This is a genomic window from Xanthomonas sp. WHRI 6106 (genome assembly GCF_040202405.1).
GTDB classification, from domain to species: Bacteria; Pseudomonadota; Gammaproteobacteria; order Xanthomonadales; family Xanthomonadaceae; genus Xanthomonas; species Xanthomonas cannabis.
On sequence record NZ_JBEGFC010000015.1, the window covers coordinates 57672 to 115342 of the forward strand.

At 66.8% G+C, this 57671-nt stretch carries 45 protein-coding genes (1 of these 45 only partly in view); 10 read left to right on the forward strand and 35 right to left on the reverse strand.

Annotated elements, in window-relative coordinates:
* Positions 1–102, forward strand: the 3' end of a protein-coding gene (locus tag ABQZ09_RS18510; RefSeq protein ID WP_039404339.1) for a lipid A deacylase LpxR family protein. It extends 960 nt beyond the left edge of the window; the window shows 102 of its 1062 coding nt (coding positions 961–1062); its start codon lies beyond the left edge, outside the window; it ends in the stop codon at positions 100–102.
* Positions 103–224: 122 nt separating this feature from the next.
* Here the strand turns inward: ABQZ09_RS18510 and ABQZ09_RS18515 are convergent, their stop codons facing one another.
* The 9 genes from ABQZ09_RS18515 to ABQZ09_RS18555 form a co-directional block, all read right to left on the reverse strand.
* Positions 225–1439 (reverse strand): D-alanyl-D-alanine carboxypeptidase family protein, encoded by a 1215-nt coding sequence (locus ABQZ09_RS18515; RefSeq protein WP_349777596.1) that lies wholly within the window; start codon positions 1437–1439, stop codon positions 225–227.
* Between the two features lie 238 nt (positions 1440–1677).
* Positions 1678–3090, reverse strand: a complete 1413-nt coding sequence (locus ABQZ09_RS18520) for a septal ring lytic transglycosylase RlpA family protein (RefSeq protein WP_349777597.1) — start codon at positions 3088–3090, stop codon at positions 1678–1680.
* Positions 3087–4235 (reverse strand): lytic murein transglycosylase B, encoded by a 1149-nt coding sequence (gene mltB / locus ABQZ09_RS18525; protein ID WP_184553030.1) that lies wholly within the window; start codon positions 4233–4235, stop codon positions 3087–3089. The genes ABQZ09_RS18520 and mltB overlap by 4 nt, the downstream gene beginning before the upstream one ends.
* A gap of 476 nt (positions 4236–4711) precedes the next feature.
* Positions 4712–6106 carry a glycoside hydrolase family 28 protein gene (locus ABQZ09_RS18530; protein ID WP_184553032.1) on the reverse strand — a complete coding sequence of 465 codons (1395 nt, stop codon included), beginning with the start codon at positions 6104–6106 and terminating at the stop codon, positions 4712–4714.
* Between the two features lie 317 nt (positions 6107–6423).
* A complete protein-coding gene (gene rodA, locus ABQZ09_RS18535) occupies positions 6424–7542 on the reverse strand; it encodes a rod shape-determining protein RodA (protein WP_039404329.1) in 1119 nt (372 codons plus the stop codon).
* The gene (mrdA, locus tag ABQZ09_RS18540; protein WP_349777598.1) at positions 7539–9599 is read right to left on the reverse strand and encodes a penicillin-binding protein 2; all 2061 of its coding nucleotides are present in this window, start codon (positions 9597–9599) and stop codon (positions 7539–7541) included. Before mrdA ends, rodA begins: the two co-directional genes overlap by 4 nt.
* Before the next feature lie 3 nt (positions 9600–9602).
* Positions 9603–10088 (reverse strand): rod shape-determining protein MreD, encoded by a 486-nt coding sequence (gene mreD / locus ABQZ09_RS18545; RefSeq protein ID WP_039404324.1) that lies wholly within the window; start codon positions 10086–10088, stop codon positions 9603–9605.
* Complete coding sequence (gene mreC, locus ABQZ09_RS18550; RefSeq protein ID WP_184553035.1) at positions 10085–11416, reverse strand: rod shape-determining protein MreC; 1332 nt, start codon at positions 11414–11416, stop codon at positions 10085–10087. The genes mreD and mreC overlap by 4 nt, the downstream gene beginning before the upstream one ends.
* Positions 11417–11588: 172 nt before the next feature.
* Positions 11589–12635, reverse strand: a complete 1047-nt coding sequence (locus ABQZ09_RS18555) for a rod shape-determining protein (protein WP_010368259.1) — start codon at positions 12633–12635, stop codon at positions 11589–11591.
* Positions 12636–12912: 277 nt separating this feature from the next.
* Here ABQZ09_RS18555 and ABQZ09_RS18560 point away from each other — a divergent pair, with 277 nt between their 5' ends.
* Together ABQZ09_RS18560 and ABQZ09_RS18565 are read left to right on the forward strand one after the other, a co-directional pair.
* A complete protein-coding gene (locus ABQZ09_RS18560; protein ID WP_039564127.1) occupies positions 12913–13845 on the forward strand; it encodes a carbohydrate kinase family protein in 933 nt (310 codons plus the stop codon).
* A gap of 618 nt (positions 13846–14463) precedes the next feature.
* The gene (locus ABQZ09_RS18565; RefSeq protein WP_349777599.1) at positions 14464–16437 is read left to right on the forward strand and encodes a sigma-54-dependent Fis family transcriptional regulator; all 1974 of its coding nucleotides are present in this window, start codon (positions 14464–14466) and stop codon (positions 16435–16437) included.
* A gap of 594 nt (positions 16438–17031) precedes the next feature.
* Here ABQZ09_RS18565 and ABQZ09_RS18570 read toward each other — a convergent pair.
* The 11 genes from ABQZ09_RS18570 to ubiE all read right to left on the reverse strand — a co-directional run bounded on the left by ABQZ09_RS18570 (position 17032) and on the right by ubiE (position 32919).
* Positions 17032–19464, reverse strand: coding sequence for a TonB-dependent receptor (locus tag ABQZ09_RS18570; RefSeq protein ID WP_503019441.1), 2433 nt, complete (start codon positions 19462–19464; stop codon positions 17032–17034).
* Between the two features lie 10 nt (positions 19465–19474).
* The gene (locus ABQZ09_RS18575) at positions 19475–20581 is read right to left on the reverse strand and encodes an S-(hydroxymethyl)glutathione dehydrogenase/class III alcohol dehydrogenase (RefSeq protein ID WP_349777600.1); all 1107 of its coding nucleotides are present in this window, start codon (positions 20579–20581) and stop codon (positions 19475–19477) included.
* 35 nt (positions 20582–20616) lie between these two features.
* Positions 20617–21669 carry a beta-propeller fold lactonase family protein gene (locus tag ABQZ09_RS18580; RefSeq protein WP_456362140.1) on the reverse strand — a complete coding sequence of 351 codons (1053 nt, stop codon included), beginning with the start codon at positions 21667–21669 and terminating at the stop codon, positions 20617–20619.
* An 11-nt stretch (positions 21670–21680) separates the two neighbouring features.
* The gene (locus ABQZ09_RS18585; protein ID WP_184553039.1) at positions 21681–22319 is read right to left on the reverse strand and encodes a c-type cytochrome; all 639 of its coding nucleotides are present in this window, start codon (positions 22317–22319) and stop codon (positions 21681–21683) included.
* A gap of 25 nt (positions 22320–22344) precedes the next feature.
* Positions 22345–24120: a quinoprotein dehydrogenase-associated putative ABC transporter substrate-binding protein gene (locus tag ABQZ09_RS18590; protein WP_349777601.1), complete on the reverse strand. Its 1776-nt coding sequence runs from the start codon at positions 24118–24120 to the stop codon at positions 22345–22347.
* Positions 24117–26138, reverse strand: coding sequence for a methanol/ethanol family PQQ-dependent dehydrogenase (locus ABQZ09_RS18595; protein ID WP_349777602.1), 2022 nt, complete (start codon positions 26136–26138; stop codon positions 24117–24119). Before ABQZ09_RS18595 ends, ABQZ09_RS18590 begins: the two co-directional genes overlap by 4 nt.
* A gap of 1057 nt (positions 26139–27195) precedes the next feature.
* Positions 27196–27825, reverse strand: coding sequence for an HAD family hydrolase (locus ABQZ09_RS18600; protein WP_349777603.1), 630 nt, complete (start codon positions 27823–27825; stop codon positions 27196–27198).
* Positions 27826–27828: 3 nt separating this feature from the next.
* Positions 27829–28548 carry a hypothetical protein gene (locus ABQZ09_RS18605; protein ID WP_039413107.1) on the reverse strand — a complete coding sequence of 240 codons (720 nt, stop codon included), beginning with the start codon at positions 28546–28548 and terminating at the stop codon, positions 27829–27831.
* A 448-nt stretch (positions 28549–28996) separates the two neighbouring features.
* Positions 28997–30946 carry a M1 family metallopeptidase gene (locus ABQZ09_RS18610; protein WP_349777623.1) on the reverse strand — a complete coding sequence of 650 codons (1950 nt, stop codon included), beginning with the start codon at positions 30944–30946 and terminating at the stop codon, positions 28997–28999.
* 128 nt (positions 30947–31074) lie between these two features.
* Positions 31075–31965: a GGDEF domain-containing protein gene (locus ABQZ09_RS18615; protein ID WP_047697202.1), complete on the reverse strand. Its 891-nt coding sequence runs from the start codon at positions 31963–31965 to the stop codon at positions 31075–31077.
* Positions 31966–32157: 192 nt separating this feature from the next.
* Complete coding sequence (gene ubiE / locus ABQZ09_RS18620; RefSeq protein WP_349777604.1) at positions 32158–32919, reverse strand: bifunctional demethylmenaquinone methyltransferase/2-methoxy-6-polyprenyl-1,4-benzoquinol methylase UbiE; 762 nt, start codon at positions 32917–32919, stop codon at positions 32158–32160.
* 86 nt (positions 32920–33005) lie between these two features.
* Between ubiE and ABQZ09_RS18625 the strand changes: the two genes are divergently transcribed.
* From ABQZ09_RS18625 to ABQZ09_RS18640, 4 genes are all read left to right on the forward strand, one after another.
* Positions 33006–34655 (forward strand): MFS transporter, encoded by a 1650-nt coding sequence (locus tag ABQZ09_RS18625; protein WP_349777605.1) that lies wholly within the window; start codon positions 33006–33008, stop codon positions 34653–34655.
* On the forward strand, positions 34652–35740 hold the full coding sequence (locus ABQZ09_RS18630) for an HlyD family secretion protein (RefSeq protein WP_349777606.1): 1089 nt from the start codon (positions 34652–34654) through the stop codon (positions 35738–35740). Before ABQZ09_RS18625 ends, ABQZ09_RS18630 begins: the two co-directional genes overlap by 4 nt.
* 148 nt (positions 35741–35888) lie before the next feature.
* Positions 35889–36389 carry a GNAT family N-acetyltransferase gene (locus tag ABQZ09_RS18635; protein WP_349777607.1) on the forward strand — a complete coding sequence of 167 codons (501 nt, stop codon included), beginning with the start codon at positions 35889–35891 and terminating at the stop codon, positions 36387–36389.
* Positions 36386–36841, forward strand: coding sequence for a nucleoside deaminase (locus tag ABQZ09_RS18640; protein ID WP_184553054.1), 456 nt, complete (start codon positions 36386–36388; stop codon positions 36839–36841). The genes ABQZ09_RS18635 and ABQZ09_RS18640 overlap by 4 nt, the downstream gene beginning before the upstream one ends.
* 903 nt (positions 36842–37744) lie before the next feature.
* Here ABQZ09_RS18640 and hslU read toward each other — a convergent pair.
* The 8 genes from hslU to ABQZ09_RS18680 form a co-directional block, all read right to left on the reverse strand.
* Complete coding sequence (gene hslU / locus ABQZ09_RS18645; protein WP_039413085.1) at positions 37745–39112, reverse strand: ATP-dependent protease ATPase subunit HslU; 1368 nt, start codon at positions 39110–39112, stop codon at positions 37745–37747.
* A gap of 100 nt (positions 39113–39212) precedes the next feature.
* Complete coding sequence (gene hslV / locus ABQZ09_RS18650) at positions 39213–39764, reverse strand: ATP-dependent protease subunit HslV (protein ID WP_005997221.1); 552 nt, start codon at positions 39762–39764, stop codon at positions 39213–39215.
* Positions 39765–40093: 329 nt separating this feature from the next.
* Positions 40094–40996 (reverse strand): tyrosine recombinase XerC, encoded by a 903-nt coding sequence (gene xerC / locus ABQZ09_RS18655; protein WP_039565547.1) that lies wholly within the window; start codon positions 40994–40996, stop codon positions 40094–40096.
* A gap of 75 nt (positions 40997–41071) precedes the next feature.
* A complete protein-coding gene (locus ABQZ09_RS18660; RefSeq protein WP_039414862.1) occupies positions 41072–41743 on the reverse strand; it encodes a DUF484 family protein in 672 nt (223 codons plus the stop codon).
* Complete coding sequence (gene dapF, locus ABQZ09_RS18665; protein ID WP_039414843.1) at positions 41743–42594, reverse strand: diaminopimelate epimerase; 852 nt, start codon at positions 42592–42594, stop codon at positions 41743–41745. The genes ABQZ09_RS18660 and dapF overlap by 1 nt, the downstream gene beginning before the upstream one ends.
* Entirely contained in the window at positions 42584–42838 is a 255-nt protein-coding gene (gene lptM, locus ABQZ09_RS18670; RefSeq protein WP_184553056.1) for an LPS translocon maturation chaperone LptM, read from the reverse strand. Before lptM ends, dapF begins: the two co-directional genes overlap by 11 nt.
* A gap of 41 nt (positions 42839–42879) precedes the next feature.
* Entirely contained in the window at positions 42880–43278 is a 399-nt protein-coding gene (locus ABQZ09_RS18675) for a YbaN family protein (protein WP_184553058.1), read from the reverse strand.
* Positions 43279–43837: 559 nt separating this feature from the next.
* The gene (locus tag ABQZ09_RS18680; RefSeq protein WP_349777608.1) at positions 43838–45952 is read right to left on the reverse strand and encodes a S9 family peptidase; all 2115 of its coding nucleotides are present in this window, start codon (positions 45950–45952) and stop codon (positions 43838–43840) included.
* 109 nt (positions 45953–46061) lie between these two features.
* Between ABQZ09_RS18680 and ABQZ09_RS18685 the strand changes: the two genes are divergently transcribed.
* Positions 46062–47246 (forward strand): pyridoxal phosphate-dependent aminotransferase, encoded by a 1185-nt coding sequence (locus ABQZ09_RS18685; protein ID WP_349777609.1) that lies wholly within the window; start codon positions 46062–46064, stop codon positions 47244–47246.
* Between the two features lie 281 nt (positions 47247–47527).
* On the opposite strand, the gene ABQZ09_RS18690 is transcribed toward ABQZ09_RS18685, so the two are convergent.
* Both ABQZ09_RS18690 and ABQZ09_RS18695 read right to left on the reverse strand, forming a co-directional pair.
* Positions 47528–49621: a prolyl oligopeptidase family serine peptidase gene (locus tag ABQZ09_RS18690; protein WP_349777610.1), complete on the reverse strand. Its 2094-nt coding sequence runs from the start codon at positions 49619–49621 to the stop codon at positions 47528–47530.
* Between the two features lie 69 nt (positions 49622–49690).
* Positions 49691–50002 carry a hypothetical protein gene (locus tag ABQZ09_RS18695; protein ID WP_349777611.1) on the reverse strand — a complete coding sequence of 104 codons (312 nt, stop codon included), beginning with the start codon at positions 50000–50002 and terminating at the stop codon, positions 49691–49693.
* Positions 50003–50751: 749 nt separating this feature from the next.
* Here ABQZ09_RS18695 and ABQZ09_RS18700 point away from each other — a divergent pair.
* On the forward strand, positions 50752–51321 hold the full coding sequence (locus ABQZ09_RS18700) for a lipocalin family protein (RefSeq protein WP_039415704.1): 570 nt from the start codon (positions 50752–50754) through the stop codon (positions 51319–51321).
* Between the two features lie 228 nt (positions 51322–51549).
* Here the strand turns inward: ABQZ09_RS18700 and ABQZ09_RS18705 are convergent, their stop codons facing one another.
* On the reverse strand, positions 51550–52515 hold the full coding sequence (locus ABQZ09_RS18705; RefSeq protein ID WP_039565524.1) for a helix-turn-helix transcriptional regulator: 966 nt from the start codon (positions 52513–52515) through the stop codon (positions 51550–51552).
* A 377-nt stretch (positions 52516–52892) separates the two neighbouring features.
* Between ABQZ09_RS18705 and ABQZ09_RS18710 the strand changes: the two genes are divergently transcribed.
* Positions 52893–53693, forward strand: a complete 801-nt coding sequence (locus tag ABQZ09_RS18710) for a DUF481 domain-containing protein (protein ID WP_039415146.1) — start codon at positions 52893–52895, stop codon at positions 53691–53693.
* 109 nt (positions 53694–53802) lie between these two features.
* Here ABQZ09_RS18710 and hemC read toward each other — a convergent pair whose 3' ends face one another.
* The 4 genes from hemC to ABQZ09_RS18730 form a co-directional block, all read right to left on the reverse strand.
* Positions 53803–54717: a hydroxymethylbilane synthase gene (gene hemC / locus ABQZ09_RS18715; protein ID WP_349777612.1), complete on the reverse strand. Its 915-nt coding sequence runs from the start codon at positions 54715–54717 to the stop codon at positions 53803–53805.
* A 459-nt stretch (positions 54718–55176) separates the two neighbouring features.
* The gene (locus ABQZ09_RS18720; RefSeq protein WP_349777613.1) at positions 55177–55908 is read right to left on the reverse strand and encodes a LytR/AlgR family response regulator transcription factor; all 732 of its coding nucleotides are present in this window, start codon (positions 55906–55908) and stop codon (positions 55177–55179) included.
* A 30-nt stretch (positions 55909–55938) separates the two neighbouring features.
* On the reverse strand, positions 55939–56991 hold the full coding sequence (locus tag ABQZ09_RS18725; protein WP_349777614.1) for a sensor histidine kinase: 1053 nt from the start codon (positions 56989–56991) through the stop codon (positions 55939–55941).
* 4 nt (positions 56992–56995) lie between these two features.
* Complete coding sequence (locus tag ABQZ09_RS18730) at positions 56996–57664, reverse strand: alpha/beta hydrolase (protein ID WP_349777615.1); 669 nt, start codon at positions 57662–57664, stop codon at positions 56996–56998.
* Positions 57665–57671: the final 7 nt, after the last annotated feature.

Consider the following 57671-nt stretch of genomic DNA (forward strand, 5'->3'; position numbering starts at 1 on the left):
CGCTGGAAATTCGCCATTGCCCGCTACCACCGCACCCGCGAATTCGAGACCCAGCGCGAGACGCCGGTGTATGGCAGTTTCACGATCAGCCGGATGCTTTGAGGGCTGGGAATCGGGAGTGGGGAATCGGGAATCGCAAAAGCAATCGCGGTGCTCCTGCCTTTACCGATTCCCGATTCCCGATTCTCGATTGCAAAAAAATGCCGGCTTTCGCCGGCATTTTTTTACTCTGATTCCCACCACATCCAGAACGCGTCCCAGAGGCGCTTGAAGAATCCGCCCTCTTCGACCGCGTTGATGGCGACCAGCGGGGCCTGGGCGATGATCTTGCCGTCCAGGCTGACCTTCACCGTACCCACCTGCTGGCCCTTCTTGATCGGCGCCTGCAGATTCTTGGGCACTTCCATGCTGGGCTTGAGGTCGTTGTAGCGGCCGCGCTGCAGGCTGACCAGCAGCGGCTGCGCCACGCCCAGCTGCACTTCGTCCTGCTGTCCTTTCCACACCTTCTGCTGGGTCACGACCTTGCCGGGCGCGTACAGGCTGTGGATTTCGAAGAAGCGGAAGCCCCAGTTGAGCAGGGCCAGGCTGTCGGTGGCGCGCTGCTCCTCGGAGCTGTCGCCCATGACCACGGCGATCAGGCGCTGGTCGCCGCGCTTGGCCGAGCTCAGCAGGCAGTAGCCGGCCTCGGAGGTGTGGCCGGTCTTGATGCCATCCACCGCCGGGTCGCGCCACAGCAGCCGGTTGCGGTTGCTCTGCTTGATGGTGCCGACCTGGAATTCCTTGATCTTGTTGTAGGCGTAGGTCTCCGGGTAATCGCGCACCATCGCGCGGCCCAGCATGGCCAGATCGTAGGCGGTCGAATGGTGCCCTTCGGCGCTGAGCCCGTGCGCGTTGACGAAGTACGAGTTCTTCATGCCGATCTTGGCGGCGTAGCTGTTCATCAGCGAGGCGAAGGCTTCCTCGCTGCCGGCCACGTGCTCGGCCAGGGCGATGGCGGCATCGTTGCCGGACTGGATCGCCATGCCCTTTTCCATGTCTTCCAGACGCGCGGTCTGGTTGACCGGGAAGCCACTGTAGCTGCCGTCGGTGCCGGCGCCGCCCTCGCGCCAGGCGCGCTCGCTCATCATGACCTGGTCGTCGCGGGTGACCTTGCCGTTCTTGATTTCAGCGGCCACCACGTAGGAGGTCATCACCTTGGTGATGCTGGCCGGTGCCAGCTGCTGGTGGATGTTTTCGCCGGCGAGTACCTGCCCGGTGGCGTAGTCCATCAGGATCCAGGACTTGGACACGGCCGGCGCCGGCGCGGGTGGGACCGGCAATGCAGCCTGCGAGGCCGGCGCGGTAGCCGCAGCGGGCGTCGGCTGCGGCGCAGGCGTCTGGGCGCAGACCAGGCCGAAGGCGAACGTGGCCACGGCAGCGGCGGCGAAGCGGAATTTCATTGAAGAACGACTCCTGACGGGCCCGAAGGCTGGGTAATGCGAAATTGTAAGGCGCCACGGCGATCGGGGCGACGCGCGACGGTGTGCGCGCGCTTGCACAGTTCAGTGTCCGGGCGCCCCACGCTGCGGGTGGCACGCCGTAGACGATGAGTGGGCGACGCCGGAAACCACCGCATCGCACACGGGAGGATTGTATTCAACGGGCGTGCCGGGCGTTGCCACACCCGCGCAGCGGCGCTCAGTTGGCGACGATCTGCGGCCGCCCGAAGCCCAGCCCTGCGATCCGCTGGGAGATTTCCGACGCATTGGCATGATCGCGGGCGTTGACGCGCAGGCGCCAGAGGGTACGGCCACCGCTGACGATGTCGCTGACGCTGGCACCGGCGATGCCGGCCGAGGCCAGTTGCGACAGTGCGCGATTGGCGTTCTCACGGCTGGCGAAGCTGGCCACCTGCAACAGGATGTCGCCCAGCGCCGCTTCGGCCACGCTTGGCGCCTTGGCCGGAACCTGGGCCTGCGCGGTTTTGAGCGGACGTGCGGGCGCGTTGTCCGGCGCCTTGACTGCCGCAACGGCGACCGGTGCTGCTGCCGGCACGGGAGCGGTGGTTGCGCCAGCCGGGCGCGGGGTCGCGGCGGCGGGCTTGCCGGTGGCCACGCGCACGCCCTGCGATTTCATCCACGCATCGAAGTTGTCGGCATTGCCGGGCTGACGCGAGTCGGCCACGCGATAGCGCCAACGCTCGCCGGCGGCCGTGACCGGCGCCGCCGCCGATGCGGCGACCGGCGCGGCAGCCGCTGTTGCAGTGCCTGTCGCAGCTGTACGCGGCGGCACGGTGCGGGTGGGCAGCCGTTGCACCAGGCCATCGATCTGGCTGGCGCTGGCCGCCGGCCGCGCGCTGGCAATCGCGGCGTTCACCGGTGCCTGGCCACTGCGGCGCTTGGCGAGCAGATTGCCGTTGTCTGCCTCGGTCAGGCCACGTACTTCGACATTGCCGGTGCCCTTGCCGGTAATGCCCAGCTTGACCGCGGCGGCGTAGCTCAGATCGATCACACGGCCGTCGTGGAAAGGGCCGCGGTCGTTGACGCGCACCACCACCGACTCGCCGGTGTCGGTGTTGGTCACCAGCGCAAAGCTTGGCAGCGGCAAGGTCTTGTGCGCGGCGGTGAAGGCGTACATGTCGTAGACCTCCTTGTTGGAGGTCAGCCGGCCGTGGAATTTGTTGCCGTAATACGAGGCGGTGCCGCGCTCGACATAATCGCCGGGGTTGTCCATCACCACGTAGCGCTTGCCCAGCACTTCATACGGCGAGCGGTTGCCGACCGCCGAGCGCGGCTCGTTGGTGACCAGCGGCTCGGGGATGCAGGCCACGTTAGGCACGTGGTCCGGCGTGCTGTCCTTGACGCCGGGTTTGTACAGGCCGCCGGCGGTGTAATCGCCACGCGTGGACGGGTCTTCCTTGGCTGCCGCATACGGCGACGTGGAGGGGCAGCCGGTGGCGACATACGCCGGTCCCTTGCCATCGACCTTCACCCCCTTGATCGCGCCGCTACCGGTGCTGCCGGCCCCTTTCTTCGGTGCGCTGCTGCAGGCCGCCAGGCCCAGCATCAATGCCATCGGAATCAGCCACTTGTGGCCTGCAATGCTGTTCATGCCGGGGGTAACTCCTTGCCGGCGATGGCCTCGGACAGCTGGAACACGGCCATCGCATACATCTTGGAAATGTTGTAGCGGGTGATTGCGTAGAAGTTCTGGAAGCCCAGCCAGTACTGCTTGCCGTTGGCATCGTCCAGGCTGATCGGGGTGGCGGTGCTGCCGGCCACCACCGGCGCGCCCGGGTGATATCCGCGCGCCGACAGGTCGGCCAGCGTGTACACCGGCGACCAGTCGGTGGGGTTGAATTCTTCGTGGCCGGCGGCCAGCGTGGCCGGCACGGCGACCTGCCCGCCGCGCACCCAGCCGCCCTTCTTGACGAAGTAATTGGCGATCGAGGCGAACACGTCGTTGTAGTCGGTGAACAGATTGCGCTTGCCGTCGGCATCGCCATCGACACCGAACTGGCGGTAGCTCGATGGCATGAACTGGCCCATGCCCATCGCACCGGCGTAGCTGCCGATCAGCGCGGTGACATCGAGTTGCTCTTCCTTGCCGAGCGCGAACAATTGACCAAGTTCATCGCGGAAAAACAGTTCACGGCGCACTTCGCGCTCGAGCTTGGCCGGGTCGCCGCTGCGTGGATAACGGAACGCCAGCGTGTATAGCGCATCCAGCACGCGGTATTTGCCGGCGTTGGTGCCGTAGCTGGTCTCCACCCCGATGATGGCCACGATCACCTGCGCCGGCACACCGGTGGCAGCCTCCACCTTGCTCAACTCAGCACGGTGTTCGGCGAGGAACTTGCGGCCGCCGTCGATGCGCGCCTGGGTGATGAATATCGGACGGTATTCGTTCCACGGCTTGACCCGCTCGGCCGGGCGCGACATGGCGGTGACGATGGCGTCCTTGAACTGGGCCTGGGCCAGGGTCGCTTCGATCTGCGTGGCATCGAGGCCGTACTTGGCGGCGGTGTCGCGCACGAAATTGGCACGCGCGATTTCGAACGGCACTGGGGTCAGATCCACAGGCGGCAAGGCAGGTGCCTCGGCGGCAGCGCTGGCAGGCACGGCAGCCGCAACCGGGGCAGCAGGCGGCTTGGCCGGGGGCGCACTGGCGGCCGGCGGCGGGGACGGAGGACTGGGCTGGGTCGCACAGGCGACAAGGCCGAGGGTGAGCAGGCAGGTCAGAGTGCGTCGAATCATCGGCCGAGGGTAACAGACATCGGATGAACTTCTGGCAATAAGACCATGAAACGAAAAGACTTTAGCTAAAGTCAAGGGGGCCGTAGCAGTGGGGATGGTTTTTTCTTGGTTCGGGATTCGGGATTCGGGATTCGGGATTCGGGATTCGGGATTCGGGATTCGGGATTCGGGAATGGGGAATGGGGAATGGGAGACGGGAGACGGATCAGAGGGTGGGCGCGAACGTGCGGGGCGGTGTTGCGTCCGGTTCGGCGACGTAGCGCGCGCCGCGTAACGGGTCTGGGGGGACGGGAGGCGATGCCTGTACCGGGTCGCTGCTTCAGCGCACAGCGATCGGGATGGTTGCCTGGCTGCGGCGCTTGCCTGCAGCCGGCCGATACCGAACCGCTGGCGGCATGGTCGATGGTGGCCTCGATGATTCGATCCAGGTAATGGGTCAGGCGCGGCCGGCCCGGCGGCCGCGCCTGACCCTCATCTCATAGCGCGGGGAAGCGCGGTGCGCCCGAGCAGGTGGGCACCGCACCGCCCACTTGCACCGTGGCGGTGGTGACGCCGGTGCCGGTGGGCGTCAGCGTGCTGTTGCTCAGCCCGATCCGGGCATTGCTGGCGGTAACCGTGACCGCGGCACTTGCCGTGACCACATTGGCCAATACCAGATCCAGCGGGGTCTGTGCGTCGTAGCCGCGCAGGATCCAGCCCTTGCCGCCGGCGTCGTTGGCACTGCGCAATCCATCCACGACGATGGCGCTGAAGGTCGGTTTGGTGCCGCTGCTGCCGCCGGCATAGAACGGGTTGATCACCACCGGGCTGGTCACCCCGTACAGGCACGTGTTGCGATAGGTCACCTGGTTGACCGGCCCGCCCTTGACGATGCTGGTCTTGATGCGCAGGCCGCTGTTGTCGGTGCTGCGATTGCCCGCATCGTCGGTGGAGACGAGCGCGTTGTTGTCCACCAGCACGTTGCTGACGCCGGACATCACTTCGCTGCCGATGGAAATGCCATGCGTGCCGTAACAGCGGCTGTTGCGCACGGTGATGTTGGCCGACTTGGACGCGATGGTCTTGATCGCCACGCAATCGTCGCCGCCCATCACATCGCTGTCGTGGATGGTGGCGTTGACCACGCTGTCCAGATCCAGGCCGTCGGTGTTGGGACTGGTGGCCGGCGACTTCACCCGCACGCCCCAGATGGTCAGGCCATTGACGATGTGCGAGAAGAAGTGGAAATACGCGGCATTGACCAGATTGACGTTGTAGAGCGTGAACTGGCTGGAATTCTGTACCTTGATCAGGTCCGGGCTGTTCTGCACCTGACCGGCCGCCTTGGCGTTCTCGCCGAACTCCCACCAGGTGGTGCTCTTGCCGAGCATGACTTGATCGCCACGGCCGTCGATGGTGCCTTGTCGCCCGTCGGTGCGGAGGCCCATCACGCCTGAGTTCGCACCTTTGACGCTGATCAGGGGCAGGCACCCGCCGCTCTTGGAGCCGGCGCTGCCGCAGCTGCTGCCGTAATCGGCCGGGTTGCGCGAGCCATACAGGGTCACGCCCTGATCGATGACCAGGGTGACGCCAGAGGGAACCGTCAGCGGGCCGGTCAGAAAGGCGTTGCCACTGCCGCCGGTGAGCAGCACCGCGCCGTTCTTGCACGCACTGAGTGCCGCCTGGATGGTCTTGGTATCGGGCGGCGCGCCTTCCAGCGCCGCATCGAACAGGTGCCCGGTCGGTGTCAGGTGAGCGGGCAGCGACGAACACATGGTTGGAATCGTCGGTTGCGCGACCGCGCGGGTATCGCCGGTGGCAAAGGTGACGGCGCCCGCCTGCGCGCAAAGCGACAGACAGACACCGCCGATGGTGGCGGTTGGCAGTTTCATGGAAAAGGTCACCCGAATGAGGAATGGCGCGCGCCTGTGCAGGCGCGGCGACGCGGCCGCCAACGCTGCGGCGGCCAGGCGAACTCTACGAAGCGCCGTGCCCGCATGCAGCAGGCGCGCGAACCCGGCACCGCACGAACGAAGCAGGCCTACGCCGGTGTCGCGTCGTTGCTATGCACTGCGCAAAAACGCGATGCGCCCAAAACGTGTCAGCGTTTGACATATACCTGTCGCATCGACCGACGCTGCGAGATTGCATGCGCCGCGTACGCGAGGACACGCGCACGGCATTGGCGCAACGCGGCGACCCTCCCGCATCAATACCCGTGCACCGGCCGGTGCGTCCTGACCGCCATCACCAGCCCAAGGCCGGCCAGCAGCGACACCGCCGAGGTGCCGCCGTAACTCATCAGCGGCATCGGCACGCCCACCACCGGCAACAGGCCGGAAATCATGCCGCCGTTGACCAGCACGTAGACGAAGAACGCCAGGCCGGTGGCGCCGGCGACCAGGCGCGAATAGGTGTCGCGCGCCTGCGAGGCGATCCACAGGCAGCGGCCGATGACGATGAGATACAGGGTGAGCACGGTGGCCACGCCGATCCAGCCGAATTCTTCGCTGAGCACCGAGAACGCAAAGTCGGTGGTCTGTTCGGGAATGAAGTTCAGGTGTGATTGCGAGCCCAGTCCCCAGCCCTTGCCATCCAGCCCGCCAGACCCAATCGCGATCTTGGACTGGATGATGTTCCAGCCGGCACCGAGCGCGTCGTTTTCCGGGTTGAGGAACATCATGATGCGGTCCTTCTGGTACGGGCGCAGCAGCCAGAACCAGGCTACCGGCGCCGCCGCCGAGACGCCGCCCACGCCGACCGCCACCCACCACCACGGCAGGCCGGCCAGCAGCAGCACGAAGACGCCGCTGGCGGCGATCAGCACGCCGGTGCCGAAGTCCGGCTGCAGCATGATCAGCGCGGTGGGCACGCCGATGATCATGCAGGTAACCAGCACGGTGGAGATGCGCGGCGGCAGCGGCATGCGGTGCAGATACCAGGCCGCCATCATCGGCAGGCTGATCTTGAGCAGCTCGGCCGGCTGCAGATAGAACACCTTCAGGTCCAGCCACTGCCGACCGTATTTGCCGGTACCCAGCGCGAATACCGCCAGTAACGGCAGCATCGACAGGCCGTACACCCACGGCGTCCAGGCACGCAGGCGCAGCACCGACATGCGCGAGATACCCCACATCGCGGCCACGCCGATGGCAAAGCGCACACCTTGCGCCATCACCAGGTGATCGCCATTGGCAGCGCCGCCGGCGCTCTTGAGCACCGACAGGCCGATCACCATCAACGCACCCAGCGCCAAGCACAGCACCCAGTCCAGGCTGCGCGTGAAGCGCGCGGCCATGTCCACCAGCCAGCGCAGGATGTCACTCAATGGTCGGTCTCCTGCACCGCGTCCGGCACGTCCGGCACTACCGGCTGGGCCGGGGTGGTGGGGTCCAGCGCAACGGCAGCCTGGCCGATCACCACCGGCAGCTCGTCCAGCGTGGCGGCGGCCGCGTCGCCGGCTGCGCGCGCGTCGGTGGCGCCGGCTTCGAACTGGTTGATGCCCACCGCGGTCATGCCCAGCTCGCTGTCCAGCGGCAGGAGGCCGGCCGGCATCTTGCCCAGCAGCCAGGCGTCGAAGATCTTGCGTGCGATCGGCGCCGCCGAGCTGGTGCCGAAACCACCGCCCTCCACTGCCACCGCCACCGCGATGACCGGGTTGTCGGCCGGTGCGAAACCCACGAACAGGCCACGGTGACGCAGATGCAACGGCAGGCTGCGCGGGTCCACCGCTGCCACGCCCTTGCGGCTGACCACCTGTGCGGTACCGGTCTTGCCGGCCATCTGATACGGCGCGCCGGGGGTGATGGCGTAGCCGGTGCCGCCCGGGCGCATGGTGTCCATCATGCCCTCGCGCACCACCTGCAGATGCGCCGCGCTCGGGCTGATCGGCTTGCCCGGCGGCTGGATCATCGGCTGCCAGGGGTGATCGAAGCCGGTGCGCTGCTCCAGCACCAGGTGCGGGCGCAGCAGCAGGCCACTGGCGATACCCGAGACGCCGCGCACCAGCTGCAGCGGGGTCACCTTCCAGTCGCCCTGGCCGATGGCGATGTTGACGGTGTCGCCCGGGTACCAGCGTTCCTTGCGGGTCTTGTACTTGTAGGCCGGCGACGGCAGGATGCCGCCGATCTCGCCCAGCAGGTCCACCCCGGTGGGCGCGCCAAAGCCGTATTCGGCCATGTAGTGGTCGAAGCGCTCGATGCCCATGTCCACCGCCAGACGGTAGTAATAGGTATTGACCGACTGGGCGATGGACTTGCGCAGGTCGGTCCAGCCGTGCCCGCCGCGGTGCGAATCGCCCCAGCCGCGGCTGACGCCGGGCAGGTAGAACATGCCGGTGGACAGCACGCGGTCTTCCGGCCGGCGCAGGCCGCTGTCCAGGCCGGCCAGCGCGATCAGCGGCTTGAGCGTGGAGCCTGGCGCCACGCCCCCCAGCACCAGCCGGTTGAACTGCGGCCGCGACGGGTTGTCGTTGAGCATCTTGAAATCGGTATGCGAGATGCCGTTGACGAACAGGTTGGGGTCGTAGCTGGGCAGGCTGACCATGCCCAGGATCTCGCCGGTGCGCGGGTCCATGGCAATGGCCGCACCTTCGTGCTCGCCGAACGCGGCCACCATCGCGCGCTGCAGGTCGGCATCCACCGACAGGCGCAGGTCGGCACCGGATTGCGGCGCGACCCGACCGACAGTGCGGATCGCCCGCCCCTGCACGTTGGTTTCGACCTGCTCGTAACCGACCTGGCCGCGCAGGTCCTGCTCGTAGTAGCGCTCCAGCCCGGACTTGCCCATGTGGGTGAGCGCGGCATTGCCCTCGCCCAGCACCGCCAGGTCCTTCTCGTCGATGCGGCCCACGTAGCCGATGATGTGCGCGAACAGCGGGCCGTACGGATAGCGCCGGGTCAGATACGGCTCCAGCTCCACACCGGGGAAGCGCCAGCGCTCCACTGCAAAGCGCGCCATTTCCTCATCGCTCATGCGCAGCTTGAGCGTGACCGGCAGGAAGCTGCGGCGGGCCTTGCGCTCGCGGTTGAAGCGTTCCAGATCCTCCGGCGCGATCGGGATCACCTTGCCCAGTGCGGCCAGCATGGCGTCCATGTCGACCACCTTGTCCGGGGTCACGTCCAGGCGAAAGGCCGGCACGTTCTCGGCCAGCAGCCGGCCGGTGCGGTCGTAGATCATGCCGCGCCCGGGCACCACCGGCTTGGGCTTGATGCGGTTGGCCTCCGAGCGGGTGGCGTAGACCTCGTGGTCGAGCACCTGCAGCTTGAAATACCAGCCGCCCAGCCCGACCAGGCAGATCACCACCATCACAAAGCCCAGCACCGCGCGACGACGGAACTGCTCGGCCTCGGCGTGCGGGTTCTTGGGCTGGCGACGGCCGTGCATGGGCTACTTCTTGCTCCGCTTGCCCAGCCGCACCGCATCCAGCAACACGAACAGCGGCGGCCACAGCGCCATGCCCAGCAGCGGCGCCCACCAGTAACTCCACGGCAGGGTCGGCTCGCCGACTGCCAGATGGACCGCCGAGGAGACGATGCGGTCGTTGAGCAGCAGCCCGCCGATCGCCAGCGCCTGCTGCGACACCGGGAAGAAGCGCATCCGCGCGCGGAAGCGCTGCAGGATGAAGGTCATGATCACCAGCCGCAGCGCCTGCTCGCCGAGCAGCCCGCCGTACAGCAGGTCGGCCAGCACGCCGGCCACGAAGGCCACGCCCAATCCAACCCGGTCCGGCTCCTCGATCACCCAGTAGGCCAGCACCAGCGCCAGCCAGTACGGACGCAACGGCTGCACCACGGCCGGCAACGGCAGCAGCCCCAGTACCAGCGCGATGAAGATGCTGGCCGGCAGGATCCAGGTGTTGCGCATGCGGGTCATTGGTCCGTCTCCTGCGGAGCCGGACGGGATTGGGGAGTCGGGATTTGGGATTGGTTAGAAGCGGGTGCCTGTGCTGGCGCGTCGTTGCCGTTGCCGGTTCCAGCGTCTGCATCGCCTGAAGCACGTGCGCCCTGCGATGACGCTGTGCGGGAACCGGTGGTCTGGCGTTCGGGGCCGTTCGACGCAGGAGGACTGGCCGGCAGGCTGGGGTGGCGGCTCGATGCTGACGCTGGTGCGCGGGCCGACTGGGCACCAGGCGCGGCAGATGGCGACACGGACTGTGCACGCGGCGCGATAACAGTGCCGGTGCCCGATGCCGCGGCGGCCGTCGGGCGCGCGGTATCATTCACTGCGTTGGACATCCCGCCCGCAGGCGTGCGTGGTGTGGCAGTCACCGGCGCGCTGGCGGCAGCCGCGCCGCCGTCGCTGTTGTCGCTGTTGCGAATCCCCACTCCCGAATCCCCAATCCCGGCCCCCGGCACTACCCGCAGCGGCTTGCCCGCGCGCAGCAACAGCACATCTCGGCCACGATCGAGCTTGGCTGCCGGGGTGAGCTCGCCGACCAGGAAGGCGTGGGTGTCGTCGGGGTGCAGTTCGGAGACCTTGCCGACCGGGAAGCCGGCCGGGAAGCGGCCGCCCAGGCCGGAGGTGACGATTTCGTCGCCCACCTGCACGCCGGCGCTCAGCGGGATGTCGCGCAGTTCCAGGCGGTCGCCGCGGCCGTAGACGATCAGGCGCACGCCGTTGCGCGCCACGCTGACCGGCACCGCATGGTCGGGGTCGGTGAGCAGCAGCACGGTCGAATGCAGCGGGGTCACTTCGATCACCTGGCCCATCAACCCGCCGGCATCGATCACCGCCTGGCCCATCAGCACGCCGTCGCGGCTGCCGGCATCCAGCAGCAGGCGCTGCCGGGTGGGGTCCAGGTCGATATCCAGGATCGGCGCCAGCTGCACGTCCAGGCCGCGGCGCTCGGCCACGTTGAGCAGTTCGCGCAGCTGCGCGTTGTCCAGCGCGGCGGTCTGCAGCCGGGTCAGCCGCGCGTTGGCCACCAACAGCTGATTGCGCAGGTCGCGGGTTTCTTCCACCAGTTGCGCATGGGTGGCGGCGTTGTCGCGCACCTGCGAGCCGATCCGCCCCGGCAACCCGGCCACCGCCCAGATCGGCTGGATCAGCAGATTGGCCTGCAGGCGCACCTGGCTCAGCCAGCCCCCGCGGCTATCGAGCGCGATCAGGGTGATCGCCAGCACCAGATAGACCAGCAGCCGCAGCGTGGAGGTGACTTCGCCCGGGCGGGAGGCAACGGGAGGACCGGCGTAGGAGGGCACTTTCAGGGCCGGGAATGGAGATTCGGGAGTGGGGATTCGGGGAGCACTTGGCTGGCCCCGAGACGAATGCGGCTAACACGTGAATCAGCGGAACTGCGCGGCAATCCCGCCGGGCCGTAGGCAGGAACCGCCTTTGCGAATCCCCAATGCCGACTCCCGAATCCCGAACGCATCACTCCGGCGCGAAGAACTCATTGCCATGCATGTCCACCAGCTCCAGTGCACGGCCGCCGCCGCGGGCCACGCAGGTGAGCGGGTCATCGGCCACCTGCACGTGCAGGCCGGTTTCTTCGGAGATCAGGCGGTCCAGGTCGCGCAGCAGCGCGCCGCCACCGGTGAGCACGATGCCGCGCTCGGCGACGTCGGCGCACAGTTCCGGCGGGGTCTGCTCCAGCGCCAGCTTGACTGCCGAGACGATGCCCGACAGCGGCTCGTGCAGCGCTTCGAGCACTTCGTTGGAGTTGATCTTGATCATCTTCGGCACACCCTCGGCGAGGTTGCGGCCGGAGATTTCCATCTCCTGCACCTCGTCCTGCGGGTAGGCGCAGCCGATCTGCAACTTGATGCGCTCGGCGGTGGCTTCGCCGATCAGCATGCCGTGGTTGCGGCGCACGTAATTGGTGATCGACTCATCGAAGCGGTCGCCGCCCACACGCACCGACTGCGAATACACGATGCCGTTGAGCGAGATCACCGCCACTTCGGTGGTGCCGCCGCCGATGTCGATGACCATCGAGCCGCGCGCCTCGGTCACCGGCATGCCGGCGCCGATCGCGGCAGCCATGGGTTCTTCGATCAGGTACACATCACGCGCACCGGCCTCTTCCGCAGATTCCTTGATGGCGCGGCGCTCCACCTGGGTGGAGCCGGCCGGCACGCACACCAGCACGCGCGGGCTGGGGCGCAGGACACGCGACTTGTGCACCTTCTTGATGAAGTGCTTCAGCATTGCCTCGGTGTAGGTGAAATCGGCGATGACGCCGTCCTTCATCGGGCGGATGGTGGTGATGTGACCAGGTGTGCGGCCAAGCATCTGCTTGGCCTCGGCGCCGACTGCCGCCACCGAGCGGGTGCCGCCGATTGCGCGGTCCTGACGCACCGCCACCACCGATGGCTCGTTCAGCACGATGCCCTGCCCGCGCACGTAGATCAGCGTATTGGCCGTGCCCAGATCGATGGACAGGTCGTTGGAGAACATGCCGCGCAGTTTCTTGAACATCGAGGGAGTTGGTCCTGGGTAAGTCGCGTGCCCGGCCGCCAGCGTGGCGAAATTTTGGGCAGAAAACGAAGTCGGCTAGCCTAGCAATCCCCCCCGGGGTGAGCAAGGAAAAATCGGATCTGCCGGCCCGGTTTTCATGTGCCGGTCACGCCGGCCATGGCACGCGGTTGTGGCCCTGATCGGTCGCAGCCGTTACCCTTTGCGCCGCGGCGTTGCTGCCGTCCCGCTGCCATGCCCGGCAACTGGCGGGTATTTCCTTACGCAAAGGCCTGACTCGATGTCCGCACTGATCTGTGGTTCCCTCGCCTACGACACCATCATGGTGTTCCCGGACCAGTTCAAGAACCACATCCTGCCGGACAAGGTGCACATCCTGAATGTGTCGTTCCTGGTCCCGCGCATGCGCCGCGAGTTCGGCGGCTGCGCCGGCAACATCGCCTACAACCTGCATCTGCTCGGTGGCGCACCGATTCCGATGGGTACCGTGGGCCAGGATTTCGGCCCGTACCGCGAACATTTCGAGATGCTCGGCATCGACCTGTCGCGGGTGAAGATCATCGACGACCTGTTCACCCCGCAGGCCTTCATCACCACCGACCACGACAACAACCAGATCACCGCCTTCCATCCGGGCGCGATGATGCGCAGCTACGAAAACCACGTGAAGGACGTACCGGGCGTGACCCTGGGCCTGGTCGGCCCGGATGGGCGCGAAGGCATGATCCAGAACGCCGAAGAGTTCGCTGCCGGCGGCATCCCCTTCATCTTCGACCCCGGCCAGGCGATGCCGTTGTTCAACGGCCCGGAGCTGCGCCAGTTCATCGAGCAGGCCGACTACGTGGTGGTCAACGATTACGAGTCCAACCTGCTGCAGGAACGCACCGGCTGGGACGAGAAGGACATCGTCTCGCGCGTGCAGGCCTACATCACCACGCAGGGCCCGAAGGGCGCGCTGGTGCATACGCCGGAAAAGACCTACGACATTCCGCCGGCGCACGAACGCCGCGTGGTCGACCCCACCGGCTGCGGCGATGCCTTCCGCGCCGGCCTGATCTACGGCATCCAGCACAACTACGATTGGCTCACGATCGGGCGCATGGGCAACCTGATGGGCGCGCTGAAGGTGGAACACCCCGGCACCCAGAACCAGCGCTTCGACTTCGCCGAGTTCAACGACCAGTTCAAGCAACAGTTCGGCTACGCGCTTTAACGGACGCTTTGCCCTTCTCCCACCGGGAGAAGGTGCCCCGAAGGGGCGGATGAGGGTACGGGCGAAGCCTCGCGCAGTTCGAGAACTCGGGCGCTATGCGCGACGTACCCTCACCCCAACCCCTCTCCCGTGGGGAGAGGGGCTTTAACGCCCTCGCGTATCGACGTCCCTTCTCCCATTGGGACATTGTCCTCCTTCATGGGGGAGAAGGTGCCCCGGAGGGGCGGATGAGGGTACGGGCGAAGCCTCGCGCAGTTCGAGAACTCGGGCGCTACGCGCGACGTACCCTCACCCCAACCCCTCTCCCGGCGGGAGAGGGGCTTTAACGCCCTCGCGCATCGACGTCCCTTCTCCCAATGGGACATTGTCCTCCTTCATGGGGGAGAAGGTGCCCCGAAGGGGCGGATGAGGGGACGGGCGAAGCCTCGCGCAGTTCGAGAACTCGGGCGCTATGCGCGACGTACCCTCACCCCAACCCCTCTCCCGGCGGGAGAGAGGCTTTATGCCGATATCGCAGCATCGTCAGCGGCGGCAGCGCACTTTGCTGCAACGCAGTTTGAGCATGGGGACGATTTGTGTCTCTACTGCCGCCTCGCGTCCACTGAGGAACGCTGGGCCATGTCCGAGCCAAGCGTTGTCGCCGCCGCTTCCACCGCCCCGCCCCAGATCGAGCCGGATGTCCTCAGACAGACCCGGCGGCTGCGCGATATCGCGTCGCTGGCGGCGCCGTTGTCGCGCTCGTGGCGGCGCTGCCTGGACGACTACGCGCTGCTGCCCGAGGCCACGCCCGAGCCCCTGGTGCACGACGCGCTGCACGTACGCGAGCGCCAGCAACGCCTGGGCGAGGTGCTGCGCATCGCCCGGGTGGAGATGGAAAACCTCTACGAGCAGATTGCCGGCAGCGGGTATGCGGTGATCTTCGGCGATGCCGAGGCCACCGTGCTGCACAGCGTGCACGACTCCACCCTGCTGCGCGAGTTCCGCCAGGCCGGCCTGTTCTGCGGCGCCAGCTGGGCCGAGTGCCACCAAGGCACCAATGGCCTGGGCACCTGCGCGGCCGAGCGCACTGCGGTGAGCGTGCACCGCGGCGAGCACTACCTGACCCGGCATCTGCCGCTGTCGTGCAGCGGGGCGCCGATTCTGGACCCGCATGGCGGGCTGCTGGCCGTGCTGGATGCGTCCACCCCCAATGCGCAGGACAGCAAGCAGATCCAGCGGCACACCGTGGCCCTGGTGAGCATGTCGGCCGCGCAGATCTCGCGTTCGCATTTCCTCAACCAGTTCGGCCATGCCTTCATCCTGCGCTTTCACAGCCGTCCCGAATTTGCCGGACTGTTGCACGAGGCATTGATCGCGATCGGCGCCGATGGCCGCGTGCTGGCCGTCAACGAAGCGGTGCTGGAGCAATTGGGCAAACTCGACCGCAGCCAGCTGGTCGGCCGCGATATCTCGCAGGTGATGCAGCTGGATTTCGATACGCTGGAACATCGTGCCGGCAGCGACGCGGGCACGCTGTGGTCGATCCGCTGCGCCTGCCACGGGCGGCGGTTCTACGCGCTGGTGCGCCCGCCGCGCTCGCGCCCGGCCATGCCATCGGTGGGCGCCGCCGCGCAAGTGGCGCCGGAGGGCGAACAGCCGCCGGGCGAACATGTGGGTTCGGACCCGCGCATGCGCCACAACCTGGCCAATGCATTGAAGTTGGCCGCGCATCGCGTCTCGATCCTGCTGCGTGGCGACACCGGCACCGGTAAGGAAGAATTTGCCAAGGCTGTCCATCGCGGCTCGCCGTGGGCCGGCGGTGCGTTCGTGGCGATCAACTGTGCGGCGATCCCGGAGGCATTGATCGAAAGCGAGTTGTTCGGCTATGCGCGCGGCGCATTCACCGATGCGGCGCGCGAAGGCCGGCATGGCAAATTGCTGCAGGCCAGCGGCGGCACCCTGTTTCTGGATGAAATCGGCGACATGCCGCTGCCGTTGCAGAGCCGCCTGCTGCGCGTGCTGGAAGAACAATGCGTTACCCCGCTCGGCAGCGAGCGCGCGGTGCCGCTGGAGCTGCACGTGATCAGCGCCAGCCATCGCGATCTGGCGCAACGCGTGGCCGCCGGCGAATTTCGCGAGGACCTGTATTACCGCCTCAACGGCGTGGTGCTGCACTTGCCGCCCTTGCGCGAGCGCAGCGACAAGGCCGAGTTGATCCGCACCCTGCTGCGCGAAGAGAACCCAGAGCACAGCGTGCGCATCAGCGAAGAAGCCATGCACACCCTGCTCAGCTACGCCTGGCCCGGCAACCTGCGCCAACTGCGCAATGTGTTGCGCACCGCGGCGGTGCTGTGCAGCGACGGGGTGATCCGGCTACCGAACCTTCCGCAGGAAATCGTCGACGCCGGCAGCGCACCGTGCCTGGTCGACGGGCGCGCGGTGGCCGCCGACGACATGCCCGGCCGCGTCGCACTCGACCAGGCCGAACGCCTGGTGCTGCAACAACAACTCGAACGCCACCGCTGGAATGTCAGCCGCACCGCCGATGCGCTGGGAATCAGCCGCAATACGCTGTATCGCAAGCTGCGCAAGCACTGCCTCGATACCGGGTGAATGAGGGGCTGGGATTGGGGATTGGGGATTGGGGATTCGTCAGAGCCAAGGCGGGGTCTTGGCGATGGTACCTGGAGCGATTAGAGAACTCCTTCTCCCTCATCAGGTGGGTGCTGCTGTTGTTTGGTGCGGCATCTAGCATGCGTACATGCCGCGACTGTGGAGCGGATGATTTGGGGCTTGGCTGCAGGGCCCTTGCCCGCCCACCCTCGCAGGACACGCCGCAAGTACGTCCATGTAGTCTCTTACGCGGCATCCATGCCGCGTAAGGTCCCGCGACGATGGGCGGGCAAGGACCAATCGAGCTGGTCGGTGTGCACGGTAGGAGCAGTGATTGATGCGCGTTGTTCGATCATGACGTGCCGCCTCAACACCTGATGCACAACGCGCTACAAGCAGCTTTCACACGACCGCCGATTCACTCTCTGGTGTGGTGGCCTCGCCGATTGCGGGACGGGTTCACGGCGTGTCCCGCGAGCGGTGAGGACACCGCGCCCTCCACCGGCGCAGCTCGGCACCATGCAGATGGCTGCAGACAACTGAAGCCTGCACCTTACGAATCCCTAATCCCCAATCCCGAATCCCCGCCCCGACTCACAACGCCCAACGCACCCCGATCAGATACTGCCGCGGTACGCCCGGTGCGAGAAACCGCGCCGGGCCGGTTTCCACCGGCGCATCCTGCGGGCGCGCCAGTTCGCCATCGGGGAACACGTCTTCGGCCACTGCCGCGTAGGTTGCATAGCGGCGGTTGAAGACGTTGTCGACGCGGGCGAACAGCGACAGCCGCGCACTGAATTGCCAACGCGCCTGCAGGTCCACCAGCGCATAGCCGGCGGTGCCGATGTCGATGCGCGCGGGTGCGGGCTCGCCGTCTTCGGCGTTGTCGACCTGGCCATCCTCGTTGCCGCTGGCCACGCGCCCGGACACCGCACGCACGCCGGCGCCCAGTGTCAGCGCGTCGCGTTGCCAGTCCACCCCGAGCTTGAGCTGGTGCCTTGGCAGCGCGGCGATCCGTAAACCGGGCCGCAGGGTGATCACACGCTCGCCGGACAACAGTTCGCCGTCGCTGCGATAGGTGGCGTCCAGATAGCTGTACCCGGCCGACCACTGCCAAGCGCCGCTGCGCAGCGCCAGCGCGACATCGGCGCCCTGGTAGCGGGTGCGGCCCACGTTGTCGAAGTAGCCCAGCTGGGTCTCCGGCGCGCGCAGGAACAGGATGTCGTCGCGATTGTCGGCGCGGTACACCGACACGGTGGCGTTGCTGTCGGCCGACGGCGCCCAGCGCGCGCCCAGTTCGTAGGTGCGCGACACGATCTGCTCCAGGCGCGGGTCGGCCTGCAGGCCGGTCGGCAGCCGGCATGGCTGGGTGGGGTCGGCGCAGCCCAGCTCGATCGCCGTGGGCGCACGCGTGTTCTGCGCGACCGAGCCGTACACCGTCAGCCCGGACTCCAGCCGGTGGGTGAGCCCCAGCGAGGGATTGGCCTTGGCATAGACGAAGCGCTCGCGCGGGCGGTCGCCGTCTTCTGCGGTGGACAGGATGTTGTCCACCACGACGTGGTTCCAGCGCACCGCCGCGGTGAGGTGGGTGGCAGCGTCCAGCTCCCAGGTATCGGCGACGAACGCGCCGAGCGTCTTGGAGCTGCCGCGCACGCCGGAGAAGAACGCCCGCTCTGCAGCCGGATCGGCCGCCACCGAACGGTTCGGCTGCACCCAACCCTCGCGGGCGAACTGCCGATACCGCACATAGCCGCGGTCGAAGGTAACGCCGGTGGTGAGCGCATGTGCGCCCCACTGCATGCTCAGGTTGAGCGCAACGCCTTGTGCTTCCTGACGCATCTGGGTGGTATTGAGCGCGCCGGTGGGCAAGGCATCGGCATCGACGCGCGCAACATCGCATTCGGCATCCAGCGCACGGCCATCGGCGGCGTAGCCGGAGGCGCATTCTTCCACGAACTCTTCGTAGTCTTCGCCGATGTCGCCATTGACGGTGTCGCGACGACCCACGCGCGAATAGGCCAGCGCGTGCAACGCGGTGTCTTCGTCGAAACGGTGGTCCAGCTGCGCGGTCAGCAGCGTGTTGCGGTTGCGGGTGAGATCGGGCGAGGTGTACACCGAACGCCGATCGGCGCGGTACAAGCCAGGTGCCGGTCCTTCGTCGGTGTAGCGCGTATCGGGCAGCAGCCCGTTGCCGATCAGGCGGCTGCGGCCATGCAGCAGCGACAGGCTCCAGTCGGTCTGCTCGCCCTGCCTGCCCAGCTTGCCGAACAGCGTGCCGAGCCGCCCCTCGGAGGCATCGCGCCAGCCATTTTCATCGAACCCGGTCACCGCCACAAAGCCATGCCAGCCATCGGCGCCAGCGACGCCGTAACTGGCATCCAGCCGCTTGCGCGCGCCGCTGCCGCTGCTCACTTCGCCCTGCAGCCCGGGCGCGGTCAGTCCGGACGCGGTGGACAGCACCACCGCGCCGCCGAGCGTATTCGGCCCGAACAAGGGGTTGGAACCGGGCATCAGCGTCACCGCAGTGATCGCCGATTCGGGCAGCATGTCCCAGCTGACGATGTCGGCGAACGGTTCGTTGACGCGCACGCCATCCAGATACACCGACACGCCCTGCGATGCGCCCGGCAAGGCGGAGGCGCGAAAACCATGGAAGGTGAGATCGTTCTGGAACGCGCTGCCTTGCACGTCGTTGCCGTCCACGCCCACGAAGCGCCGCTGCAATAGATCGCTCAAGTTGTTGCTGCGCCCGCGCGACAGCTCGGCATTGGTCGCCGACTGCACCATGTACGGCAGTTGCGCCGCATCGATGGTGGTGCCGGGGATGGGCGTGGCGGTGACTTCGATACGGTCCAGCCAGGTCACCTGCGGGGTATCGTCGGCAAGGACGTTGCCGATCGTGCTACTGCACAGCAGCGCTGCGCAGGCGCAAGCCAAGCGATGTTTTCGTGGCGCATTGCATCGCTTTTGTGCAGCGCGAGGTCGCGGTGTCCTGCAATGAACCAGCACCTGGTGGGTCGACGTCATGTCGTCTCCTTCAATAAAGCACGATCGATTTGATGCCGCGCGCTGCGCGCAGATCCGCCAGCGCCTGATTGATGTCCTCCAGCGCCAGCCTGCGGGTGATCAGCGGTGCCAACTGGATGTCGCCCTGCAGATAGCGCTCGACGTAGCCGGGCAATTCGCTGCGCCCCTTCACCCCGCCGAATGCACTGCCGCGCCAGACCCGCCCGGTGACCAACTGCAACGGACGGGTGCTGATTTCCTGCGCGTCGTCGGCGACGCCGAGGATGACGCTCTCGCCCCAGCCCTTGTGGCAGCACTCCAGCGCCGCGCGCATCGCCGCGACGTCGCCCACGCAGGCGAAACTGTGGTCGGCACCGCCATCGGTGAGATCCACGATCACCTGCTGGATGGGTGCACCGTAGTCGCGCGGGTCCAGGCAATCGGTGGCGCCCAACGCGCGCGCCAGTGCGAACTTGCCCGGGTCGATATCCACCGCGACGATGCGCCCGGCCTGCGCCAGCACCGCGCCCTGGATCACCGACAGGCCGATGCCGCCCAAGCCGAACACCGCCACGCAATCGCCGGGGCGTACATGCGCGCTGTTGAGCACCGCGCCCGCCCCGGTGGTGACCGTGCAGCCCAGCAGGCAGACCTGGTCCAGCGGCGCGTCGGGGTGGATGCGTGCCACCGCAATCTCCGGCAGCACGGTGTATTGGGAAAACGTGCTGGTGCCCATGTGGTGCAGGATCGGCCGGCCGTTCAACGAGAACCGGCTGCTGCCATCGGGCATCAGGCCGCGTTCCTGGCTGCTGCGGATCGCCTGGCACAGGTTGGTACGGCCGGAGCGGCAGAACTTGCACACACCGCACTCGGGCATGTACAGCGGGATGACGTGATCGCCGGTGCGCACGCTGGTGACGCCGATGCCGACCTCTTCGACGATGCCCGCGCCCTCCTGGCCCAGGATCGCCGGGAAGCTGCTCGCGCGGCCATGCACCAATGCATGCGCGTCGCCATGACAGACGCCGGTGGCGACCAGGCGCACCAGCACCTCGCCGGGACGCGGCGGCTGTAGGTCCACCTCCTCGATGGTCAGCGGCTGATGCGGACCCCAGGCCACCGCAGCGCGTGTCTTCATCCCGCCTCCCCGGCGCGCGTCGGCATGGCCGCCGCTCAGCGCGCGATGACCACGCCCCACGGCAGTTCGCCGACGGGGATCTGTTTGCGTTCGCGCAGGCTGGCGGTGTCGATCACGCTCACCGTGTTGGAGCGCCCGTTGGCCACGTAGAGCTTGTCGCCGGCCGGGGTGAGCGCCGGATTCCAGGGCCGCAGCCCGACCGGGATCTCGGCCACGCTGCGCCCGTTCTGCGTGTCGATCACGCTGACCGTGCCGGCGCCGCCGTTGGACGCGTACAGCCGCGTGCCATCGCCCGACAAGGCGACACCGGCGGTGCGCACGCCGGCCGGCAGACTGGCGCGACGGGTGCGGGTCTGCAGGTCGATCACGTCCACCACGTTGGCGGCCTCCTGCGCGATGTAGACGCTGCGCCCGTCCGGGGCGAACGCCATGCCGCGCGGATGCCCGCTGGTAGCTACCACGCCACGCGACCGATGCGTGGCCAGCTCGATCATGTCCATGTCGCTGGAACCCTCGTTGCTGGTGAGCAACCACTGCCCATCGGGCGTATACGCGCAGTGCTCCGGTGCCTGCCCGCGCGTGGCGATCACCTGCTGCACGCGGAACTGCGCGGCATCGATCAGCATCACCTGGTTCTGCCCTTCCACGCACACGGCAAACTGCTTGCCATCGGGCGACAGCGCGATGCCTTCGGCGTTTTCGCCGATGTCGACCTGACGCAGCACCGCATCCCTGGCGGTGTCCAGTTCGATCAAGCGGTGGTGCTCGGCATCGATCAGGTACAGATGCCCCTGCGGGCCGGGCAACACCTGCTGCAAGCGCTTGCCGAGCTGGCCCTGCGCGCTGAGCGTGCGCACCACCGTGTCGGTGCCGGTATCGATCACCGACACCGTGCCGCTGCGCTGATTGGGCACGTAGGCAACGACCGGTGCGGGTGCAGGTGAAGTTGCGGCGTCTACCGGAGCAGGCGGCGCACCGGCAGCCGCCGCCGGCGCTGCCGCATCGCGCTGGCAGCCGGCCAAGGCCAGCAGTGCGCCCACCGCAACCGCGGTGCAGCGGCGCTGCCAGCCTGCGCACGCCGTTCGCAGCGGGCCATGCGTCATTGCGGCTTGCCTGCGGTCTTGTTGATCGAATGGATGAAGGCCAGCAGTTTTTCGGTGTCGCCCGGCTTGAGCACCGGTGCGAACGGCGGCATCTGGCCGACCACCTTTTCGTGCCCGATGCGGGTCTTGCCGTGGGTGATCATCGCGGCAGTGCCTTCGCTGATGAGCGCGCGCAAGGTGTCGTCGTCGCTGCCATACACCCAGATGTCGTTGGTCAGCGGCGGGCACATGCCGCCGCCACCGGTACCGCCATGGCAGGCATTGCAGCCAGCAGAGAAATAGATCTTCTTGCCTTCGGCCACCAGCTCCGGGGTGACCTTGACCTCGGGTCCCTTCGGAATCGGCGCCACGGTGGCCGGCGGTGCCGGCGGGGTGGCCGGATCGGGCGCCGGCCCGGCGGCAAGATTAGGCATTCCCGGCGCTGTGGCGGCTGGTGCTGGTGCGCCGGCGGCAGCGGCAGCGGGTGCCGCCGCATCCGGCGCCGGAGCAGGCGGCGGCGCTTCTTCATTGCCGCATGCCGCCAGCACTGCACTGAGCAGCACGCCGCACAGCGCTGCGCGGACGGAACGATCGATACAACCCACGGTGGACTTGCGCATGAACGAACCTTTCTGATCGGAGGGAACGCCGCGCACCCCGTGCACGCGGCGGATGAAACGGTCAGCGTCTGGCAGGGCGCCTGGCCTCGTTGAGGAGCGAAGCCAGCGCGGTATCGCCGCGGTCCTGTGCCAATGTCGCGGCGGTCTTGCCATCGCGGTTGCGTGCCGCCGGGTCGGCACCGGCCGCCAGCAGACGCTTTGCGACGTCCTCGCGTCCGGCCGCTGCGGCCAGCATCAAGGCGGTGACACCGGCCTGATTGGCGCGCCCCACGTCGGCGTCGCGCGCGAGCAGCGCGTCGAGAATGGCCGGGTCGTCGCGTGCCACTGCAAACATCACCGGCGTAAACCCAGTGGCGTTGGCGCGCCGTGCATTTGCGCCGGCAGCAAGCAGTGCCTGCACCACCTCGGCGTCGGCGTAGGACACCGCCAGATCCAGCGCGCTCCAGCCATCGCCAGACACGGTGTCCACCGGCGCGCGCTTGCGCAGCAGGCGGCTGACACTGTCGGCATCGTTGGCCCAGGCTGCCTTCATCAAGGGGGTCCAGCCGCTGGCATCGCGCGCATCCAGCCGTGCACCGGCATCCAGCAGCAGACCGACTAGATCCGGTTCCTGGTTACGAATGGCCTGATGCAGCGGCGGCTCGCCGAGCAGGTTGGGCGTGTTGGCGTCGGCGCCGTGACGCAGCAACCAGGCCGCACGGAGCGCATCGCCGGCATCCAGCGCATGCGCCAGTTCCTGGTTGGGGTTGGCGCCGTCCGCGATGCGCAGCTGCAGCTGCGCCAGTTCCTGCGACGAAGCGGCAGGACTGCGCGCAGTCGATGCGGGGGCCGGTGTGGTGTAAGGCCCATGCGACGGCAGATCGCCAGCCACGATGCAGTCGCTGCAACGGACCAGCGGCACGTGATAGCCCTGCAGGATCTCGGCGATCTTTGCGGCGTTGTCCTGCAGCGCCTTGTTCAATGCATCGCGTAGCTGCGCGTTCTTGCGCGACACCGCCCACGCCATCGAATACTCCAGCACCGCATCGTCGATAGTGTTCAACGGCACCACGCCCAGCCCGCTGCGCGCCGCGTAATAGCCGGCCACCGGGCCCCAGGATTCGGCCGCATCCAGTGCATTGGCAGCCACCCGCTCCACCAGCTTGCCGGGATGTTCTTCCGGTGCGGTGGCCGAGTCGTAGAACAGGTACTGCACCTCGCCGCTGACGCCGTGTTCGTACAGCGCCTGGCGCGCCGGCGAACTCTGGAACACGCCCAGCCGCAGCTTCTTCAGTGCGGGGTCGTCCAGCGAGGTCGGTACCAGGTTCAGGCCTTTGCGCGTCACCAGCACATAGGCCGAGCGATACACCGGGCGCGTGGTCAACCCCTGCTCGAAATCGCTGTTGAGGTCCATCAGTAGATCGCAGCGGCCGGCATTAATGGTGCTGCGCGCCAGCCCGCGCTGGTAATAGGTGCGCCACTCGTATTCCAGCCGCCGGCCCATGGCAGCGGCCACCACCTGCGCAATCTTGTTCTGGAAGCCTTCGCCGGCCTGGTTGGACAACGGCATGTTGCCCGGGTCTGCACATACCCGCAGCACCGTTGGATCGGGCGTGGGCGGCGGCGCAGACACCGACGCTGCAGTGGATGCCGGTGGCGCGGTGGGTGCCGGCGCCGCGGCCGGAACCGCACCGGAGTCAGAAACGCGAGCCGTCGGTGAAGACGGCTCGCGTGTGCAACCTGCGGCGACGAGTCCGAGGCTGCAAACCAGCAGCACCGTGTGCAGGTGCGCGCTCATGCCGCGCACGCCGGCAGGCATCTGCCGACATGCGCGTCCGACGCCGTGCGTGGAGCTCATCGTGCCGTCTTCGCTGCTGCGTTGGCGGTACCGCCGCCCCCGGCCGCTGCGGTGGCCGTCGCGGTGGTCGACACGGTCTTGCCGGCGCCATCCAGGCGGAAGGTATGCACCATGCCGCCAAGCGGAATCTTGTCGAAGCCGGCCCCGAACGCCAGCCCGGCCGCACCCAGTGCGCCATACGGGTCACTCGGATCCAACCCCGCTGCGACCGGCAGGCCGATCCAGCCACCGATGCCGGAGAACACCGCCACATACTGGTGGCCGTTGGCCTTGTAGGCGATCGGGTTGCCGATGATGCCGGAGGGCAGCTTCATCTCCCACAGCTTCTTGCCGGTGTCCTTGTCCACCGCACGGAACCAGCCATCCAGCGTGCCGTAGAACACCAGCCCGCCATCGGTCACCAGGGTGCCACTCCACACCGGGAACTTTTCCTTGATCTCCCACTTGGATTTGCCTTCCACCACGTCGAACGCCTTGACGATGCCCAACGCACCCGGCTCGTTCGGTTTCATCATCACGTTGGCGAACACGTATGGCAGGCCCATCATGGTATTGCCGCGCTCCTGCGGCTCCAGCTCCATGTGCCAGTTGTTGGTACCGCAGAAAAACACCGCCGCGTTGGCCGGGTCCACCGAGCACGGTTGCTGGTCCTTGCCACCCATCGCCGACGGGAACGCCTGCACTTTCTTGCCGCGTTCCAGCGGCGAATGCGCCGCCACCTTGACCGGGCGGCCGGTCTTCATGTCGATGCGTTCGGCCCAGTTGGCCGGCACGAATTTATGCGCGCGCAACAACGTGCCGTCGCGACGATCGAGCACATAGGCAAACCCGTTGCGATCGAACTGCACCACCGACGGAACCTGCTTGCCGTCGATGGTGAGGTCCACCAGGATCGGCTCGTTGATGCCGTCGTAATCCCACTGGTCGAATGGGGTCTTCTGATAGCCCCACACCGCTTCGCCGGTATCGATCTTGCGTGCGAACAGGGTCATCGACCACTTGTTGTCATGCTCGCCGTTGTTGCATTCCTCGTGCGTGGTCTTGCCGCAGCGGTACGACGGGCTCCACAGGCCGGGATTGCCGGTGCCGTAGTACACCAGCTTCAACTTCGGGTCGTAGCTGTACCAGCCCCAGGCCGCACCGCCACCGCGCTTCCATTCGTCGTTGGGAAAGGTCTTCACCCCGAGATCGCCGAGCTGGCCATGCTGCGGATTGGCCTTGTTGAAATCCGGACCCAGGCAGATGGCCTTGTCGGTGCCGGCCGCATCGCAGGACCAGGCCTGCTTGCCATCGGACAGGTTATAGGCGGCCACGCGCCCGAGCACGCCGAACTCGTTGCCGCTGATGCCGGCGACCACCTTGCCATCGGCGATGATCGGCGCCATGGTGATGGTTTCGCCCTTGTCCGGGTGCGCGAGTTTCTGCTTCCACACTTCCTTGCCGGTCTTGGCATCGAGCGCAATCACATCGCCGCTGAGGCTGCCGAACACCAGCTTGCCATCGGCATACGAGGCGCCGCGGTTGACCGTGTCGCAGCACGCCACCGCCACCGAGCGTTCGTCCTGTTGCGGGGTGTACTTCCACAGCACCTTGCCACCGTCGTCCTGCGCTGCGAGGTCGATGGCGAACACATTGTTCGGGTACGCACTGACCATGTACATGATGCTGCCGATCACCAGCGGCTGGCCTTCGTGGCCGCGCGTTGCGTCGGTTTTCATCTCCCACGACATCTTCAGATTCTTGACGTTGTCGCGATTGATCTCGGCCAACGGGCTATGCCGGGTGAGCGCGAAGTCGCGCCCCACGCCGCCCCAGTTATCTGCATTGCTGGCGTTGGCGGTGAATTCGCCGTCGGTGCCGACCACGGCGGCGGCCGGCGTCGCGGCGGGTGCGGCGGCAGGTGCGGGCGTTGCGGTATCGGCAGCCGGCGTGTCTTTCTTGCAACCGGCCAACACGATGCTCAGCGCGAGCATCAGCAGCGCCGAGCTGCCGATGCGGCGACAGGAAGATTGGTGCATATGCGTCTACCCCTCTCGGTGAAGAATCCAATCGAACGAAGAGCCACGCGCGCTTGCTGCGCAGCGACGGCGCAAACGGGTGGGTACCGGGAGACGACAGAGCACAGCGCGTGCCAGCGCACTGTTGCGTCGCAGCACCTTGCAGTGGCAGCGCGTTGCGCACGCGTGGTTGCCGCAGCACGCCAGGTGTCACGCATTTGGCACAGTTTGCGCCGGGCGTGCTGTCGCGCTGGTGGAGCACTGCGTGCGGTTGGGTGAAGGTGTGGCGCTATCGCGGTGCCCAAGCACTTGCGCAGGATCGTTGGAAAGTGTTGCCTACCTTCGCCCGCCGGGAGGCCAAGAACGATGAAGGATGAGAACGGGCATTGGACGGTTGGAGACGGTGCACTGCTCACGACGATGCACGCACCATGCAGCGTCTTTGCGCGATGCACTGAGGATGTGCCGACGGCGCCTGGGCCGTACCCCGTACCCTCACCCCAACCTCTCTCCCGCGGGGAGAGGGGCTAGCACCGTGCTGAGCGCTCTAGCACCTTGCTGAGCGCTGCAGCTTGCGCTTGCTCTGCTCACCAGCAGCAACGCTACCGCTTTCAATCACCGCATACGATGCCCCCTTCTCCCACCGGGAGAAGGTGCCCGAAGGGCGGATGAGGGTAGGTGTGCTGCAGGGACACAATGCAGTGTGTCTCGATCACCGCACCTGATGCTCCCTTCTCCCGCCGGGAGAAGGTGCCCGAAGGGCGGATGAGGGTAGGTGTGCTGCAGGGATAGAATGCAGTGCGTCTCAATCACCGCATCAGACGCCTCCCTTCTCCCACCGGGAGAAGGTGCCCGAAGGGCGGATGAGGGCAGGTGTGCTGCAGGAACTCAATGTAGTGCGCGCTGTGCAGCACAGCGCTGCAACACAGTGCCGCAGATTGACCGATCGCAGCCCTCCGAACCCATGCCGCAAGGCGCGCGGCAGTGGATTGGCGAGCTGCGTCGGCGCGACATCGGGTCAACCCCCAATGCGCGAGCGCCACACGATATGCCGCCGTGCCAAGTGAAGACAGCGAAACTACTGACCAGCGCGGGCCTGCCAGTGCTGTAACAGGTCAGCGCAATCGCGCAGGCGCCAATCGGCCAGGCCAGGCCAGGGATCGCCCGGGGTGTTGACCAGCACGGTGCCTGCGCCGGCGGCGCGGCCACAGGCCAGGTCGTTGTGATGGTCGCCGACCATCAGCAGTGCCGCGGCGCTCACTGCCCAGCGCCGCTGGAAATAGCGCAGGCCATCGGGCGCGGGCTTGGGTGCCGCTTCGTCACGGCCGACGATGTCGTCCGGCGCAAAGGCGTCGGCCAGACCGATCGCCTCCAATGTCACCTGCGCCAGGCTGCGTGCGTTGCGGGTCAGCAAGCCAAGCCGGCAGCCATCGGCCTGCAGCGCGCGCACCAGCTGCTGCGCACCGGGCGCGGGGCGTGCCGCCTCTGCCAGGGCACGCTCGTGCTCCAGCAACCAGGCATGCTTGGCCTGCGACTCATTGGCCGGCAATGCAGCCAGGTGATGCAGGATGTCCGCGTCGGGCGGGATCTCCAGCGCGCGTCGGATCAATGCAAAATCGTGCACCGGCTCGGTCAGCGTGCCATCCATGTCGAACACCCAATGCCGGCAGGCAGACAGCGGCAGGCGTGCGGCAATCGCGCCGTCCATGGGTTATTTCCAGCCCGGCATCTGGGTGGTGTCCAGCCCGCCCACCTCGAATTCCGCGGTCCGCGTGCCGCCGGCCTTGACCGGGAAGGCGATGTTGATGCGCTTGGCGTTGCGCACCAGCTTCCACAGTGCCTTGTCGTCGTCGATGAACATGGCGATCGCTTCATCGGTATCCGGTCGATGCGCCGCCATCGCGCGTGGTGCGCCGCCGTCGGTCGCAACCTGCACCTTGCAGCCAGCGTAGCAATTGAAGTCGCCGGCCTTGAGCACGAGATAGCTGTGGCGCTTCCACTGCGGATGATCGCGGAACACCAGGCTGACCGGCTTTGGCCCACTGCCATCCACATCCACGCGCTCCTTGGCCTCGATCATCGCCGAGCGCTGGGTGCCACCCTTGGCCGGCACCTGCGAGTACTGCCACAGCGCCTGCATGCGGCGCAGTTCGCGCGCCTGCTCGCCCTTGGCCTTGATGTCGGCATAGCCGGGCTCAATGCGTGTGGCGGCTGCAGTGCCGGCATAGCCTTCGAGCAAGGCGGCGCCGTGGGCGCGCGCCATGTCCCAGTTCTGCGCCTTGACCGCTTCGTCGTATTGCTTGGCAAGCGCATCGGCCTGGGTTTCCTTGGCCTGCGCCTGTGCAGTTTCCTGCGCCTTGCGTTGCGCCTCGCGGTCGGTGCAGGCAGTCAGGGCCGCGACGCACAGGGCCGCACTCAGCAGATACTTCATCGTCGACTCCGGGGCGAATGCAGCCGTAACGATAGCAGCCTGTCCGCATGACCCGCGATCAACCGCCGCACACCGTAGGAGCGCACCCGGGCGCGACGGGGGTTTCACCGGCAAAGCCCTGTCGCGCCCGGGTGCGCTCCTACGAGGGTGGTTGCAGGCACGATGCGGCGATGGAGTGGCGGGCGAGCATGCACCACGGCGGGACTGCATCGTCGCTTCCGGAAGGCATGGACGGCAACGGCATCGCAATGGCAACGGCAACGGCAACGGTACCAGCCTGCCGCACCACCCGCGATCAGCTACCCCGCGTCGTAGGAGCGCACCCGGGCGCGACGGGGGTTTCGCCGGGAAAGCCCTGTCGCGCCCGAGTGCGCTCCTACGAGGGTGGTTGCAGGCACGATGCGGCGATGGAAGCGACGGAGGGCGTCTGCGACGCCCTCCGCTGCCACTACGGCTGCGGCGGCGCAGCCGCCTTGGCCTTGGCGATCATCTCGGTCACCGACGCAGTGGTGATCGGGTGGTAACCGGGCTTGGCCTTTTCGAACGCCTGTTCGGCAAACGCAATGCCGTCCGGGGTCTTCAACAGTTCTGTATAGATCGGCAGCACCAGCTTGCGACGGCCGACGCGCTCGATGAACTCACCGGCGGCAGCGCGCGCGTCGGTGTAGCCGCTGCGGATCGCCAGCGGATACCAGCGCATCGCGATCTCGCCGTTCGGCGTGCCGGTGAAGTGATACGCATCATCCAGCTGCTTGAGCTGCTCGGGCTTCAAGGTGGCACCCATGCCGCTGAGGAAATGCACCCACTCCTGCGTGCCCCATTCGCCGGTGACCTGCTTGCTGGGCAGCGTACCGCTACCGCTCCAGGCGATGCGCGCGGTGTCCACGATGGAGAAGCTGCGCGAGCGCGCCTTGGCGGCGAAGGCCGGAATGCCCGGCTGCTTCAGCCAGGCATCCACCTCGGCAGCGCTCACCGTGTTGGGATGCTTGGCCAGCAGGTTCTTCTGCAGGTAATCGACAAACTGGTCGGTGGTGGCGCTCTGGAACGCGTGATCGTCGAACCAGCCACGCAGGAACGGGTCGAACACCTCGCGGCCGAAACGCTGCTCCAGGAACTGCAGGAACCACGCGCCCTTGACGTAGGCCACCTGGCTCAAGGCCTCGTCCGGGTCGCGCTGCGCCAGCGGCGGCAACTCCAGCACCTGGTCGGCCGGCGGCATGTCCTTTACTTCCGCCAGCAGATCGCCCTGGTCGATCTCGCGCTCCATCTCGGCCATCTCGGTGCCGTACAGCGCTTCGGTGATGCGGCCCTGCACGTAGGTGGTGAAGCCTTCGTTGAGCCAGATGTCCTTCCAGCTGGCATTGGTCACCAGGTTGCCCGACCAGCTGTGCGCCAGTTCGTGCGCCACCAACGACACCAGCGACTTGTCGCCGACGATCACGGTGGGCGTGGCGAAGGTCAGGCGCGGGTTTTCCATGCCACCGAACGGGAACGACGGCGGCAGCACCAGCATGTCGTAACGGCCCCAGCGATACGGGCCATAGAGTTTTTCGGCGGCACCGATCATCTTCTCGGTGTCTTCGAACTCCTTGGCAGCCTTGTCGGCCATCGCCGGTTCGGCCCACACGCCCGAGCGTGCGGAGATCGGCTTGAACACCACATCGCCGGCGGCAATTGCCAGCAGGTAGGACGGAATCGGCTCGGGCATCTTGAAGCTGTAATCGCCGTCGCGCGCGGCCTTCGGGTCGTTGTCGGCGCTCATCAGCACCATCACGTCCGGACGCGAGGTGACATGCGCACTATAGGTGAAGCGCACACTCGGGGTGTCCTGCAGCGGTACCCAGCTGCGCGCGTGGATCGCCTGCGACTGGCTGAACATGAAAGGCAGCTGCTTGCCTTCGGTCATGGCCGGCTCCAGCCACTGCAGGCCCGAGGCGGTGGGCGCGGTGTGATAGGTGATCACGACCTTGCCCGGCTGGGTCGGCGCTTCGATGGTGAGTTTGCTGCCAAAGGTCTTGTCGGCCGGCGCCAGTGCGAATTGCAACGGCGACAGACCGCCCTTGCCATCGTCGGCCTGCACCTGCGCAATGCTCAGCTCGCGCGTATCCAGCACCAGTTGCTTGGCGGCCTTGTCCTTCCACTGCAGCGTGTAGGTGGCGGTGCCGCCGATCTGCCTGGCATCGAAATCCAGCTTCAGGTCCAGCGCCAGGTCCTTGATGACCACCAGCTGCGGCTGGGCGTAGGAGCTCTCGTCGTGGGTGCGGGCGTCTGCTTTCACGGGGGCCTTGGCAGTGGCGGCCGGTGCGGCGGTGGTGGCAGCCGGCGGCGTGGGTTCATTGGAACAGCCGGCCAGTGCGAGGGACACGGCCAGGGACAGCGACAGGGAGGTGAAGCGCATCGACGGCACCGCAGCGAGGGAATTGGGCATTTTAGCGCTCCAGGCCACGGCCTGCCCGTGCCAACGGGTGCGGGCGCGCAGCCGACAGCCAGCGCTTGCTCACGCCAGCGCTGCCGCGCCGTCGGCGCTCAGGTCACTGGATGACTGCGCGGGGTGTCGTGGCCATCGCGCACCAGCCGCCGCCCGCCGGAAAACTTGGCGCGGTACATCGCCGCATCCGCGCGCCGATACAGTTCGGTGGCGTCCAGCCCCTGTTCGCAGACCGCGCTGCCGGCGCTCAGATGCAGCGGCGCTTCATCGCCGTCTTCGCGTTCAAGCATCGACAGCCACTGATTGAGCTTGAGCGTGGCTTCGTCTTCGCTGGCATGCACGCCGATCAGGAATTCATCGCCGCCCCAGCGCCCGATCCAGTCCTGCGCGCCCAGCCAGCCATAGGCCGATTCCACCAGCCGCACCAGCACGCGGTCGCCGGCCAGGTGCCCGAAGCGGTCGTTGATCGGCTTGAGGTTGTCCATGTCCAGCACGAACAACACGAACGGCCAGCCTTCGCGCTGCGAGGCGGCGACCGAATCGCGCATGGCCTGTTCGCAACCGCGCCGGTTCAACGCTTCGGTCAGCGGGTCGAACAGCGCATGCTTCCTGAGATCGCGCATGCCCGCGTCGATGCCACGCAGACTGCGGTTGATGCCGCGCAGCAGCCGGCCCAGTTCGTCGTCGCCATGCTCGGGCAGGCTGGGCAGACGTTGGTCGGCGTAGTAGGTGTCCAGCGCGTCGGCGGCGATGCGCAACGGGGCAAGCAGGCGATACAGCGCCGAGAGCGTCAGCGCGGTGCCTGCCAAGGTGGCCAGCAAGGCCACGATGATCACCGACCACAGCGGGCGGCCTTCCAGCTCGCTCTGCGAGGCCAGCCAGGCGATCAACAACAGCAGCGGCAGGTGGATCCCGATGAAGGTCACCGCCAGCAACTTGGCGCTGAAGGAACGGGGAAACACGCGCGAGAGCCCGGCGTACAAGCGCATCCAACTCTCCGGCAAAGGGGTGCCTAGTGTCGCCGACAGTCAGTGGAGCCAACGCGACCACCGTCCCAGAAATCCGCTGGTGCGCACACCTGCGCAAGCAGCCAGGGCGCGCCAAGCGAACCCAAGCAGAGCCAGCTCATCCAGGCTGCGGCGCGCGATGCGCGCGCCGCCTCGGCGGCCCGGCGCGCGTGGTCAGATCTTGTAACCGGAGTGGATGGCCACGATGCCGCCGGTCAGATTCTTGTAATGGCAACGCGCGAATCCGGCCTCGCCCATCATGCCCTTGAGCGATTCCTGCGGCGGGTGCTTGCGGATGCTTTCGGCCAGGTACTGGTAGCTGTCGGCGTCGCGCGCGAACAGCTGGCCCAGCCTGGGCAGGATCTTGAACGAGTGGAAGTCGTAGATCGGCTTGAAGCAGTCGGCGGTCACTTCGGAAAACTCGAGCACACGTGCCTGCCCGCCCACCTTCAACACGCGGTACATCTCGCGCAGTGCGGCGTCCTTGTCGGTGACGTTGCGCAGGCCGAAGGAGATGGTCACCAGGTCGAAACTCTGGTCCGGGAACGGCAGCGCTTCGGCGTTGCATTGCACGTAATCGAACCCGGACACCAGCCCGCGGTTGGTGAGCCGGTCGCGGCCCACCGACAGCATGCCGGCATTGATGTCGCCCAGCACCACCGCGCCTTCTTCGCCCACGCGCTCCTTGAGCAGCACGGCGATGTCGCCGGTGCCGCCGGCCAGGTCCAGCACGCGGTCGCCCGGCTTCACCTGCGCGGTCGCCACGAAGTAGCGTTTCCATGCGCGATGGACGCCCAGGCTCATCAGGTCGTTCATCAGGTCGTAGTTGCGCGCGACCGAGGTGAACACTTCGCCGACCAGCTTCTGCTTGTCCTTGGCAGCGACATCGCGAAAGCCGAAATGGGTGGTACCGGAGGTATAGGGGGATTCGCTCATGGCCGGATTATCGCACTGCTGACGCCACCATGACCGCAACCGGACCACAATCGCGCACTCTTCCGCCCCTGCCTTGCGAGCATTGCGTGCGTGACAAGTACGCCCAGCGCGACTGGCAGCCCCACGAAAAGCCCACCCTGCCGGGCTCGGCCTCCACCCCGCTGCACCCCACCCGGCGCCGCATCCAGTACGGCCTGGTCGGCGTGATGGTGGCGCTGACCGGGGGCCTGAGCAATGCGCTGGTCACCGCCAACCTGCCCTACCTGCAGGGCGCGCTGGGCGCCTACGCCACCGAAATGGCCTGGCTGCCGGCCGCCTATGTGATGACCAACATGTCGGCGAACCTGTTGCTGGTGAAGTTTCGCCAGCAGTTCGGGCTGCGCCGCTTCACCGAGATCTTCCTGGCCCTGTATGCGGCCATCGCACTGGCGCATCTGTTCGTGCACAGCCTGAGCTCGGCGATCACCGTGCGAGCCGCCCACGGCCTGGTCGGCGCCGCGCTCAGCTCGCTGGGCTTGTATTACGTGATCCAGGCGTTCCCGGGCAAATACCGGCTCAAGGCCGTGGTGCTGGGGCTGGGCGTCACCCAGCTGGCGTTGCCGCTGGCGCGGGTGTTTTCTACCGACCTGCTGGAATTTGGCCAGTGGCAGGGGCTGTATCTGTTCGAGTTCGGGCTGGCGGTGTTTGCGCTGGCCTGCGTGCTGGCGCTCAAGCTGCCGCCGGGCGACCGTTACCGGGTATTCGAACCGCTGGATTTCCTCACCTTCAGCCTGTTCGCCGCCGGTGCGGCCGGTCTGGCGGCGGTGCTGTCGCTGGGCCGGCTGTTGTGGTGGACCAGTACGCCGTGGCTGGGCGTGGTGCTGGCGGCTTCGATCGTGCTGCTGTGCCTGGCAGCGTGGATCGAACATAACCGCCGCAACCCGATGATCAACACGCGCTGGCTAGCCAGCGCGGACATGCTGCGGCTGGGGCTGGCCATCCTGCTGATCCGCCTGGTGCTGTCGGAACAGAGCACCGGCGCGATCGGCTTCTTTCAGACCCTGGGCCTGGCCAACGTGCAGCTGCAGACGCTGTTTGCGCTGATGCTGCTGGGCGCGGTGGTGGGCGTGGCCGCCAGTGCGTGGCTGATCAACCCGGCGCGGGTTGCCGAACACCTGATCATCGCGGTGGCCGCCATCTGCATCGGCTGCTTCATGGACGCCGATGCCACCAGCCTCACCCGCCCCGAACAGATGTACGTCAGCCAGTTCCTGCTCGCCTTCGGCAGCACGTTCTTCATCGGCCCGGCCATGGTGGCCGGGATCGGGCGGGTCATTGCGCAACCGGGCAACCTGATCAGCTTCATCGTGCTGTTCGGCATGGCGCAGAACATGGGCGGGTTGCTCGGCAGCGCCCTGCTCGGCACCGTGCAGGTGGTACGCGAGAAATACCATTCCAGCCAGTTGGTCGAGCATCTGGTGCTGACCGACCCGCACGTGGCCGCGCGCGTGCAGGCATACGCCAACGTCTACGGGCGCGCCATCGGCGACTCGGCGCTGCGCCAGGCGCAGGGCGTGCGTGCACTGGGCAGCGTGGCCACGCGCGAAGCCAATGTGCTTGCCTACAACGATGTGTTCCTGCTGATCGGCTGCATTGCCATCGCCACCGGGCTGTGGATCCTGTCCGTGCTGGTGTGGCGGCGTTATCTGCGCCCGTCCGTGCCGTCCCCTTCCCCTGCCTCCCCTGTGCGCCCATGAATACACCTGCCGAAGCCCCCTCTGTCGCCGATCAGCAACGCAGGCGCCGCCGGCGCATCACCGGCGCGATTGGTTTTGGCGGGCTCGCCTTGATCGGCGTGGCGCTGGTGCTCTACGCCTGGCAGTTGCCGCCGTTCGTCAGTGCCGTGGAGCGCACCGAAAATGCCATGGTGCATGGCCAGATCACGGTCATCGCGCCGCAGGTCAGCGGCTACGTCACCGACGTGCCGGTGCAGGATTTCGCCCACGTCAAACACGGCCAGTTGCTGGCCACCATCGACGACCGCATCTACGCCCAGCAACTCGAACAGGCCAGGGCGCAAGTGCAGACCGCGCAGGCCAACCTGGCCAACTGGGAGCAGCAACGGCATAGCGCCGAGGCCACCATTGCCGAACAACGTGCGGCGCTGAGCAGCAATCAGGCGCAGCGCGACCGTACCCGCTCGGCGTATGCACGTGCGCAACAACTGGCCAGCCAGAAGCTGGTTTCCGAGCAGGACCGCGACACGGCCTTTGCCGCACGCGCGCAGGCCGATGCCGGCGTCACCCAGGCCCGTGCTGCCGTGCAGGCAGCCGAAGAGAACGCGCGCAGCGTCACCGTCAATCGCGCCGCGCTGGAAGCGGCCGTTGCCAATGCACAGGCCGCCTTGCAGCTGGCGCAGATCAATCTGGACAATACCCGCATCGTGGCCCCGCGCGATGGCCAGCTTGGTCAGCTCGGCGTGCGCCAGGGCGCCTACGTCACCAATGGCACCCAACTGATGTCGCTGGTGCCGGACACGCTGTGGGTCGTGGCCAACTTCAAGGAAACCCAGATGGCAAAGATCCGCGTGGGCCAGCGCGCCAGCTTCACCGTGGACGCGCTGGACAACGCACGCCTGCAGGGTCGCGTGCAGGAGATCTCGCCGGCCGCCGGCTCGGAATTCAGCGTGCTGCCGGCCGATAACGCCACCGGCAACTTCGTCAAGATCGCCCAGCGCATTCCACTGCGGATCAGCGTCGACCCCGGCCAGGCGCTGGCACCGCGGCTGCGCCCGGGCATGTCGGTGGTGGTCGCGGTCGATACCGCCAGCGCAGGCGACTGAGCGCGGCTGCCGGCACCGCGCGTGCACAGGCACGGCGTGCGGACCCAGATGCGTGCACTGCAGTGCAGAGCGCTTCGGTCACCGGCGCAGCCCCCATGCGCCGCAGCCGCTTGCCGCCCGCAGGCGGAGCAGCCGCTATCATGCGCCCATGCCCTCCATACCAACGCCACCCCTGCACTGGCAGCACCTGCGCTTTGCGCAACTGAGCACCGTGCAGTTGTATGCGCTGCTGCGGCTGCGCACGGATATCTTCGTGGTGGAACAGCAGTGCGCCTATCCCGAGCTGGATGGCAAGGACACCGAGCCCGGCGTGCTGCATGTGCTGGGCAGCACGCAGACCGGAGAGCTGGTCGCCTACCTGCGTGTGCTGCCGCCGGGGCTGAGTTACCCCGAGCCCAGCATCGGCCGCGTGGTCGTCGCCGGCGCACAGCGCGGCACCGGCCTGGCCCATGCGCTGCTACGCGAAGGCATCCGGCTCGTGCACGCGCACTGGCCCGGCAGCGCGATTCAACTGGGTGCGCAGGCCCACCTGCACGCCCTCTACGCCGCCCATGGATTTGTGCCCTCATCGGCGCAGTATCTGGAAGACGGCATTCCCCATCTCGACATGCTGCGCCCCGCCGGCGCGGCCACCCTGGAGTCCGCATGATCACCACCCCCGACTACCGCGCCCTGCTCGACACCGCCATTGCCGAAGCCCGCCAGGGCCTGGCCGAAGGCGGCATCCCGATCGGTGCAGCGCTGTATCACAACGACGGGCGCCTGCTCGGCTGCGGCCATAACCGCCGCGTGCAGGAAAACGACCCGTCCGTGCATGGCGAAACCGATGCCTTTCGCAAGGCCGGCCGCCAGCGCCGTTATAAGGACACCATCATGGTCACCACGCTGGCGCCGTGCTGGTACTGCAGCGGGTTGGTGCGCCAGTTCAACATCGGCACCGTGGTAGTCGGCGAGTCGGTCACCTTCCAGGGCGGCATCGCGTGGTTGCGCGAGCACGGCGTCAACGTGATCGATCTGCAGAGCCAGGAATGCATCGATCTGCTCGGTGGCTATATTTCCGCCAAGCCGGATGTGTGGAACGAGGACATCGGCGAGGACTGAGCGGTATGCCGGATTTAGCGGGTTGGCTGTGCAGTGCAGGCGGCTGCCAAGGTGAAGGTCCTTTGCAGAGCCGATGATCTGAGCCTGCGTTGCAGGGAGTGATCTGTAACCTGGCTGCAGGGTCCTTGCCCTCCCACCATCGCAGGACACGCCGCAAGTACGTCCATGTAGGCTCCGGCGCGGCATCCATGCCGCTCAGGGTCCCGCGATGGTGGGCAGGCAAGGACCAGTCGAGATGGTCGGTCTGCATGGATTTCAACAGCGACTAGCAAGCTGCGACGCGGTGTCTTTGCCTTTCAACAAAACCACCAGCCAACTGTCTGGCGTGGTGTCCTCGCCGGTTGCGGGACCGTGTGGCGGCATGGATGCCGCCACCGAGCCTACAGGGATGGATTCACGGCGTGTCCCGCAAGCGGTGAGGGCATCGCGCCCTCGACGCTGCGAGTGTGCTGCAGGGCCCTTGCCCGCCCACCATCGCGGGACACGCCGCAAGTACGTCCATGTAGGCTCCGGCGCGGCATCCATGCCGCTCAGGGTCCCGCGACGGTGGGCGGGCAAGGACCAGTCGAGATGATCGGTCTGCATGGATTTCAACAGCGACTAGCAAGCTGCGACGCGGTGTCTTTGGCCTTTCAACAAAACCACCAGCCAACTGCCTGGTGCGGTGTCCTGGCCGGTTGCGGGACCGTGTGGCGGCATGGATGCCGCCACCAAGCCTTCAGGGACGGATTCACGGCGTGTCCCGCAAGCGGTGAGGGCGCCGCGCCCTCGACCGACTCGGCCTTTGACTGCATCTGCCAGCATGCATCGTCCTGCGATGCGTTTCTGCCGCGCTTGCACTGCATTTCACGCCAGATGCCATCCGCGCATTGCATTTGGCATCTGCGTGCAGCTGCGCTGCGATCAGAGGATGTAGCGGCTCAGGTCCGGGTCCTGCACCAGCTCGCCGAGCTGCGCATCGACATAGGCCGCATCGACGGTGACGCTCTGCCCGTCACGGTCCGGCGCCTCGTAACTCAGCACATCGAGCAGACGCTCCAGCACCGTGTGCAGGCGGCGCGCGCCGATGTTTTCCTGCCGCTCGTTGACCTGTGCAGCGATCTCCGCCAGGCGCTCCACCGCATCGGCGCCGAAGGTCAAGCGCACACCCTCGGTCTGCAGCAGGGCTTCGTACTGCTTGATCAACGCCGCCTTGGGCTCGGTGAGGATGCGCACGAAATCGGCCTTGGTCAGCGCGGTCAATTCCACGCGAATCGGGAAGCGGCCCTGCAGCTCCGGAATCAGATCGCTGGGCTTGGCCAGGTGAAACGCACCTGATGCAATGAACAGGATGTGGTCGGTCTTGACCGTGCCGTACTTGGTGGACACGTTGGAGCCTTCCACCAGCGGCAGCAGATCGCGCTGCACGCCTTCGCGGCTGACATCGCCGCCGTTGGAGCCGGCTTCGCCACGCTTGGCCACCTTGTCGATCTCATCGATGAACACGATGCCATGCTGCTCACAGGCTTCGATCGCCGCGGTGCGCACATCGTCCTCGTTCACCAGCTTGCCGGCTTCTTCCTCGATCAACAGCGGACGAGCGGCCTTGATGGTGAGCTTGCGCTTCTGCGACTTACCGCCACCGATGTTGGCGAACATCTGCCGCAACTGCTGGCCCATTTCTTCCATGCCCGGCGGGGTCATGATGTCCATGCTGGCATTGACGGCCACTTCCAGCTCGATCTCGCGCTCGTCCAGCTCACCGTTGCGCAGCATGCGACGGAACTTGATGCGGGTTTCGTTGTCCTGCGACGACGGCTCGTTGCGCGCCGCTTCCGGGTCGAACCCGATGCCGGCCGCACGGCGCGGCAGCAGCGCATCCAGGATCCGGTCTTCGGCGCGTTCCTCGGCCTGGTTACGTACGCGCACCTTGGCCTGCTCGCGATACAGCTTGACCGAGGTGTCGGCCAGGTCGCGGATGATCTGCTCCACGTCCTTGCCTACATAACCCACCTCGGTAAAGCGCGTGGCTTCGACCTTGACGAACGGTGCGTTGGCCAGTGTTGCAAGACGTCGTGCAATCTCGGTCTTGCCGACACCGGTCGGGCCGATCATGAGGATGTTCTTGGGCATCACCTCGTTGCGCAGTTCTTCCGGCAACTGCATGCGGCGCCAGCGGTTACGCAGCGCGATGGCGACCGCGCGCTTGGCGTCGTGCTGGCCAACGATATGACGATCGAGCTCCTGCACGATTTCGCGCGGAGTCATGGTTGAAGTCTCGGGATTTGGCATTGGGGATTGGGGATTCGTAGAAGCGGAGTAGGAACGGTCGATAGGTATCCGGGCGCAGGGAAAGGAGCGCTATTGCGAATCCCCAATCCCCACTCCCGAATCACAGCTCTTCAACCACCACGTTGCGATTGGTGTAGATACAGATATCGCCGGCGATGTTGATCGCTTCGGTGGCGATGGTCTTGGCATCCAGTTCGGTATGCGCCAGCAGCGCGCGTGCGGCCGACAGGGCGTAAGAACCGCCGGAACCGATGGCGATGATGCCGTCTTCCGGTTCGATCACATCACCGGTGCCGCTGATGATCAGCGAAGTCTCCTTGTCGGCCACCGCAAGCAACGCTTCGAGCTTGCCGAGGCGGCGCTCGGTACGCCAGTCCTTGGCCAGTTCCACGGCGGCGCGGGTCAGCTGACCGTGCTTGTCGAGCTTGGCTTCGAACAGCTCGAACAGGGTGAAGGCATCGGCGGCTGCACCGGCAAAGCCCGCCAGCACCTGACCTTCGCGGCCGAGACGGCGCACCTTGCGCGCGTTGCCCTTCATGACCGTATGGCCGAGCGTGACTTGACCATCGCCCGCGACGGCGACATGCCCACCACGCCGAACCGAAATGATGGTGGTGGCGTGAACGATGTTGGGGTTCTGGCTGGGATCCATGGGTCCTCCGGGGGTTTCCAAAGAGGTGGGGACGCCCCTGCCGGGTTCAAGCGCGCTGCGACGAAGCGACGCGGGCACGCGACATGGAGAAGCCTCGCGACACGGCGATCGACTGCCTCAACCGGACGCGCGCCGCACTCGGTCCGAACGCAAACAGTGAGGCCATGCCAACGCGCTAGCCACCTAGCCCCTCTCCCACCGGGAGAGAGGCCCTGAGCCCCTTCTCCAGAACGCGCCCGCCGCCGCTAGTGGACGGCTCGCCGCTGCATTAGCCAGATCAGTTGCATCAGTTGATCATGCGGCGATGTCGCTGACACACACCCCAGCGCTCACTCAGTCGCTTTCTTACGCTTCGCACGCGGATGCGCGGCGTCGTAGACCTTGGCCAGGTGCTGGAAATCCAGATGCGTGTAGATCTGCGTGGTGGCGATGTCCGAATGCCCGAGCAATTCCTGCACACCGCGCAGATCGCCGGACGATTCGAGGATGTGGCTGGCGAAACTATGCCGCAGCATATGCGGGTGCACGTCCTTGAACATACCCTGGCGCACCGCCAGTTGCTTGATGCGGATCTGCACCGCGCGTTGCGAAATCGCGCCGCCCGCGCGGCCGGGGAAGACGTGCGTGTCCGCGCGGCCGCCGCTGTCGCGCTGCCACGCGCGCAATGCAGCAATCGCATGCGAACCCACCGGTACCAGCCGCTGCTTGCCGCCCTTGCCCAGCACCATCACCAGTGCGCTGGCCAGATCCAGATCGCGCCAACGCAACGCGCAGAGTTCGCTCAGGCGCAGCCCGGACGAATAGAACAGCTCCAGCAGCGCACGGTCGCGCAGGCCCAGCGGCGCATCAGTGGGAACTTCGACCAGCCGCACCGCCTCGTCGGCGTCGAGCACCTGCGGCAACTTGCGCGGCGCCTTGGGCGCGCGCAACGCCGCCGCCGGGCTGGCCGCGATCCGGCCATGCTTGAGCAACCACGCGTAATAACTGCGACAGGCGGACAAGCGCCGCTGCAGGCTCTTGGCCGACAGGCCGCGCCGATGCTCGGCCGCCACGAACTGCCGCAGCTGCGCGCTATCCAGCTGCGCAACCTCCACAGGCGCGCCGTCGCCGTGCTGCTCGGCCGCCCAGCTCAGCAAGGCCGCAAGATCGCGCCGGTAGGCATCCAGCGTATGTGCCGAGACCTGGCGTTCGACCTGCAGGTACGACAGGAAGGCATCCACCGACGACGACACTTCAGCCACCCCGTTGCCGCGCCATCGACGCTGCGTTGCGCCGCAACCGCAACGCAATGCGGCGCGCGACCGGCATCACGCGTCGAAACGCTGCAGCGCCACGCCGAGCGACTCGCCCATCATGCGCAGGAACAACGTGCCCATGCCGGGATAGAACCGGTTGGCATCGCTACTGCCGACAGCGATCAGGCCGATGCCCGGCAACGGCAGTAACGCCGTGGATTGCACCTCGCCCGCCTGGTCGGCATACAGCAGCGCATGCTTGTCGGCCTGCAGGCGGCCGCAGATCGGCTCGCCATCGCTCAGGCAATCGCGAAACGGGGCCAGCCGCGCATCGTCGGCGGCGATGACCTGCAGCCAGTCTGCCTCCAGCGCAGCAACCGGCTTGAGCAATACCAGCCGCACCAGTTCGCCGTTGAAATCTTCCGCCAGCGAGGCCGCCATTGCCTTGAGCGTATCGGCTGCGCTGGTCTGGCGCATCAACGCCAGCGTCAACTGGTGCGTGCGTACCGCCAGCCGCTCGTTGATCTGCGCATTGCTGCCCAGCTCGTGCAGCCGTCGCGACAGCTCGCGGTTCTTGTCGCGCAGCACTTCCAGCTGATAGGTCGCCAGCGAGGCAGTGGGGCCCTCGTCGCGCGGCACCAGCAGGCTCACGGCCAGATCCGGGAACTGCTTGAGGAAGGTGGGATGGCGACGCAACCACGTTGCGACCTCGTGCGCACCGAACTTGTCCGTGTTGTCGCTCATCAGTTCCATTCTCCATCGAAGACGAACACGGCCGGGCCGGACATCACCACCTCGTCCTGATCGCCGGGCCAGCGAATGCGCAGCTCGCCGCCGGGCAGTGATACACGCACGTCGCGCTCCACGCGGCCGCGCTGCATCAGCACCACCGCCGCGGCACATGCCCCGCTTCCGCAGGCCAGCGTTTCGCCCACGCCGCGTTCGAATACGCGCAACCGCACATGCGTGGGGTCCACCACCTGCGCAAAGCCGACGTTGACCGAATCGGGGAAGGCAGCGTTCTGCTGCAACAAGCTGCCCAGGCGCTCCACCGGTGCGGCATCCACGCGCCCAACCTCCAGCACGGCGTGCGGATTGCCCATCGAGACCGCGCCAAAGCGCACCGTCTCGCCGTGCACCGGCAAGGCATATTCCTCACGCGCATGTGCAAACCCTGCCAGGGGGATGCGGGTCGGCTCGAACTGCGGCACGCCCATGGCCACCGCGTAGGTGCCGGCATCCATGCGCTCAACCGCGTGCGCGGTGACCGGGCTGTCGATGACGAAGCGCTCACCCTGGGCGGTGCCGTCACGCACCAGCCAGGCCGCGACGCAGCGCGCGCCGTTGCCGCATTGGCGCGCCGGCGAGCCATCGGAATTCCAGATGCCATAGGCCGCCACGGCGCCGTCGCTGCGCGGGGCCTCGATGGTCAGGATCTGGTCGCAGCCCACACCGAAATGCCGGTCGGCCAGCCGCGCCGCCAATGCGGCGTCCGGGGGTGGCGCCCCGTCGCGCAGATCCAGCACCACGAAATCGTTGCCGGCGCCATGCATCTTGGTGAAACGCAGACGCGCGCTGCGACCGTCAGCGCTCATTGCCGCTGCTAGCGGGCTGATCGGTGGTGGGGACGGGCGTGGGCTCGGTCTGCACCGGCGCAGGTGCCGGCGTCGACTCATCCAGCGGTTGCGGCGCATCCGGTGGCTGCGGCACCGGCTGGGCTTCCACCGGCACCGGCTTCTGCGGCATCACCAGCGGGCCCTTGTTGCCGCAGGCGGCAAGCAGGACAAAGGTCGCACCAACCAGTGCGAGACGAACAGACGGTCGGGACATGATGCTCATGGCCCGGAGTATAGCCAGAACACCCTGACTGCCGTGTGCGCTCACTGCGGTGCCGGCATCGCCCGCGGTGGCGGCTCCGGACGCAGCCATAGCCAGATCGCCACCACCACCATGCTGCCGATCGACAGGCATTTCACCCAGAACACCGGCACGCACCACAGCATGATCCCGGCGCACACCGTCATGGTCAGCGTCGCCATCCACTTGGCCTTGCGGCTGACCGCGCGATAGGTCTGCCATTCCACGATCGTGGGCCCGAAGCGGGGATGCGACAGCAACCACGCATGCAGGCGCTCGGAGCCACGCGACGCCGCCCAGGCAGAGATCAGGATAAACACGGTGGTCGGCAACCCGGGCACGAAGATGCCGACGATGCCGGTGGCCAGGCTGGCGTAGGCCAGCAACCACCAGGCCCAGCGGAATCGGTTCGGTCGCGTCATGGCCAAATGATACGACCACAGCGGGCCACGGTGGTCTCTCCAGCGCAGCCAAGGCGCGCGTCCTGCCTGTCCCGGCCCGAGGTGCCGGCGCATCGCATTGAATCGCGCCTGTCCTCGCGGCCACGCGGCCCGACGCGCGCCAGGCCGAGCGCTGGCAGCACTACCGTCACGCATGGCTGTTGCGCGTGCCTTGCCATGTTTCAGCACGCCACCTGACAGCGAGCGAGCATGGCAGCCGCGTGCGGCCGCGGGAGCGCCCTTGTCTGAGCGCTGCGAGCTCGGCGGGGTGCACCGCGTGGAAGAGTGTCATCACGTCCAGCGACAGCGGCTCTGGTGAGGTGACCCTTGCCAAACACGGGTCACCCGCGCACGGCGCCCTCGACCACGCTTGATCTCAAGCTCTGCCTTCAAGGCTGGGCTCACGACTTCAGACGGCGCGTGTCATCGCATCGCTGCAATGCCTTTGCGCAACTTTTCCCTCATCCGCCCTTTGGGCACCTTCTCCCGACGGGAGAAGGAGGCATGCCGCAGTCTCAGTTGCGTCGTTTTGCCCAGCAGATCACTTCACGCCTAGCTGATCCAGCACGAACGCATACGACTCGGCCAGCTCGCGGTAGCGCCGGAAACGCCCGGACTTGCCACCGTGCCCCGCCTCCATGTTGGTGCGGAACACGATCGGCTGCGTCCCGGTATTGTCATCGCGCAACTTCGCCACCCACTTGGCCGGCTCCCAGTACTGCACCTGCGAGTCCCACAAGCCGGTGCCCACGAACATCGCCGGGTACGCCTGCTTGCGCACGTTGTCGTACGGTGAGTACGACAGCATGTAATCGTAGTAATCCTTCTCTTCCGGGTTGCCCCACTCGTCGTACTCGTTGGTGGTCAACGGAATGCTGGCGTCGAGCATGGTGGTCACCACATCGACAAACGGCACCTGCGCCACCAGCACGCGGTAGTCCTGCGGCGCCATGTTGGCCACCGCGCCCATCAACAGCCCACCGGCACTGCCGCCGGACGCCGCAATCCGGTCCTTGGCGGCGTACCCCTGCGCCACCAGCCCGCGGGTGACGTCGACGAAATCGTTGAAGGTGTTCTTCTTGTGCAGCAACTTGCCATCGTCGTACCACTTGCGGCCCATCTCCTGGCCGCCCCGGATATGCGCCAGCGCATACACCACGCCGCGATCGAGCAGGCTCACTGCAGGCAGATTGAACGCCGGGTCGGTGGACATGCCATAGCTGCCGTAGGCGTACTGGAACAACGCAGCGGTGCCGTCCTTCTTGAAGCCCTGTTTGTAGACCAGCGACACCGGCACCTTGACGCCGTCGCGCGCGGTCACCCAGACCCGCTCGGTGACGTATTTGCCCGGGTCGTAGCCGATCACTGGCTGTTGCTTGAGCAGCTTGCGTTCGCCGGTCTGCGTATTGAGTTCGTAGGTGGTCGCCGGCGTGGTCAACGAGGTGTAGCTGTAGCGCAGCCACGCGGTGTCCGGCTCGGGATTGACCGACAGGCCCATCGAATATGCCGGCTCATCGGCCTTGACGTATTCATGGCTGCCATCGCGCTTGAGCAGGCGTACACGCTCCAGGCCGCCGGAGCGTTCTTCGATGGCGGTGAAGCCGTCGAACAACTCGAAGTTTTCGATATACACGCTCTCGTCGTGCGCCACCCAGTCGGTCCACTGCTGACGCGTGGTCGCGTCGGTCGGTGCAGTCACCAGCTTGAAGTTCTCGGCGCCATCGGCGTTGGTGCGGATCACCCAACGGCCATCGAAGTGTTCTGCGCTGTATTCCACATCGCGCTCGCGCTTGGCCAGCACCTTGAAGGTGTCCGGCTTGGCCGCCAATGCGTAACGCGTTTCGGAGGACACCGTGCTTTCCACGCCGATGGTGATGTACTTGTCGTCGCGGGTGCGGCCCACGCCCATGTAGAAGCTGTCGTCCTTTTCTTCGTAGACCAGCACATCGTCCTTGGCGGGAGTGCCCAGCACATGCTTCTTGACGCGGACGGTCAGCAGCGTTTCCGGGTCGTTTTCGACATAGAACACCGTCTTGTTGTCATCGGCCCACACCAGGTTGGCCGCAACGCCTTCCACGGTGTCCGGATAGATCTCGCCAGTGTCCAGGTTCTTGAAACGGATCGTGTACTGACGGCGGCCGATCGCATCGTCCGCCCAGGCAAGAATGCGGTTGTCCTGGCTGACCTCCGCCTCGCCCACGCTGAAGTAGCCTTTGCCTTGCGCCATCTGATTGACGTCCAGCAGGATTTCTTCCGGCGCTTCCATGCTGCCCTTGCGGCGCGCCTGGATCGGGTAATCCTTGCCGGCCTCGAACCGGGTGTAATACCAATAACCACGCTCGCGATACGGCACGCTGGCATCGTCCTGCTTGATGCGCCCGACGATCTCGCCGTAGAGCGTATCTTCCAGCGGCTTGAGCGGCGCCATCACCTTGTCGGTGTAGGCGTTCTCGGCGTTGAGGTAGGCCAGCATCGCCTTATCCTGCCGCTTGTCGTCGCGCAGCCAGTAGTAGTCGTCGTTGCGGGTCGCACCGAACGGTGCCTTGACCACATGCGGGTGCCTGGCGACGTCTGGCGGCGTGGGGAGAGCGGCAAGTGCAGAGGATGCGGTTGTGGTCATCAGGCTGGCGATCAACAAGGTCAGGACAGGTTTCATCAGATTGGGGTCCGTCGGATGAACGCAATGCCATCCCAGCGCCCGAGTGTGGAAGAGCCCGTCGCCGGACGTCATGTGTCCTAGGTCATGCTGGCCTATCATCTTCGCAATGAACTCAACGCTTTCGCCCGCGGCCGGGTATAGCCGACGCAGCCAGGACATCGCCCCGTTCCATGTGATGTCGCTGCTGGCCCGCGCCAACACACTCGAACAGGCAGGTCACGATGTGATCCACCTGGAAATTGGCGAACCCGACTTCACCACCGCCGCGCCGATCGTGGCCGCCGGGCAGGCTGCCTTGGCCGCCGGGCATACCCGCTACACCGCCGCACGCGGGCTGCCCGCATTGCGCGAGGCGATTGCCGGGTTTTATGCACAACGCTACGGCTGCACCGTCGACCCGGAACGCATCCTGGTCACCCCCGGCGGCTCCGGTGCGCTGCTGCTGGCCAGCAGCCTGCTGGTGGACCCCGGCAAGCACTGGTTGCTCGCCGACCCCGGCTACCCGTGCAACCGGCACTTCCTGCGCCTGGTCGAAGGTGCCGCACAGCTGGTGCCTGTGGGGGCCGACAGCGACTACCAGCTCACCCCGGCCCTGGTGGACGCGTGCTGGAACACCGACAGCGTAGGTGCGCTGGTCGCCTCGCCGGCAAACCCCACCGGCAGCGTGCTGTCACGCGATCAATTGGCCGCGTTGTCGCATGCCGTGCGTGCACAAGGCGGGCATCTGGTGGTGGACGAGATCTACCATGGCCTGACCTATGGGCTGGACGCACACAGCGTGCTGGAAGTGGACGACAGCGCGTTTGTGCTAAACAGTTTTTCCAAGTACTTCGGCATGACCGGTTGGCGGCTGGGCTGGCTGATCGCACCGCCCGACGCGGTGCCGGAGCTGGAGAAACTCGCGCAGAATCTCTACATCAGCGCCTCCACCATCGCGCAGCACGCGGCGCTTGCGTGTTTCACCCCGGACAGCATCGCCATCTTCGAAGCGCGCCGCGCGCAGTTCCAGCAACGTCGCGACTACCTGCTGCCCGCCCTGCGCGAGCTAGGCTTCACGATCGCCGTCGAACCGCAAGGCGCGTTCTACCTCTATGCCGACATCAGCGGATTTTCAGACGATGCACAGGCGTTTTGCGCGCACTTCCTGGAAACCGAACATGTTGCGTTTACGCCAGGCATCGACTTCGGTTTCCACCGCGCCAACCAGCACGTACGCATCGCCTACACGCAAAGCCTGCCACGCCTGGAGCAGGCGGTGGAGCGCATCGCGCGTGGGTTGAAGCATTTTTGATCACATGACGCGCGTTTCGCACGGCTCATCGCTGTAGCGGCATTCAGCCGCAACATCGCTCACTGCGGTCGATAAAAGCAGCTTTTTTCAGGCTCTGCGCTTTTACTTTTTGCGCTTAGGAACACCTCCTGCGTGCGACCGTACCCTCATTCGCCCTTCGGGCACCTTCTCCCGGCGGGAGAAGGAAATAACAAAAAGCCCTGGACCACCCGGCCCAGGGCTTGGTTCAACGCAACACATAAAAAAGCAGATCAAGTTGAGGATTTGTTTCCAAGACCAACTCAGTCGGCCAACCGCTCCCACAGGAAGCTGTAGGCCAGCGCCGCCATATGCGCAGCCTGCGCGTTGTTGGCTGCGCCGCCGTGGCCGCCTTCGATGTTCTCGTAGTAGGTCACGTCCTTGCCGGCCTCGATCATCTTGGCCGCCATCTTGCGCGCGTGGCCCGGGTGCACGCGGTCATCGCGGGTGGAGGTGAGGAAGATCACCGGCGGGTAGGTCTTCTTCGCATCGAACAGGTGGTACGGCGAGAAGGTCTGGATGAATTTCCAGTCGTCGGTATCCGGGTTGCCGTATTCGGCCATCCATGAGGCGCCGGCCAGCAGGTGGCTGTAGCGCTTCATGTCCAGCAGCGGCACCTGCACCACCACCGCACCGAACAGCTCCGGATACTGGGTGAGCATGTTGCCGGTCATCAGGCCGCCGTTGCTGCCGCCCTGCACGCCCAGATGCCTGGTGGAAGTGATCTTGCGCGCCACCAGGTCCTTGGCCACCGCGGCCATGTCTTCATAGGCCTTGTGGCGGTTCTGCTTGAGCGCGGCCTGGTGCCAGCGCGGGCCGTATTCGCCGCCGCCGCGGATGTTGGCCACCACGTAGACGCCCCCCTTTTCCAGCCAGGCGCGGCCCAGGCCACCGGAGTAATTGGGCGTCATCGAAATCTCAAAACCGCCATAGCCGTACAGCAACGTCGGCACGCTGCCGTCGAGCTTGAGATCCTTCGGGCGCACCAGGAAGTACGGCACGCGGGTGCCGTCCTTGCTGGTGGCGAAGTGCTGCTCGATGCTGTCCTTGCCGGCATCGAAGAACGTCGGCATGGTCTTGAGCGGCTGCGGCGCGCTGCCCACCTCGACCCATGACAAAGTGGTGGGCGTCAGGTAGTCGGTGACAGTCAGCCACAGCGCATCGCTGTCGTCGCTGTCCACTGCGCTGACATCGACGGTACCGAATGCCGGCGCACCGACGAAGGCGCTCTTCTTCCAGCCATCCTGCGCAGGCGTGATCACGCTCAGGCGGTTCTTGACGTCTTCCAGCACGTTCAACACCAGGTGCGATTTGGTCCACGCCACGCCGGCCAGCGAGGTGGTCTCGGTGGGTTCGAACAGCACATCGAAGCTGCGCTTGCCGGCCATGAAGTCGTCAAAGCGCGTGGCCAGCAGCGAGCCGGCCTTGTAGGTCTTGCCACCGACCGTCCACGGCTCGCGCAACTCCAGCGTCAGCCATTGGCGCTTGACCGCCTTGCTGGCCGAATTGGGCACATCCACCTTGACCAGCTTGCCGTCGGCGCCCTTGAGATACAGCTCGTCGTTGTAGAAGGCCAGCGTGCGACTGACGAAATCGCGCTCGAAGCCGGGCGTGTCGTCGTGCATCGCCGCGATGTACATGTCGGTCGGCTTGCCTTCGTACACCACCGCCGCGGCGCTGAGCGGGGTGCCGCGCTTCCACTGCTTGGCGATGCGCGGGTAGCCGGAGCTGGTCATGCTGCCGGCACCGAAATCGGTGAAGACATAGACCGTTTCGCTGTCGATCCAGCCCAACCCGCCCTTGGACTCGGGACGGAAGAAGCCATCCTTGACCCACTGCTTGCTGCCCAGGTCGAACTCGCGGGTGACATCGGCATCGGCGCCGCCGCGCGACAGCGCGATCAGGCAACGCTGGTACTCCGGGCGCAGGCAGTCGGCGCCGTGCCAGACCCAGTTCTCGCCCTCGGCCTTGTTGAGCGCGTCCAGGTCGAGCACCGTTTCCCACTTGGGCGCCGGCTTGCGGTATTCGTCCAGCGTGGTGCGCCGCCACAGGCCGCGCTCGTGCTGCTTGTCCTTCCAGAAGTTGTAGTAGTACGCGCCGATCTTCTGCACGCCCGGGATCTTGGCGTCCGAATCCAGCACCTCGCGGATGCTGGTTTCCATCTGCTTGAACGCCGGCGTCGTGGCCAGGCGCGCTTCGGTCTTGGCGTTCTGGGCCTTGACCCAGTCCAGCGGTTTGGCGCCGGTGACATCTTCCAGCCAGGCGTAGGGGTCGTTGGACACAGCGGTTTCCTCTGCAGAGACGGCGCCAGCGGTGATCAGGCCGGCAACCAGGCAGATCGAGGCGAACTTGGGCATGTATTTTTCCGGAAAAACCAATGCCGCAAAACCTAGCACAGCGCCTCGCCGGCCCTCCCCTGCCGAAGGTCAGGCCGCGCGCGCCGGAGCCGCCGCCCGTGAAGCCACCCGCCGGCGCTGCGCCTGCGGGCCGCGTCGGCGCGGCGCGGCCCTTCGTGCCCCCGGACGCGCCAGCGTCGGCAATGCAAACCGGTGCAGGCTCCACCAGGCCAGCATCGGCATGCCTACCAGCCACAGCGGCAGCCAGCCGATCCACTCGCTGTGCCCGCGCGCGGCCGGCCACACCAGCACCAGGGCCAGCCCGGCCAGGGCGATCTGCCGGACCGGGCGCAGCACGCGCGGGTCGGGACGTTCGGAACGACGGGAAGAACGATGCGACATGGCGGCACTCCGTGGCAGAAGGGATCGGAACAGGCGCGCAGCATTGCCTGCGTCCATCTCACCGACTGCGACCTGGACACTGGAATCTCCAGGCGCTGGGCCGGTGCTGCGCGGGGCCTGGGCGGCGGCGGATGACTGGTCGGCGCCGTTCGGCGGCGGCATGTGGCGATCGTGGGCGCGTCGGGTGGGCTGGCGGGGATTCGGGATTCGGGATTCGGGATTCGGGATTCGGGGTCCGGGGTCCGGGGTCCGGGGTCCGGGGTCCGGGGTCCGGGGTCCGGGGTCCGGGGTCCGGGGTCCGGGGTCCGGGGTTCGGGATTCGGGATTCGGGATTCGGGGTCCGGGGTTCGGGCACTCGCGCGCTTGGGGCAACGCCATTCGCACCGCCTCGTCGCATTGCCGGCATGCGGCAGCGCTGGCCTGTCAGCGAGAAGGTAGCCGGCGGCACCGATGCGCGTTCAATGCGTCGATCGGCCAGCCAGCACGCCTGTCCAACGTCGCACCTCGCCACCGCAGCCCGATCTGCGGCCCCCGTCAACGCGGCATGCGGCACCGCGCCGACGTCCCAGCCATGCGCAGCAATGGCCTTGGCCGGACTGACCAGTACTCGCTGCGTACGCGTCACCCGCCGTTCGGGGCGCCGGCGGCTGCCGTTGGGCCGGTGGCGCGCGCCAGGCCCGACCGTTGACGCGAACTTGCCCCCTGCATGCGGTAGTGTGCTGCACCTACCGCCCCTTTGTGATGTTGCGATGCGCCTGACCGTTACGATCGCCCTCGCTTTCCTGCTTGTCCTCGGCCTGCCCGTGGCGCATGCCAGGGACACGTCCACCACCGAGCCGGCGATCGATCTGTCCAAGATTATGGGTACCTGGTATGTGATTGCGCGCATGCCCAACGCGGTCGAGCGCGGCCACGTGACCAGCCGCGACGAATACACCCTGGTCGAAGACGGCAAGGTGGCGGTGCGCTATCTGTATCGCGAAGGCTTCAGCGAGCCGGAAAAGGAAGTCAACGCACGCGCGTCGGTGGATGCAGAGAGCGGCAATCGCGACTGGCGGGTGTGGTTCTACAAGGTGATCCCGGCCAAGCAGCGCATCCTGGAAATCGCACCGGATGGTTCCTGGATGCTGATCTCCTACCCCGGCCGCGACCTGGCCTGGATCTTCGCGCGCAAGCCGGACATGAGCCGCGACCAGTACCGCACGCTGGTCAACAAGATGCGCGACGACTATTCCATCTACACCGACAAACTCAAGCGAGTGCCGCAGCTGCGTGAACAGGTGGGCCGCCTGGGCTTTGAAGTGCCGAACGAGCGCTAAGCCGGCTGCCGTTACGCTGCGGCAGCAAGCCTGTCTCTGTGCAGCGAGTGCATCGTCCACGCGCGTGGCGTGCACGCACAGTAGCGGAGACGCCGGCTACCGGCGCCGCACGCGGGCGAACCCCGTCAGCAGCGTGCCTGCGTTGAAAAGATGGCCCGTGACCTGGATGTCGCTAGCGAGCCGCCCAACAGGTGCACAAGACGCCTGCGCAGAGGCGTCCAGTCTGGCTCAGTCGTAGTTGCTCAATGCCAGCGACAGCAGCGCCTTGGCCTGCTCGCGCAGCGAGACCGGCTCGACGATCTCAGCGTCCGAGCCGTAATGCAGCACGTCCATCAGCAATTCGCGCGAATTGCTGTACGGCAATCTGAGCTCGTAGCGGCCATCGGGCATAAAACGGCCCTGCTGCTTGGAATGCCAATGTTCGTCGGCTACCCAGCGCGCGGCCTTGGCGCTGAACACGATGGTCGCCCAGCCCTTGGGCGCGCCGGAAAAGATGCCGTAACTGGCCGCGAGCTGCTCATCGAGCTCGCTGTCGGGCACATCGCGCGGCGCGGCATCGAGCAGGCGCGCGTGGTTGATGCGGTCCACCGCAAAGCTGCGCACGCCGTCGCGGCCGTGGTCCCAGGCATCCAGGTACCAGTTGTCGCGGTAATGGGTGATACGCTGCGGCGACACGGTGCGCTTGGTCGACTCGTCGGTGGAGCGCGCGCGGTAATCGAAGCTCAGCTGCTTGCGCTCCAGCACGCCGGAAGCCACCGTGCGGAAGCTGGCTTCGTCCAGCTTGCGGCCGCGGTGCGGAATCACCCGCACCCGATCCACCGGCCACTGCGATACGCCCGCCTGGGCGGCCAACAGGCCTTCGATGCGTTGCTGCAGCGGCGCCAGCATCGAGGACAGCACCCCGCCACCGGTGCGTGCGAGCAACTGCTGCGAGGCCAGCAGCGCGTGCAGCTCTTCCGAGCTCAGCCACAGGCCGGGCAGTTCGAACCGATCGCTCTCGCCGGACAGATACCGGAAGCCCGATTCGCCATCGCCTTCCACCGGCGCCATCAGCGCATCGCGCAGAAACGCCAGGTCGCGGTACACGGTGGCACGGGAACAGCTCAGCTCATCCTGCAGCCGCGCCACCGTGACCGGGTAGCGCGCCGATTTGAGCAAGCGATGCAGGGAGTTGATGCGTTCATAGCGGTCCATGCGCCGATTATGTCCGAGTCTTCGCGCGGCGGGGTGAGCGTGGCACCTGTGCCGTGGTGCGGCGGGTGCCCACGGGCGCGTGGTGTGCTGGAGGCGCTGCCGGCAGACACGCTTCTGGCGGCTGGCGTGCGAGCTTGGTGGCAGCGCGATCCAACCATGGCCCGGTGCCAGGGATCCAGGCACAGGTGCTGCGGGCACCGTGGTGGGCTCCAGCAGCGTGGCGGCAACCAAACCCGTATGCCGAGCTCAAGCGGAACGCACGCACCAGCATCCCAACCGCCAATGAAGCGTGGCGTTCACCCGGTTATGACGGACCGCACAGTCCGTTATCATGAAATCGCTTCCACCCTCCTGCCCTGCCCTCAAGCGAGCCGCCCATGTCCCGCCGTGCCCCGTTGTCTGCCTTGCTGCCGTTGTTGTTGATCACGCCCGCCGTCTGGGCCCAGGCAGTTGCACCAACGCCGGTGGACCCCGCCGCGGCGGTGATGCCATCGCCCTGGGGCGGCAGCAGTGGCGAGCTCGGCTACGCCGCCGCGCATGGCAACAGCACCACCGACAGCCTGAACGGCCGCATCCGCCTGCGCTATACCGACGGCGACTGGATCCACAGCCTGGATGCCACCGCGCTGCGCTCGAGCTCGGAATACACCAACACCAATGACGATGGCAGCACCACGCGCGAGCGCCAGACCACCGCCGAGCGTTACACCGGCAGCGCCGGCAGCGCATTGCAGCTGGGCGAACACCGCCAGCTCACCGCCACCGGCCGCTATGAACACGACGACTTCGCCACCTACGATCGCCTGGCCACCTTCGGCATCGGCTACGGCACACGCCTGATCAACGCCGACCGGTTCTATCTGGACGCGCAGGTGGGCCCGGGTATCCGCCGCGCACACAACAGCGACGAGGACCGCAACGAGACCGGCCTGATCGGGCGCGGCCTGTTCGACCTGAAGTACACCGTTACCGACAACACCGACCTGATCAACACGCTGCTGGTGGAATCGGGCGAATACAACACGTATGCGCAGAACGACTTCGGCGTGCAGGTGAGCATGAACTCGCATTTCGCGCTGAAGGCGGCCTGGCAGATGCGCCATAACAGCGAAGTCAGCGATGGCGACAAGAAGACCGACACGCTGACCACGGTCAACCTGGTCTATACCTTCAAGTAAACAACCCGCAAATGTAGGAGCAGACCTGGCCGCGAAGGGCTTTACCGCGGTAACGCCGCTCGCGGCCAAGGCCGCTCCTATGAGGCAGATGTCTGTTTCCGGGCCCGGGTCAGAGCTCGGCCAGCAGCTGCGCGGCACCCTTGTCGAACAGGCCCTGCGCGACGCGGCGGCCGAGGTCTTCTGTCTCTGCAGCGCTGCCATGGGCCTCGGCGTGGATCAGGCGTCCGTCGCTGGCGCTGCCGACCATGCCCTGCAGGTACAGGCCCTCGCCTTCCCAGCGCGCGAATGCTGCCACCGGGACGTGGCAGCTGCCGTGCAACGCGCGGTTCATCGCGCGCTCGGCTTCCACGCAGACGCGGGTGGCGGGCGCGTCCAGCACCGCCAGCAGACGGTGGACACGCGCATCGTCGCCACGGCACTCCACCGCCACTGCGCCCTGCGCCGGAGCCGGCAACCATTCCGGCGCGTCCAATCGCGCACTGATGCGCGCATCCAGACCCAGCCGCTGCAGGCCGGCACAGGCCAGCACGATGGCGTCGTAGCCGCCGTTATCCAGCTTGGCCAGACGCGTATTGACGTTGCCGCGCAGGTCGATCAGCTCAAGATCCGGGCGCGCGGCGCGCAGCTGCGCCTGGCGACGCAACGACGAGGTGCCCACGCGTGCGCCCAGCGGCAAGGCCTGCAGGCTGGCGTAGAGGTTGGACACCAGCGCATCGGCAGCATCACCGCGGCCCAGGATCGCCGGCAGCACGAATGGGGCGTCCAGCTCCATCGGCACGTCCTTCAGCGAATGCACCGCGCAATCGGCCTCGCCGCGCAGCATGGCCAGCTCCAGCTCCTTCAGGAACAGGCCCTTGCCGCCGATCGCCGCCAGCGAGCGGTCCAGCACCTCGTCGCCGCGGGTGCTCATCGGCACCAGCGTAACCTCCAGGCCGGGATGGTGCTGGCGCAGCGCGGCGGCGACGTGTTCGCTCTGCCATAAGGCGAGCGGGCTCTTGCGGGTAGCGATGCGGAGCGTGGTCATCCACCCATTATCGCGGAGCCGGCGCGTAACTCATACACACCCCGCAACAGAAGGACTGAGGCGACGGCATGGCCGCCAGCGCGCGGCGCCGCAGGCTGGCGCCAGCCTGCGGCGCATGGAGAGATCAGCGCTAGAGCGGTGCAACCGATGACGCCCGAGACCGCGGAGCAGATCCCGGCGGTAGCAGCGTCATCTTTCGGCGAAGGACTCGCTCGTCCGCCGTCAGCGGCGCACCGTGTCTGCGCATGCGCTCCGCTCCATCCGGCCCACGGCGATTGGCCTGCTCTGGCGCAGTCGTTCGCGCAGGCTGGCTACGCTGCGTCGCCGCACTTCCAGCGGCTGGGTCACGTTGCGCTACACCGCGTGCGCCGGCAATGACTGCTGCGGCACAGCTCCACCCGCCATCGCCCGCTGCTCCGTGCCGTGCTGCTCCAGCCGGCCCACGGCGATCCACCTGCGCTAGCGCAGTTGTTCGCGCAGGCTGGCCACGCAACGGCGGCTCACTTCCAGGGGCTGCGGCACGTTGCGCAGCACTGCGTGCACCTGGCCATCGCTGCTGCGGCGCAGTTCCACCAGTTCGTCGCGAGCGACCAGGCAGTTGCGATGGATGCGCACCAGACGGTCGGCAAATTCGTCCTCCAATGACTTGAGCGACTCTTCGATCAGGTCTTCGCCCCGGGCGTGATGGACGATGACGTACTTTTCCTCGGCCTGCAGGTAACGAATGTCGCCGACGGGGATCAACCGCAGGCTGCCGCGCAGACGGGCGCACAAATGCGTGCGCAGCGGGGCCTGCGCGGCACTGGGCGCGCGGCCGGCCAGGAAGGTGGTCACCTTTTCCAGCGCAGACGCCAAGCGTTCCGGGCGCACCGGTTTCATCAGGTAATCCAGCGCGGCCGCGTCGAAGGCGGATAGCGCGTGCTGGTCGTAGGCGGTGCAGAACACCACCGCCGGAGGCGGCTGGCGTTGCCGCAGCAGGCGCGCGGTTTCCAGCCCGTCCACCCCGGGCATGGCGATATCCAGCAGCACCAGATCCGGGTGCAGGTGTTCGCACTGCTGCAGCACCTGCGCGCCGTTTTCGGCCTCGCCGATCACCTCGACCTGCGGATGCTCGGCCAGCAGCATGCGCAGACGCTCGCGCGCCAGTGGCTCGTCATCGGCGATCAGCACCCGCACTTGCGTGGCCGTCATGGGCTCCCCCTCGCTGCAGTGACTTTCCCCTCACGGCAGCGGCAATGTGATCTCGCAGGCATAGTAGCCTTCAGTCCAGCTGGCCGCCATCCGTGCCCCCGCCCCGAACTGGAACGCCAGCCGGTGCGAGATGCTGGCCTGGGCGTGGCCGGCACCGGCCAGCAGCGGCAACTGGGTGCCCGGTTGCGGGGCGGGGTTGACGATGCGGATCTGCAGCTGGTTGCCGCGCTGGCGCAACGACAGGTACAGCGTACCGCCCTCGGGCATGCGCGACACGCCATGCAGCACGGCGTTTTCGACCAATGGTTGCAGCACCAGGCGCGGCATCGGCAGTTCCCAGGGCAACGGCTCCTGGCGGTGCCAGCGCACCTGCAGGCGCTCGCCCAGGCGCAGCGATTCGATCGCCAGGTAGCGTTCGGCCAGTTCGCATTCGGCGCGCAGGGTGGACAGGCCCTCGCCGGCCCCCAGCGCGGCGCGGAACAGATCCGACAGGTCCAGCACGGCCTGCTCGGCCACCACCGGGTCACGCCGCAGCAGGCTGGCGATCAGATTCATGCTGTTGAACAAAAAATGCGGCCGAATGCGCGCCTGCAGGGCATCGGCCTCGGCGCGCGCGCTGGCCTGCACCTGCGCCTCCCAGCGGTCGCTGACGTAGAAGTAGCGCAGCGCCAGCGCGGTGATCAGCACCACCGTGGCGGCACTGCCCAGGGTGAACCGCCAGAAGCCGACCAGGCGGCCAAGCGGGGCCTGGTCCAGCACCGCGTACAGGCCGTGCACGATCCCGGCACCGAGCATCGCCACGACCGCGGCGATCGACAGCGCGGCCAGGCCGCCCAGCCTGGGCGGCAGGCGCGACAGCCAGGGCCGCAACACGCACAGCAGCACGCTGACCGCCAAGGCCAGCCACAGGGCCAGGCCGCTGGCCGAGACAAAGCGCGACAGAGTGATCCCGCGCGCGGCGCCGGCGTCGGGCACCAGGGTCACCACCAGCACCACCAGTTCGGCCAGGCCCAGCATCGCGCCCAGCCGGGGCAGCCGGCACAGGTCCGGCATCCAGGTGATCTGCGGCGCGCCGGTGGCCATGGGCTCAGGCGGCGGTGAAGCGCGCCTGCATCCAGTCGCGCAGGGCCTCGATCTCTTCCAGGCAGACCTGGTGCCCCATCGGATAGGTGTGCCACTCCAGTGCGAAGCCCAGCGTGCGCAAGGCCTCCATGCTGGCCTGACCGGCCGCGAACGGCACCACCGGGTCGGCCGTGCCATGGGCCATGAACAGCGGTTGGCGCAGGGCCGCCGGCTGCAACTGGCTGGCGGCCGCGGCCGGATCCGGCAGATAGGTGGACAGGGCGATCAGCCCGGCCAGCGGCACGCTGCGCTGCAGGCCGACGGCCAGGGTCACCGCGCCGCCTTGCGAAAAGCCGGCCAGCAGGATGCGCTCAGGCGCGATGCCGCGGCTTTGCTCATGGGCAATCAGGGCGTTGACCTGGGCCACCGATTCGGCAATGCCGGCCTTGTCGGCGCGCTGGGCGAAATCCATGCCGACGATGTCGTACCAGCCGCGCATGCGCACGCCGTTGTTGATGGTGATCGGGCGGATTGGCGCATGCGGGAACACGAAGCGCAGCGCCGGCCACTGCGGGCGCACCAGCTCCGGCACCATCGGGGCGAAATCGCTGCCATCGGCGCCCAGCCCGTGCAGCCACAGCACGCTCCATTGCGGGTTCGGTCCGGTCTCGCGTTCGATCACTTCCAGCATCATCCAGCTC

Coding starts and splice junctions, on each gene's coding strand:
- ABQZ09_RS18515 (WP_349777596.1), bottom strand. CDS start 1,439: ATGAAATTCCGCTTCGCCGCCGCTGCCGTGGCCACGTTCGCCTTCGGC.
- ABQZ09_RS18520 (WP_349777597.1), bottom strand. CDS start 3,090: ATGAACAGCATTGCAGGCCACAAGTGGCTGATTCCGATGGCATTGATG.
- mltB (WP_184553030.1), bottom strand. CDS start 4,235: ATGATTCGACGCACTCTGACCTGCCTGCTCACCCTCGGCCTTGTCGCC.
- ABQZ09_RS18530 (WP_184553032.1), bottom strand. CDS start 6,106: ATGAAACTGCCAACCGCCACCATCGGCGGTGTCTGTCTGTCGCTTTGC.
- mrdA (WP_349777598.1), bottom strand. CDS start 9,599: ATGCACGGCCGTCGCCAGCCCAAGAACCCGCACGCCGAGGCCGAGCAG.
- mreD (WP_039404324.1), bottom strand. CDS start 10,088: ATGACCCGCATGCGCAACACCTGGATCCTGCCGGCCAGCATCTTCATC.
- ABQZ09_RS18555 (WP_010368259.1), bottom strand. CDS start 12,635: ATGTTCAAGAAACTGCGCGGCATGTTCTCCAACGACCTGTCCATCGAT.
- ABQZ09_RS18560 (WP_039564127.1), top strand. CDS start 12,913: ATGTCCGCACTGATCTGTGGTTCCCTCGCCTACGACACCATCATGGTG.
- ABQZ09_RS18565 (WP_349777599.1), top strand. CDS start 14,464: ATGTCCGAGCCAAGCGTTGTCGCCGCCGCTTCCACCGCCCCGCCCCAG.
- ABQZ09_RS18570 (WP_503019441.1), bottom strand. CDS start 19,464: ATGACGTCGACCCACCAGGTGCTGGTTCATTGCAGGACACCGCGACCT.
- ABQZ09_RS18575 (WP_349777600.1), bottom strand. CDS start 20,581: ATGAAGACACGCGCTGCGGTGGCCTGGGGTCCGCATCAGCCGCTGACC.
- ABQZ09_RS18590 (WP_349777601.1), bottom strand. CDS start 24,120: ATGAGCTCCACGCACGGCGTCGGACGCGCATGTCGGCAGATGCCTGCC.
- ABQZ09_RS18595 (WP_349777602.1), bottom strand. CDS start 26,138: ATGCACCAATCTTCCTGTCGCCGCATCGGCAGCTCGGCGCTGCTGATG.
- ABQZ09_RS18600 (WP_349777603.1), bottom strand. CDS start 27,825: ATGGACGGCGCGATTGCCGCACGCCTGCCGCTGTCTGCCTGCCGGCAT.
- ABQZ09_RS18605 (WP_039413107.1), bottom strand. CDS start 28,548: ATGAAGTATCTGCTGAGTGCGGCCCTGTGCGTCGCGGCCCTGACTGCC.
- ABQZ09_RS18610 (WP_349777623.1), bottom strand. CDS start 30,946: ATGCGCTTCACCTCCCTGTCGCTGTCCCTGGCCGTGTCCCTCGCACTG.
- ABQZ09_RS18615 (WP_047697202.1), bottom strand. CDS start 31,965: ATGCGCTTGTACGCCGGGCTCTCGCGCGTGTTTCCCCGTTCCTTCAGC.
- ubiE (WP_349777604.1), bottom strand. CDS start 32,919: ATGAGCGAATCCCCCTATACCTCCGGTACCACCCATTTCGGCTTTCGC.
- ABQZ09_RS18630 (WP_349777606.1), top strand. CDS start 34,652: ATGAATACACCTGCCGAAGCCCCCTCTGTCGCCGATCAGCAACGCAGG.
- ABQZ09_RS18635 (WP_349777607.1), top strand. CDS start 35,889: ATGCCCTCCATACCAACGCCACCCCTGCACTGGCAGCACCTGCGCTTT.
- ABQZ09_RS18640 (WP_184553054.1), top strand. CDS start 36,386: ATGATCACCACCCCCGACTACCGCGCCCTGCTCGACACCGCCATTGCC.
- hslU (WP_039413085.1), bottom strand. CDS start 39,112: ATGCCAAATCCCGAGACTTCAACCATGACTCCGCGCGAAATCGTGCAG.
- hslV (WP_005997221.1), bottom strand. CDS start 39,764: ATGGATCCCAGCCAGAACCCCAACATCGTTCACGCCACCACCATCATT.
- ABQZ09_RS18660 (WP_039414862.1), bottom strand. CDS start 41,743: ATGAGCGACAACACGGACAAGTTCGGTGCGCACGAGGTCGCAACGTGG.
- dapF (WP_039414843.1), bottom strand. CDS start 42,594: ATGAGCGCTGACGGTCGCAGCGCGCGTCTGCGTTTCACCAAGATGCAT.
- lptM (WP_184553056.1), bottom strand. CDS start 42,838: ATGAGCATCATGTCCCGACCGTCTGTTCGTCTCGCACTGGTTGGTGCG.
- ABQZ09_RS18675 (WP_184553058.1), bottom strand. CDS start 43,278: ATGACGCGACCGAACCGATTCCGCTGGGCCTGGTGGTTGCTGGCCTAC.
- ABQZ09_RS18680 (WP_349777608.1), bottom strand. CDS start 45,952: ATGAAACCTGTCCTGACCTTGTTGATCGCCAGCCTGATGACCACAACC.
- ABQZ09_RS18685 (WP_349777609.1), top strand. CDS start 46,062: ATGAACTCAACGCTTTCGCCCGCGGCCGGGTATAGCCGACGCAGCCAG.
- ABQZ09_RS18690 (WP_349777610.1), bottom strand. CDS start 49,621: ATGCCCAAGTTCGCCTCGATCTGCCTGGTTGCCGGCCTGATCACCGCT.
- ABQZ09_RS18695 (WP_349777611.1), bottom strand. CDS start 50,002: ATGTCGCATCGTTCTTCCCGTCGTTCCGAACGTCCCGACCCGCGCGTG.
- ABQZ09_RS18700 (WP_039415704.1), top strand. CDS start 50,752: ATGCGCCTGACCGTTACGATCGCCCTCGCTTTCCTGCTTGTCCTCGGC.
- ABQZ09_RS18705 (WP_039565524.1), bottom strand. CDS start 52,515: ATGGACCGCTATGAACGCATCAACTCCCTGCATCGCTTGCTCAAATCG.
- ABQZ09_RS18710 (WP_039415146.1), top strand. CDS start 52,893: ATGTCCCGCCGTGCCCCGTTGTCTGCCTTGCTGCCGTTGTTGTTGATC.
- hemC (WP_349777612.1), bottom strand. CDS start 54,717: ATGACCACGCTCCGCATCGCTACCCGCAAGAGCCCGCTCGCCTTATGG.
- ABQZ09_RS18720 (WP_349777613.1), bottom strand. CDS start 55,908: ATGACGGCCACGCAAGTGCGGGTGCTGATCGCCGATGACGAGCCACTG.
- ABQZ09_RS18725 (WP_349777614.1), bottom strand. CDS start 56,991: ATGGCCACCGGCGCGCCGCAGATCACCTGGATGCCGGACCTGTGCCGG.
- ABQZ09_RS18730 (WP_349777615.1), bottom strand. CDS start 57,664: ATGATGCTGGAAGTGATCGAACGCGAGACCGGACCGAACCCGCAATGG.